50 protein-coding genes and 3 pseudogenes (1 of these 53 running past the window's edge) are annotated in these 57,671 nt (G+C 46.2%); 16 read left to right on the plus strand and 37 right to left on the minus strand.

Going from position 1 to position 57,671, the window contains the following annotated elements:
- The first annotated feature begins 12 nt into the window (after nucleotides 1-12).
- Nucleotides 13-273, plus strand: a complete 261-nt coding sequence (locus BUC50_RS00060) for a patatin-like phospholipase family protein (RefSeq protein ID WP_286677034.1) — start codon at nucleotides 13-15, stop codon at nucleotides 271-273.
- A gap of 3,261 nt (nucleotides 274-3,534) precedes the next feature.
- Here BUC50_RS00060 and BUC50_RS09625 read toward each other — a convergent pair.
- The 7 genes and pseudogenes from BUC50_RS09625 to BUC50_RS00085 form a co-directional block, all read right to left on the minus strand.
- A pseudogene (locus tag BUC50_RS09625) lies at nucleotides 3,535-4,968 on the minus strand (LPD3 domain-containing protein); the annotation flags it as partial.
- A 372-nt stretch (nucleotides 4,969-5,340) separates the two neighbouring features.
- On the minus strand, nucleotides 5,341-5,454 hold the full coding sequence (locus BUC50_RS09630; RefSeq protein WP_353743396.1) for a hypothetical protein: 114 nt from the start codon (nucleotides 5,452-5,454) through the stop codon (nucleotides 5,341-5,343).
- Nucleotides 5,455-5,806: 352 nt separating this feature from the next.
- Nucleotides 5,807-6,100 (minus strand): hypothetical protein, encoded by a 294-nt coding sequence (locus BUC50_RS00070; RefSeq protein WP_286677022.1) that lies wholly within the window; start codon nucleotides 6,098-6,100, stop codon nucleotides 5,807-5,809.
- A 679-nt stretch (nucleotides 6,101-6,779) separates the two neighbouring features.
- Nucleotides 6,780-7,550 carry a Fic family protein gene (locus tag BUC50_RS00075; RefSeq protein WP_286677023.1) on the minus strand — a complete coding sequence of 257 codons (771 nt, stop codon included), beginning with the start codon at nucleotides 7,548-7,550 and terminating at the stop codon, nucleotides 6,780-6,782.
- A 255-nt stretch (nucleotides 7,551-7,805) separates the two neighbouring features.
- Nucleotides 7,806-8,519 (minus strand): annotated as a pseudogene (locus tag BUC50_RS00080) (transposase).
- A gap of 80 nt (nucleotides 8,520-8,599) precedes the next feature.
- Nucleotides 8,600-8,719 (minus strand): annotated as a pseudogene (locus BUC50_RS09635) (transposase); the annotation flags it as partial.
- A gap of 483 nt (nucleotides 8,720-9,202) precedes the next feature.
- Nucleotides 9,203-11,797, minus strand: coding sequence for an adenosylcobalamin-dependent ribonucleoside-diphosphate reductase (locus BUC50_RS00085; RefSeq protein ID WP_286677024.1), 2,595 nt, complete (start codon nucleotides 11,795-11,797; stop codon nucleotides 9,203-9,205).
- 205 nt (nucleotides 11,798-12,002) lie between these two features.
- Here BUC50_RS00085 and BUC50_RS00090 point away from each other — a divergent pair, with 205 nt between their 5' ends.
- Nucleotides 12,003-13,184, plus strand: coding sequence for a MalY/PatB family protein (locus BUC50_RS00090; protein ID WP_286677025.1), 1,182 nt, complete (start codon nucleotides 12,003-12,005; stop codon nucleotides 13,182-13,184).
- 77 nt (nucleotides 13,185-13,261) lie between these two features.
- Here BUC50_RS00090 and BUC50_RS00095 read toward each other — a convergent pair whose 3' ends face one another.
- From BUC50_RS00095 to tsaA, 3 genes are all read right to left on the minus strand, one after another.
- Nucleotides 13,262-14,596, minus strand: a complete 1,335-nt coding sequence (locus BUC50_RS00095) for an L-cysteine desulfidase family protein (protein ID WP_286677026.1) — start codon at nucleotides 14,594-14,596, stop codon at nucleotides 13,262-13,264.
- A 141-nt stretch (nucleotides 14,597-14,737) separates the two neighbouring features.
- A complete protein-coding gene (locus BUC50_RS00100) occupies nucleotides 14,738-15,154 on the minus strand; it encodes a RidA family protein (RefSeq protein WP_333593320.1) in 417 nt (138 codons plus the stop codon).
- A 95-nt stretch (nucleotides 15,155-15,249) separates the two neighbouring features.
- Nucleotides 15,250-15,744, minus strand: coding sequence for a tRNA (N6-threonylcarbamoyladenosine(37)-N6)-methyltransferase TrmO (gene tsaA / locus BUC50_RS00105; RefSeq protein ID WP_013047530.1), 495 nt, complete (start codon nucleotides 15,742-15,744; stop codon nucleotides 15,250-15,252).
- A gap of 96 nt (nucleotides 15,745-15,840) precedes the next feature.
- Here tsaA and BUC50_RS00110 point away from each other — a divergent pair, with 96 nt between their 5' ends.
- Nucleotides 15,841-18,654: a UPF0182 family membrane protein gene (locus tag BUC50_RS00110; protein ID WP_273015475.1), complete on the plus strand. Its 2,814-nt coding sequence runs from the start codon at nucleotides 15,841-15,843 to the stop codon at nucleotides 18,652-18,654.
- A gap of 96 nt (nucleotides 18,655-18,750) precedes the next feature.
- On the opposite strand, the gene BUC50_RS00115 is transcribed toward BUC50_RS00110, so the two are convergent.
- Nucleotides 18,751-20,109 (minus strand): alanine/glycine:cation symporter family protein, encoded by a 1,359-nt coding sequence (locus BUC50_RS00115; RefSeq protein ID WP_013047528.1) that lies wholly within the window; start codon nucleotides 20,107-20,109, stop codon nucleotides 18,751-18,753.
- A 336-nt stretch (nucleotides 20,110-20,445) separates the two neighbouring features.
- Between BUC50_RS00115 and BUC50_RS00120 the strand changes: the two genes are divergently transcribed.
- The 3 genes from BUC50_RS00120 to BUC50_RS00130 are packed head-to-tail and all read left to right on the plus strand — an operon-like array spanning nucleotide 20,446 to nucleotide 22,384.
- Nucleotides 20,446-21,492, plus strand: coding sequence for an FAD:protein FMN transferase (locus BUC50_RS00120; RefSeq protein ID WP_448807515.1), 1,047 nt, complete (start codon nucleotides 20,446-20,448; stop codon nucleotides 21,490-21,492).
- Complete coding sequence (locus BUC50_RS00125; protein ID WP_013047526.1) at nucleotides 21,476-21,859, plus strand: NusG domain II-containing protein; 384 nt, start codon at nucleotides 21,476-21,478, stop codon at nucleotides 21,857-21,859. Before BUC50_RS00120 ends, BUC50_RS00125 begins: the two co-directional genes overlap by 17 nt.
- 15 nt (nucleotides 21,860-21,874) lie before the next feature.
- On the plus strand, nucleotides 21,875-22,384 hold the full coding sequence (locus BUC50_RS00130; RefSeq protein WP_013047525.1) for a Gx transporter family protein: 510 nt from the start codon (nucleotides 21,875-21,877) through the stop codon (nucleotides 22,382-22,384).
- 52 nt (nucleotides 22,385-22,436) lie between these two features.
- Here the strand turns inward: BUC50_RS00130 and BUC50_RS00135 are convergent, their stop codons facing one another.
- The 6 genes from BUC50_RS00135 to rsxC are packed head-to-tail and all read right to left on the minus strand — an operon-like array spanning nucleotide 22,437 to nucleotide 27,327.
- On the minus strand, nucleotides 22,437-23,237 hold the full coding sequence (locus tag BUC50_RS00135) for an RnfABCDGE type electron transport complex subunit B (RefSeq protein ID WP_013047524.1): 801 nt from the start codon (nucleotides 23,235-23,237) through the stop codon (nucleotides 22,437-22,439).
- A gap of 14 nt (nucleotides 23,238-23,251) precedes the next feature.
- The gene (locus BUC50_RS00140) at nucleotides 23,252-23,830 is read right to left on the minus strand and encodes an electron transport complex protein RnfA (protein WP_013047523.1); all 579 of its coding nucleotides are present in this window, start codon (nucleotides 23,828-23,830) and stop codon (nucleotides 23,252-23,254) included.
- Between the two features lie 26 nt (nucleotides 23,831-23,856).
- Complete coding sequence (gene rsxE, locus BUC50_RS00145) at nucleotides 23,857-24,489, minus strand: electron transport complex subunit RsxE (RefSeq protein WP_013047522.1); 633 nt, start codon at nucleotides 24,487-24,489, stop codon at nucleotides 23,857-23,859.
- Entirely contained in the window at nucleotides 24,489-25,058 is a 570-nt protein-coding gene (locus BUC50_RS00150; RefSeq protein ID WP_213700369.1) for an RnfABCDGE type electron transport complex subunit G, read from the minus strand. Before BUC50_RS00150 ends, rsxE begins: the two co-directional genes overlap by 1 nt.
- 2 nt (nucleotides 25,059-25,060) lie before the next feature.
- Nucleotides 25,061-25,996, minus strand: coding sequence for an RnfABCDGE type electron transport complex subunit D (locus BUC50_RS00155; RefSeq protein ID WP_273015476.1), 936 nt, complete (start codon nucleotides 25,994-25,996; stop codon nucleotides 25,061-25,063).
- Nucleotides 25,997-26,004: 8 nt separating this feature from the next.
- Nucleotides 26,005-27,327, minus strand: a complete 1,323-nt coding sequence (gene rsxC / locus BUC50_RS00160; RefSeq protein WP_273312677.1) for an electron transport complex subunit RsxC — start codon at nucleotides 27,325-27,327, stop codon at nucleotides 26,005-26,007.
- Nucleotides 27,328-27,644: 317 nt separating this feature from the next.
- Between rsxC and BUC50_RS00165 the strand changes: the two genes are divergently transcribed.
- From BUC50_RS00165 to cysK, 8 genes are all read left to right on the plus strand, one after another.
- Complete coding sequence (locus BUC50_RS00165; protein ID WP_213700372.1) at nucleotides 27,645-28,370, plus strand: transglycosylase SLT domain-containing protein; 726 nt, start codon at nucleotides 27,645-27,647, stop codon at nucleotides 28,368-28,370.
- Entirely contained in the window at nucleotides 28,285-29,640 is a 1,356-nt protein-coding gene (locus tag BUC50_RS00170) for a class I SAM-dependent rRNA methyltransferase (RefSeq protein ID WP_286677027.1), read from the plus strand. The genes BUC50_RS00165 and BUC50_RS00170 overlap by 86 nt, the downstream gene beginning before the upstream one ends.
- Nucleotides 29,641-29,934: 294 nt before the next feature.
- Complete coding sequence (locus tag BUC50_RS00175) at nucleotides 29,935-31,488, plus strand: 2-isopropylmalate synthase (RefSeq protein WP_273312674.1); 1,554 nt, start codon at nucleotides 29,935-29,937, stop codon at nucleotides 31,486-31,488.
- The gene (locus BUC50_RS00180; protein ID WP_286677028.1) at nucleotides 31,469-32,758 is read left to right on the plus strand and encodes a 3-isopropylmalate dehydratase large subunit; all 1,290 of its coding nucleotides are present in this window, start codon (nucleotides 31,469-31,471) and stop codon (nucleotides 32,756-32,758) included. Before BUC50_RS00175 ends, BUC50_RS00180 begins: the two co-directional genes overlap by 20 nt.
- Nucleotides 32,759-32,760: 2 nt before the next feature.
- On the plus strand, nucleotides 32,761-33,276 hold the full coding sequence (locus BUC50_RS00185) for a 3-isopropylmalate dehydratase small subunit (RefSeq protein WP_286677029.1): 516 nt from the start codon (nucleotides 32,761-32,763) through the stop codon (nucleotides 33,274-33,276).
- A complete protein-coding gene (locus tag BUC50_RS00190) occupies nucleotides 33,273-34,406 on the plus strand; it encodes an isocitrate/isopropylmalate dehydrogenase family protein (RefSeq protein ID WP_273015232.1) in 1,134 nt (377 codons plus the stop codon). The genes BUC50_RS00185 and BUC50_RS00190 overlap by 4 nt, the downstream gene beginning before the upstream one ends.
- A gap of 333 nt (nucleotides 34,407-34,739) precedes the next feature.
- Nucleotides 34,740-35,405, plus strand: a complete 666-nt coding sequence (cysE, locus tag BUC50_RS00195; RefSeq protein WP_213700924.1) for a serine O-acetyltransferase — start codon at nucleotides 34,740-34,742, stop codon at nucleotides 35,403-35,405.
- Nucleotide 35,406: 1 nt separating this feature from the next.
- On the plus strand, nucleotides 35,407-36,333 hold the full coding sequence (cysK, locus tag BUC50_RS00200) for a cysteine synthase A (protein ID WP_273015233.1): 927 nt from the start codon (nucleotides 35,407-35,409) through the stop codon (nucleotides 36,331-36,333).
- 64 nt (nucleotides 36,334-36,397) lie between these two features.
- Here the strand turns inward: cysK and BUC50_RS00205 are convergent, their stop codons facing one another.
- Nucleotides 36,398-37,414: a dihydroorotate dehydrogenase-like protein gene (locus tag BUC50_RS00205; RefSeq protein ID WP_273015234.1), complete on the minus strand. Its 1,017-nt coding sequence runs from the start codon at nucleotides 37,412-37,414 to the stop codon at nucleotides 36,398-36,400.
- A gap of 123 nt (nucleotides 37,415-37,537) precedes the next feature.
- Here BUC50_RS00205 and BUC50_RS00210 point away from each other — a divergent pair, with 123 nt between their 5' ends.
- Nucleotides 37,538-38,107 (plus strand): nitroreductase family protein, encoded by a 570-nt coding sequence (locus BUC50_RS00210; RefSeq protein WP_213700918.1) that lies wholly within the window; start codon nucleotides 37,538-37,540, stop codon nucleotides 38,105-38,107.
- Between the two features lie 12 nt (nucleotides 38,108-38,119).
- On the opposite strand, the gene BUC50_RS00215 is transcribed toward BUC50_RS00210, so the two are convergent.
- The 16 genes from BUC50_RS00215 to BUC50_RS00290 all read right to left on the minus strand — a co-directional run bounded on the left by BUC50_RS00215 (nucleotide 38,120) and on the right by BUC50_RS00290 (nucleotide 52,511).
- Entirely contained in the window at nucleotides 38,120-39,502 is a 1,383-nt protein-coding gene (locus tag BUC50_RS00215; protein WP_273015235.1) for an NAD(P)/FAD-dependent oxidoreductase, read from the minus strand.
- A gap of 168 nt (nucleotides 39,503-39,670) precedes the next feature.
- Nucleotides 39,671-39,811: a hypothetical protein gene (locus BUC50_RS00220; protein WP_273015236.1), complete on the minus strand. Its 141-nt coding sequence runs from the start codon at nucleotides 39,809-39,811 to the stop codon at nucleotides 39,671-39,673.
- Nucleotides 39,812-40,135: 324 nt separating this feature from the next.
- Nucleotides 40,136-41,416 carry a TRAP transporter large permease gene (locus BUC50_RS00225; protein WP_273015237.1) on the minus strand — a complete coding sequence of 427 codons (1,281 nt, stop codon included), beginning with the start codon at nucleotides 41,414-41,416 and terminating at the stop codon, nucleotides 40,136-40,138.
- On the minus strand, nucleotides 41,413-41,892 hold the full coding sequence (locus tag BUC50_RS00230) for a TRAP transporter small permease (protein ID WP_273015238.1): 480 nt from the start codon (nucleotides 41,890-41,892) through the stop codon (nucleotides 41,413-41,415). The genes BUC50_RS00225 and BUC50_RS00230 overlap by 4 nt, the downstream gene beginning before the upstream one ends.
- Before the next feature lie 90 nt (nucleotides 41,893-41,982).
- Nucleotides 41,983-42,987: a TRAP transporter substrate-binding protein gene (locus tag BUC50_RS00235; RefSeq protein WP_273015239.1), complete on the minus strand. Its 1,005-nt coding sequence runs from the start codon at nucleotides 42,985-42,987 to the stop codon at nucleotides 41,983-41,985.
- Nucleotides 42,988-43,000: 13 nt separating this feature from the next.
- Nucleotides 43,001-43,927 carry a ketopantoate reductase family protein gene (locus tag BUC50_RS00240; protein WP_273015241.1) on the minus strand — a complete coding sequence of 309 codons (927 nt, stop codon included), beginning with the start codon at nucleotides 43,925-43,927 and terminating at the stop codon, nucleotides 43,001-43,003.
- A gap of 21 nt (nucleotides 43,928-43,948) precedes the next feature.
- Nucleotides 43,949-44,773 carry a 3-methyl-2-oxobutanoate hydroxymethyltransferase gene (gene panB, locus BUC50_RS00245; protein WP_273015240.1) on the minus strand — a complete coding sequence of 275 codons (825 nt, stop codon included), beginning with the start codon at nucleotides 44,771-44,773 and terminating at the stop codon, nucleotides 43,949-43,951.
- A 57-nt stretch (nucleotides 44,774-44,830) separates the two neighbouring features.
- On the minus strand, nucleotides 44,831-45,610 hold the full coding sequence (locus tag BUC50_RS00250) for an IclR family transcriptional regulator (protein ID WP_213700519.1): 780 nt from the start codon (nucleotides 45,608-45,610) through the stop codon (nucleotides 44,831-44,833).
- Nucleotides 45,611-45,837: 227 nt separating this feature from the next.
- A complete protein-coding gene (gene panF / locus BUC50_RS00255) occupies nucleotides 45,838-47,313 on the minus strand; it encodes a sodium/pantothenate symporter (protein ID WP_286677030.1) in 1,476 nt (491 codons plus the stop codon).
- Complete coding sequence (locus BUC50_RS00260) at nucleotides 47,313-47,588, minus strand: YhdT family protein (protein ID WP_286677031.1); 276 nt, start codon at nucleotides 47,586-47,588, stop codon at nucleotides 47,313-47,315. Before BUC50_RS00260 ends, panF begins: the two co-directional genes overlap by 1 nt.
- 124 nt (nucleotides 47,589-47,712) lie before the next feature.
- The gene (locus BUC50_RS00265) at nucleotides 47,713-48,564 is read right to left on the minus strand and encodes a peptidylprolyl isomerase (RefSeq protein ID WP_286677032.1); all 852 of its coding nucleotides are present in this window, start codon (nucleotides 48,562-48,564) and stop codon (nucleotides 47,713-47,715) included.
- Nucleotides 48,565-48,613: 49 nt separating this feature from the next.
- Nucleotides 48,614-50,143, minus strand: coding sequence for a YbaK/EbsC family protein (locus BUC50_RS00270; RefSeq protein WP_273313298.1), 1,530 nt, complete (start codon nucleotides 50,141-50,143; stop codon nucleotides 48,614-48,616).
- Nucleotides 50,144-50,193: 50 nt separating this feature from the next.
- Nucleotides 50,194-50,373, minus strand: coding sequence for a hypothetical protein (locus BUC50_RS00275; protein WP_273015729.1), 180 nt, complete (start codon nucleotides 50,371-50,373; stop codon nucleotides 50,194-50,196).
- 3 nt (nucleotides 50,374-50,376) lie between these two features.
- The gene (sdaAA, locus tag BUC50_RS00280) at nucleotides 50,377-51,246 is read right to left on the minus strand and encodes an L-serine ammonia-lyase, iron-sulfur-dependent, subunit alpha (protein WP_286677033.1); all 870 of its coding nucleotides are present in this window, start codon (nucleotides 51,244-51,246) and stop codon (nucleotides 50,377-50,379) included.
- Nucleotides 51,243-51,929 (minus strand): L-serine ammonia-lyase, iron-sulfur-dependent subunit beta, encoded by a 687-nt coding sequence (gene sdaAB / locus BUC50_RS00285; RefSeq protein ID WP_273015731.1) that lies wholly within the window; start codon nucleotides 51,927-51,929, stop codon nucleotides 51,243-51,245. Before sdaAB ends, sdaAA begins: the two co-directional genes overlap by 4 nt.
- Nucleotides 51,930-51,947: 18 nt before the next feature.
- Nucleotides 51,948-52,511, minus strand: coding sequence for a cytidine/deoxycytidylate deaminase family protein (locus BUC50_RS00290; protein ID WP_273015732.1), 564 nt, complete (start codon nucleotides 52,509-52,511; stop codon nucleotides 51,948-51,950).
- A gap of 476 nt (nucleotides 52,512-52,987) precedes the next feature.
- Between BUC50_RS00290 and BUC50_RS00295 the strand changes: the two genes are divergently transcribed.
- On the plus strand, nucleotides 52,988-54,337 hold the full coding sequence (locus BUC50_RS00295; RefSeq protein WP_273015733.1) for a 4Fe-4S binding protein: 1,350 nt from the start codon (nucleotides 52,988-52,990) through the stop codon (nucleotides 54,335-54,337).
- A gap of 66 nt (nucleotides 54,338-54,403) precedes the next feature.
- Here the strand turns inward: BUC50_RS00295 and BUC50_RS00300 are convergent, their stop codons facing one another.
- From BUC50_RS00300 to thrC, 3 genes are all read right to left on the minus strand, one after another.
- Complete coding sequence (locus BUC50_RS00300; RefSeq protein WP_273015734.1) at nucleotides 54,404-55,594, minus strand: aminotransferase-like domain-containing protein; 1,191 nt, start codon at nucleotides 55,592-55,594, stop codon at nucleotides 54,404-54,406.
- A gap of 122 nt (nucleotides 55,595-55,716) precedes the next feature.
- Nucleotides 55,717-56,838: a pyridoxal-phosphate dependent enzyme gene (locus BUC50_RS00305; RefSeq protein ID WP_213700811.1), complete on the minus strand. Its 1,122-nt coding sequence runs from the start codon at nucleotides 56,836-56,838 to the stop codon at nucleotides 55,717-55,719.
- A 23-nt stretch (nucleotides 56,839-56,861) separates the two neighbouring features.
- Nucleotides 56,862-57,671: the 3' portion of a threonine synthase gene (gene thrC / locus BUC50_RS00310; RefSeq protein ID WP_013047485.1), read on the minus strand. The gene runs 390 nt beyond the window's last position; 810 of the gene's 1,200 nt are visible here — the last part of the coding sequence; its start codon lies beyond the right edge, outside the window — the gene reads right to left on this strand; its stop codon occupies nucleotides 56,862-56,864.

A 57,671-nucleotide genomic window follows, 5' to 3' on the forward strand; every position in this document is an offset into this window, starting at 1 on the left:
GCGGCTGCCGTAATGGCAAGCTCGTGCATCCCAGGTATTTTTATTCCTGTGGAGATAGACAATCGACTCCTCGTCGACGGCGAACTTGTGGAAAATGTCTCCATAACACCCCTTAAGGATATGGGAGCTAACTTCATCATCAGCGTTGATCTCTTTGGCGGCTTGGGCTCGGCTTTTAGCTATGGCCCTTGCGTCTTTTCTCCACCGCTCCCTCGCTTCTGTTACCTGCTTCACAGCCTCTCTCATCTGCCGCTTAATGTCCCGGGCCCTTGATTTCGCTTCTTCAGAACCTTCTTTGAAAGCAAGGCGCGACACCCGCTGCGCAAGACCCCAGGCCTCTTTCATTGACGCCATTGCGGTAGGCGAAGTGACAGCTGCGTTTATAGCCTCTTCCACCGAGACCTGTTCCCATCTCAGAGAGCTTTTGACCTTCTCCTGACTCTTTGGCTTCTTCGCGGTTTCCCCGCTCATCTCTTTTGCTGCCTTGATGGTCTCCTTAAGAATTGAATCAGCTTCGGCAATATAGTCTATCTCATTCTGCAGATCCACCATCTGGGCACGGATGTCGTCCGACCTGTCCGTCTCAAAGGCCGCCATCGCCTCTCTCAAAGCTTTATTCAGGCTCCGCTTCCGCTTCCTGAGATATTTCAATGATTCGTCGTTGCCTAAAATCCACACCAGCCATGGCAGGGACTCGTCATTAACAGCCACGTCAACGTCTTTTACTGAGGCGTCTTCTCCCATATCCTTGGCCCAGTCGGGCATCTCGCTTTCTTTCACTTCGCCCTTTAGCTTCTGGGCAATGTCTTCTCTCTCAATGGCCAGGGCTTCAAGGCGGTCATCGTTTCTGAGAGCTCCGGCCACTTCGCCTTCAGATAGCGCCGCTTCTCTTTCCATCATAATATCTACTTGTTGCTTTACTACTTCGTTGATGGGAGGAAGTGTCGATAGATCTCTCACCATCTCATCGCCAGAACCATAGCCAAAACGGACAGCAAGATCATCCATTTGCCACGTGGACTGCTTAGAAAGGACCCCCAGGGGCTTTAAATTTTGGTCCACAAATTCTTTGCCGTACACTTCTATGGCCTCGGCCTCATTAATCTTGATTCCGCCCTTGTTCGCAGCCCTTTTCATCGAATTGAGAGTGCTGTATCCTCTTGACTCCTCAAGCTCGGTTTTTATCTGCTCGGTCAGTTCAAGTCGGCGCTTCTTGAGGTCTTTTGCAGAAGGGACTTTCCCCACATCTTCAACGGCCTTCCCGTTCGCTATTGCATGCCTTGCCAGACTCTCAAGCGTCGTTTCCGTTGCCGTTTCGTACCCAGCCATATTTCGCGCGATTTCTATCTCTTCATCGGTGGCAAGCAAACGGTTGAAGATATCCTTCGCTTCGTCTGATAACGCTATGTCCTCCCCAGCCTCCTGAGACAATCCCACAATATCCTTATAAATACTCACAAGCCATGACCGGAAGTTCCTGAATACCCGCCTCAGCCCCTCAGAAGGAGCTTCCCCGTTCATCAGGTACGCTTCGAAGGTCCGGGCGAACTTCTCATGGGCCGCAACCCGCTGTTCTCTCGTCAGGGTTACCCAATCCTCAACGCCGAGCCAATCCTGGACGGCTTTCAGGTCCTCTGCTGCCTTCTCATTCTCAAGAGCCAGGCTACGAAGGTCTTCCAGGAAGACATGCCCTGTCTCGTGAAGAAGAGTCGACCTGTCGGAGGTCTCGAAGAGCCTGATTACAGTCTCTCTGGAGCTGAAGGACGTGGAGCCGCGTGGTGAAAATCTATCATCTCTCTGGTAGCGGATATCTGCTGTTTCCAAGTTAAATCGTTCGGAGAGCGGGATAGGATTGCCGCTATCATCGTAGGTTACAGCGTCGGCTGATTTTATAGCAGTGCGGTCTTTGATAACTATAGTATCGGCGATTGGCAGGTCTTTTTCTGCTGTGGCCCCTCCTTCGCGAATGTTCTTAGCTACCAAAACCTCTGCGTTGCCAATTTTCCTCTCCGGAGATTCATTCCCGGGCCTCCAAAGCGCGCCGCCATAATCGTGATATATAGGGGTGCCAATCTTTAGATAGAACCTGCGATATTCGTCTCCCGCCTCGCTTCTTTCAATAATTACCGATTCTGCGGTGGCGACTTCTGGGAACCAATCGGCCAAATTTTGCCTAGTCCTGTCGCTATATTCATCCTCTTCCTGCAACCAGTTCCAACCCAGGTGCCAGTCCTCTGTCTCGAAAGGCTCAATAAGTATGCTCTCGAAGGTGTTTTTAGAGATAACTTGCTTATCGCCATTGATTGAAATAACATACATGCCTTCCTCAGCGAATCTATGAGCGACCTCAGGGTCACTGCTAAAGAAAGACATGCCGTTGTCAAACACATTAAAAACTTTCCCCGTTCTTGAACCATGCCAACCCTCAACAATATACCCCGCCTTTCTTGCCGCCTCGTCCACCATCCGCTGGGCCGACTCCATATCCCCGGCCTCGACAGCGGAAAGGTAGTCAGCATCAAGCGCGGCCATAGAGTTGCGAGCTTTGCCTTGGTAAAAGGTATTCAAAACCTCAATCGCCTCATCGTCAAAGATGACGTAATTGTATGCCCCTTCGCCCTTAGCCCTCGACGTGCTGTCAAGGTACTTGATGCCCTTGATGCCAATAGAGTTAAGGTACTTAGACGCAGCTTCTTTGCGGGCATCACTGCTATCATCGTCCTTTATCTTGTAGCCCAGCCCTTCAGCCACAAAGGGTGCCTGAAGCTCCTTATAAATCCATGACCCAGTAGATGCCTCGCTAGCCCCTTGGTTGATGTAATCTTTCAAGGCACTCTTAACGTGTTCGCTCTGTTCGCTTAACGGCTTATCCCAATCAAGAAGAACGTTGTCACTTGGTATGTCAACTTCGTAAAGTTGGCCTTGAGTGGGTGTTTTATCTTTATATTTTAATATCTCCTTTACAAGTTTATCTGAAATAACTTGCGGCATATTATGGGCATCTCTGTAAAAAACATTGCTGAACTCGGCAGATATATCTGCTAAGTCAAGGTTTCTATCTGCATAAACATAAAGCTCATCTTCAAATAGATTTGCTAAGCCCTCATTAGACATTGCCCACGAAAGGTATTTATCAGATACTTGTTTTGAGACAAGATTATGTCTATACCACTCAGCTATACCTTTATCACCCGCAAAATACAGCCCCCACCCGTAGGCTTGCATCCCCTCGCCCGTACCAATGTGTTCTAGGGTGAACCTGTCGAAACGATGAGGACTACCGTGAAAGGCTGACTGGTAGTAAGGCTGCCCCCCCGAATCCTTGACACCGGCGAGCATCTGGCGTATTGTGAGATACTTACCTGGAGAGGCATCTCGTTTCCCGCTAAATGCGCGCCCTTCAACGGGGTTGCTGGCCTCTTCGGGGAGAGAGTTGTCCCGCAGCGGCGAGCCTTCTCGGCTCGGGGGCAACTCTTGCTTTTCTCCAATGATGTCGTAAAGCTCTACCCCGTCAACAGTAATATCCCCGTTTTCCATCTCGAAAGCCACAAGACGCAGAGTTGCCACCCCCGTGTTGTCCTTCACTGGCACGTAGAACCTGTGGACATTTTTCACTTTGGGCTTTTGTTGCTTCTTCTGGTTTGGAAAACTCTCAATAAGAACAGTGTTTGCCAAAACTCTTTCTAAGGCTGCTAGAGCTTTGTTCTTCTTTGCATTTCTCCTGCTTCTTTTGTCACTCGACCAGAAAACATGCCTGGGGTCCTTCCGGTAGAGGTGCGCATCAAGAACTTTACCGTCCTTCCCAGTGGAAATCTTCAGGGGAGCACCCTTCCACTGCTCCACGAACGCCTTGCTGTCCGATCCAGAGATCCTCACTGGGGCCACATCAGTCAGGTCCACCACGGGAACTTCCATGTCCAAATCCACATCCGGATTCAATGGCTGATGATACTCTACTCTGCCAGCCTCTTCTGTCTGACTTATCTGAAGGCCTATCCTGTCGTACCACTCCCTGGGGTTAATCCCATACCGGCCAAGGATAGCCTTCGCTCGTGCCTCGAAAAGAGATGCGTTGCCCTCTGCCACATCTGCAGCTACCCCCGCCGATAAGGCTTGCGTCATGAATGAGCTTTTGACATACTCAAGGTCAGCTTCCAGCGCCTCGTCCTCGGCTATCAGCTGTTCAGCTTTTTCGAGAGCCCTGCGTTCAATCTCTTTTTGCTCGGTCATGAACGTTGAGGCCTCTCTCATTGTCATTCCTTCCGGGGTGAAAGTAACATCATCAAGAAGTGCATCGCCAGCCGCTGTTCCTGCTATTTTCACGGCATACTCGCTCGTAGGAACAGCAAGCCTGCCCTCTGTGGCCAAGGCCATTGTGACATCAGATTCCTCAACACCTAGCTCTTTTGCCACTTCCATTGGGTCTACCCCAGCCTCTTGGAAGTATTGGAAAAAATGTTCAGCGTCAATGTACGTCGTCTCGACAGGCCCATTTTGGGTGAGCATTTCTACGTGTCGACGTGCAGCGTCAGGCAATCTTGCCTTCGTCTTCGATTCTTTCGCTGCACCAGAAATCTCTAAGAAAACCTGTTTTTCTATCTTGGCTCTTTCTACGTTATGTAAGTCTGCAACAAGCCCCATACCCGGACCTATCATCTGCGAAAGGGAAAAGCTATATGCAGCTGTTATGAATTCTTCTCCAAAAGCCTTAACATACTCTGCAGGATGGGCCATCTCTATATCGGTTGCCCCTTCTCCTTCAGCAAGGTATTTTGCAAACTCTCTGCCAAACATGGCACTTACTTCCTGAAGGCCTTCCTGTGTTGATTCTAAGGCCAACCCCGTTGCATAATTTTTAAGGAAAGATACAAATACTTTCCGAGCGATCGGAGTCTCCAAGATGGCTTTTATCCCAGCCCTGCCAGTCATCTCACCAAGCCCTGGAATAAATCGAGTAAAATAATCCATGGGAAAAACTCTCCCAAGCCTGCTGCTCCGCCAAAAAGGTCTGAAATAAAGTTTATAGTTTCCTTATCGAGATATGAGCTAAGGATTGTTAGTGTCAATGTAAAATTGATCCACCTGCTAGAACCTACCCCGGGTACGCTTATTTCAAAGGAACCCAAATTGCAAGATCTAATCCTCGCTTTTGCTCCATTGTTCCTTGGATATATAGCCCCTTAGGGAACACCAACTTTCCCACACCCTAAGTCTTTATTCGTTTTCTCAATTGCTCCTGCAGCCTGTAGGACCTTCCGTTCATATCGAGGATGTAGGAATGGTGTGGGTAAGCCTGTCCATCAGGGCTTCTGTCAGCATCTTTTCAGAAAAGAGTTCTGTCTATTTGGAGAGTTCCAGGTTAGTTGTTATCAGGACACTTCTCCTTCCATTACGGGAGGGCAGTATATGAAAGAGTTGTTCGGCCTGGTTCCTGGCAAAGGACAGATAGGACAGCTCATCCAGTATCAGAAGGTCCACCTTTTCAAGTTTCCTGTGCAACTTCTAAAGAGTATGTGAATCCTGGGCTTCCGCAAGCTTAATCACCAGATCCTAGGCCTTGGAGAAGATAACGCTGAAGCCATATTCACAAAACCTCATTCAAAGTCCAGTGGCAAGTTCCCACACCAGGGGCTCTTCAATTCTTTTCAGTCTTTTGACTTCAAAAGTATCCAGAGTTTGGGACAGACATTCTCCTTTCAGTCATGGCTCTCCTTTTCTAATATCCTGAGCAGGAACCTTTCACATCCCCGCTGTTGGGTTAAGACCTCTCTTGCAGTTTCACTGGCTTGGCACCCAGAGTTCTTTGCTATAAAGGTGAATCTGCTCCTTGAGCGCCCCTTTCTCCTCGGCAATATATCTCTAACCTGAAAGCACTGTCCTTCAGCGTTATGGGAGCAGAGCACCTGTTCCTGTCGAAATAGACCATGGAATCGTGATCCACTTTGGCTTCCCTGGGCGAGAAGACCAGTGGCAGAAATACTTTCTTCAGCTCCGCCACGTAGCCCCTTACTCTGGATTCTCCACCCTTAAAACCATGTTCCCCTGCACACCTGTGCTTATATCCGCCTGGAGGTGCGCTGCTTTTTAGGCGTCTTTTCATCCTCTCTGATATATCCCTAGATGGTCTCCTTCGCTCTGTTCGTTAGGACAGGGGTGTCTCGCAAACCCCATAGTAGAGGAAGTATGAATCGGGGTGGGGCATGTTTATGTCAGCACTGGTGATCCAAAGGGTCATTTTTACACAAGCACCCCTGATATTAACGCATTAATTTCCGTACTGACGTAAAGAGGCCCGACAGGGAAGTTCTCTTTTTTATTTGCTCTTGATGTTGATGGCTTATCCAAAGAAAACATTGAGGAACTTCAAAGAAGCGTGGCTGAGAAAGATACAACTGGCGGGTGGTGTTATAATTTTGCCTTTTTTATCCGCTCATCAAACAAAGAGTGTTTGTTGGAATCCATTGTTAAGCAGGCCAATTTTACTCCTTCTGAACATCATCAGTGGATAATAAAAATATTAGACAAATTCCCTGAAATGGACAGTACATGTATAGCTCGATATTTTCTGTCTAAATATGAAGACATACCAAACGAAACGAATTTGCGATTTACGCCCCCATTTTAGGGAAACTCAAAGTAGAGTATGTCATGAGTCACCGGATAAAAAAGTAGAAGATAAATTACCTTTTCCCCACCCTCTTTTATAATATTTTTGTTTTTACAGAAAACACTGTAATGTTCCATAATTCATCTATGGGGAATATGCTAATTTTCATGGTTTAGAAATTCAGGTTCTTCCGATAAGCCATATAATCTGAATATTGTTCTCTTGCCATATCGTTAAACATTTTAATTATTGTAGTAGCATCTGCATTATCGTAAAAACCAGCCATACAACTTAAGAACTCTTTCGGGTGCTTATCTATGTTCAATGATTTATACCCGTTGCTGATTAAGGTCCCTATCATAGCAAGAGATGCTGTTCTTTTGTTGCAGTCTTCAAAGAACTGCGAACGAGACAGAAAAAGAAAAGAGATAATGGCTCTTTCAGGAATTGATAAAAGAGTTGTGGCAGCAGACATTCCGGAAGAAAAAAGGCTGTCAAGAACAATATGTTCTGGTGGTGTATATGTACATCCATCAATCTTGGCAGGTGTTTGGCGAAACATGCCAGGATTTCGGACTTCATCTCTTGATAATATGGCGTGCAAGGAACAGATAGTTTTTTTGTCCATATTCCACTTTCTATTTCTGACGAGGTCAAAAAGATATCCGCACGCCTGCCCGAAGTTTTCAATTGTTCGTATCTGCATTGTAGTCAGTGAATCTACACCTTTGCCATATTCTATAATTATTTTTGCGTCAATGTCTGTTGTCCGTATACCCTCAAGGGTATTGAGTGTGCGGGAAGAAAATTTTGGGATACTCTGCCGAAAAGAAAAAATAGCATCATCTATATCTACAGCTTTCGGAATGTAATAACCAGCCGGAGATTGCCAAGCGAATCCGAAGTTCCTCTTTTTTTCGCACTCAGTAAGGTCCTGATTCAATGCAAATCACCTTCACTTATCAGACTTTTTTTACTCGGCATTGACGGCATACATTTGAAACAGCTCTATTTCGTGTCTTCTTCTTTTCATATTTTCAATCTCGGCCAACCTTTGTGGTGGTGTCAACATTCTTTCGCACATTTGTTTTCAAACCCAAGATCTTGCAACCCTCCGGAAAAAGGCTTTTTTCTTGTCCTCATACGCTCAAGGGAGAAGATTCCTCTTCATGATCCCGTTCCTGGACATAAAGTCGCTCTACGTCCATATACTTCTAGGCCCCCATCTTATCGATGTTATGTGGCGGAGTGTTGCCGCCACTAGCACGAGAGCCGAATTACCGTCCGGGAAACTCCCAACCACTTGTGTCCTTCTCCGAATCTCTCTGCCAATGCGCTCCAGGGGGTTGTTGGTCCTCAAGCTTCTCCAGTGTTCTGACGGATATGCGTAATAGCTAAAGGTCTCCTCAGCGCCGCTTTCAACCAAGTCAGCTGCCTTGTTGAGCTTCATCGCCCTGAGTCTTTCCGTTACATCCCTCGTTTTTTTTCGAGCCGCTTCAAGATCCTCAGAGACATGAATTGCTTTCCGCATAGCTGTCACTGATCGTCTTTTCCCGCTCGGCGTTACGGTGAAAACGTTCCGATAGAAATGGACTACGCATCTCTGCCATCCCGATTCTGAATAGACTTTCCCCAAGGCTTCCACAAACCCCACACATTTGCCGGAGACAAAAAGACGGACTCCCTTTAATCCACGTCCCTTCAGACAACGAATAAAGCCGAGCTAGCTTTCCCTGTCTTCCTTTGCTCCCTTCGGCAACTCCGATGGCAACCAGAACTGATATATTCTCCACTTCGCCCCCCCCCCAGCTCCTTTTCAGTCAGATCCCATATCAAGGTAAACATACAGGTATTCGCTCTGTAAAAGACGGTTTCTCCAGCTTTCAATATGCCCATAAATTTTCTGGTTCATAGCGCTTATGGTGGAGGGGCTGACTTTGCTTCCCTAAAGGGCTTCTGTGATGTCTTCCACACGTCTCACAGAAACTCCTGCTAAGTAATTTCTATCATGGCTTCCTCTACAGATGCTTCTCTTCTCCGATATTGCTTGATTATGGACGTTTCGAAGGGCAAACACCTCCGCTCCGGTACCTTAAGGGTGACTTCACCCGCTTTCGTGTGAAACTATCTGGTGCAATTCCCGCCCTAGTGTTCACTCGCTCTGAAGATCGTTCATACCGAGTTTTAAGAAAATTACTTCTTTTGTTTGATTCAACAATTTGATTCAACAATGCCTTATTCTTTTCATTAAAAATATATAATGAAGTATCGGCCCAAGGACACTATATTACATGCGATAATTTTAGCCCCTTTATATTATTCAAATTTAAAAAACCTTCTAACTTACTTGTATTTGCAGAATCAAAATAAGCCTTAATTTTCTTATTATGGTGCCGAAAGGAGACTCGAAATCTCACAGACCCAGAACCCTGCGGATTTGAGAACAAGGGGGAAATAACCTCCAACTTAAAAGTATCACACATAATATTCATGGTTTACACTGGCATTACGCAGAACCTGCAAAGAACTTTAAAAACTCCTTTGCAGGTTCTGCAATTGAACTAAAAAGCTAGTACCGCTTTGTATCCCTCTCCCCTATTTGCATGGCGAGTAGCCGCAGCTAAAACAGTAGGCGCATCCGGAAATCATTTCCATGGGGCTGCCACACTCAGGGCAGCGTAAATCATGTTTTTCCTCCACGTGCCCCTCTTTTTCAATAAGCTTCTCAAGCAACATGGCTATAGCGTCAGGAATAGATCTGGCAATGTGGGTATCGTCGTAGTCGAATACCCAGTACTCTTTTCCTGATAGGCCCTTCAGTGTTGCAATGAAGTCTTCGAGCTTGCCGCCACTTCGCAATCCGATAGAGATAGCTCTGGAAAGGGCTTCTGTCATGGCGTTGAGCTCAGAGCCGCTCTTTCCGATGGAGGCAAAAACCTCAAAAGGCTCGCAACCATCAAAATTGAGGGTAACGTACATGCTTCCCCATGGTGTTTTCTGCTTTATAGTTTTGCCAAAAACAATAAGACCCGGCCGCTTCTTTACTTTACTGGTATGAGGTTTTTCCTCTGCCTTTCTCTCTATCTCTTCTTTTTTCTTCACTTCGATAGGTTGGGCAGAACGGGATCCATCTCTATAAATAGTAATCCCCTTGGCACCCATTTTATAGCACATGGCGTACACACGTTTTACATCATCCACGGTGGCAGAGTTGAGAAGGTTCACAGTTTTACTAATTCCACTATCGATGTACCGAGCAAAAATACCTGTTACCGCTACATGCTCATCAGTAGAAATATCGTAGGCTGTAACATAAATAGGGTTAGAAAGAGCTCCTGTTTGTTGCAGTTCTTCCTGTTGTTCTTCATCTAGCAGTTTATGGCAGAATTGCCGAAGTTCATGGCCAGATCCATCAGTCTTCATTATGCGTCGTGTCCATGACCATGCAAAGTTAGGTTCGATTCCCGAACTTGTATCTACAAGCATGGAAATAGAACCGGTAGGAGCAATGCTTAAACGACGACTATTTCGAATATTGCCTGAAGCCAGGGCTTTTAAAAGGTTTTTCACCTTCTGGATCCGCTCTTCTTCATTCCCCATAGAGTCATGGGTCAACACGCTTTCCAGAGCATTGACCAGTGTGTAAGGGATGGTTTCCGTTGCTCGCATGGTGGCTATCAGGGCGTAAAGATCTTCCTCGCCAACACGGGCGAACCATTCCTCTGAGAAAAGATCTTCTCCTTCCGTTTCCTCCTTAAAAAGTTTAAAAAGTTTTTCTACTAAATGACTTTCATCAAAGGGAGTTTTGTTGGCTGACGATACGAGTTCTTCAGTAGCGCATAATGCAGCGGCAGCTAAACTTTCTCCCAGAGATGTGCAGTACAAGTTAAAACTCTCGCTTCCATAACGCATACCCAGCATAATAGCAGCATCGGCAAGTCCCATAATACCAAGACCCACAGGGCGAATCCTTTTCGTTCGCTCTTCGATGCGAGGCAGGGGATATGAGCAGGCGTCGATCACGAGGTCAAGGTAATAAATTGAGCGGTAGACCTGATCCACAAAGCCGTCTGTGTCAAAAGCAGGAAGGCCGCCTTTAGAAGTAACGAAGGCTTCTACATTAATAGAGCCCAGGTTGCAGCTCGTGTAATTCGGCAGCGGCTGCTCCCCGCAGGGATTGGTGGATTCTATGCGCCACTCCGGATCAAGCTTGAGAAGGTTGTCTGCATTGGCACGGTCGATGAAGAATACACCGGGGTCACCCCGTTTCCAGGCGCTTTCAGAAAGCTTGTTCCAAAGGTCTTTCGCTTTCACAGTTTTTGCCACTGAGCCGTTAATACGCGATATTAGTGGAAAATCGCCCTCTTCCTCAACAGCCTTAAGCAGGGCATCTGAAACACAGACTGAGATATTAAAATATGAAAGTTTGTTTTCTTCTATTTTCGCATCTATAAAATCCATAATATCCGGATGATTATCAAAGAGCATCCCCATGAGAGCGGCACGGCGCTTCCCTCCCTGTACCACCACTGACCCCATGGTATTCCAGGTTTCCATAAAGGAGATGGGGCCACTGGCCTGTCCCCCGGTCCCCCCGTTTATACCCGCCCCTTTTTCTCTCAGCCATCCGAAATTTCCACCAACACCACCACCAAATTTACTAATAATGCTGGCATCTTTTACGGAGTCGAAAATGCCTTCGATGCTATCAGGAATATCAATAACAAAACATGCGAAAAGCTGCTGATTTTTTGTTTTCGAGGCCAGCAGGGTTTCGTATTCTTCAAAGGTCATGTGATCTGGAGACTTATAGACAAGGGTCGACAGCTTGGGATCAGTAGTCATACCCGCTCCGGCCCCAAAAAGGCACGGAGAGTTAAAAAGAAACCGCCTGTTGAGAATATCGTTAAAAATATTCTTCTCAAGGGTTTGAAGCCATAAAAGGGATTTTGCATCGTTTTTATCGAGGTAGAGGGTTTCTGCACTCGCTATAATACGAGCCACCCGGCGCGCAAATTCTTCAAAAGAACGCTCTTGTCGTACTCCTCCTTCTTCTTCGTCGTAACGGTGGATAAAATAACGCTGAGCAAGAAGCCATGTGGCATTTTCTGACAAGCGGGGCTCCGCAGGGTGCTCAAGAATATCCAGGTCGATCTCGTGGTTAAAGCGCTGGTTGAATTCTTTTTTCATTACTCTCGACCTCTCTTCTTTTTATTGCCCTATATATAGGGTTTGTTGAAAATCAAAACACTATTTATAAATTTACCACGCCATAGGTTTTTGGCATGAGACTGAAGGCTCAATCATATTCTGGAGCGTTATTCCTCCCAGGGTGTAACATGATATCATTAATGCTATATCAAAAAAAGCAACAGATTCTGCGGAGGTGAAAGCAGTGGGGAAATATAATTTCGATGCAATTATCGATCGGCATCATACCTCGTGTGAGAAATGGGATTTTCTAAAAGATAAGTTTGGCCGTGATGACCTCCTTGCCATGTGGGTGGCTGATATGGATTTTACAGTCCCTCCAGAAGTGATAGAGGTGCTGAAAGAGCGGGTGGACCACGGTATTTTCGGCTATACCGGCAGAACGGATAGTTATTTCGATTCAATAGTCCAGTGGGTTGGCAAAAGACATGGCTGGAAGGTGGAAGCTGACTGGATCCGTCACGCTCCTGGCGTTGTGCCGGCCCTTTCTATGTCTGTTCTTGCCTTTACCCAGCCTGGAGACGGCATTCTGGTTCAGCCCCCCGTATACCCTCCTTTTTACAGCGCGGTAAATGGACGGGGGCGCCGAATTGTAGAAAATCCTCTGGTATTTCGTGACGGCCGGTTTGAAATGGATTTTGACGATCTTGAGAAAAAGATAGATTCTTCGGTAAAGATGCTCTTTCTCTGTAATCCTCACAATCCTGTTGGGCGGGTATGGACAGAGGAAGAACTCAAAAGATTAGGCGAAATCTGCGAACGTCACGACCTCATTATTGTTTCGGACGAGATCCATTCAGACATTATTTTTAACGGAGTTCGCCATGTTCCCATAGCGTCTCTCTCACCAGAACTTGCCGCAAGAACCATTACCTGTATCGCGCCCAGCAAGACCTTCAATATTGCGGGGCTATCAACATCAGCCATTATCATTCCCAACAAGAGGATTCGTGATAATTACACCGCTGTTCTAGATTTTCTTCACATCGACGGTGGGAATATCTTTGGAACTTTTGCCCTGGAAACAGCGTACCGCAAAGGAGAGCCGTGGCTGGAGGAGCTTATCGAATATCTTGAAGGCAACGTAAATTTTATTGAAGACTATTTGAAGGAAAATATTCCTTCCATAAAGCTGGTTCGGCCAGAGGCTACCTATGTCCCCTTCCTTGATTGCCGGGGCCTTGGCCTTTCAAATGGTGCCCTTTTCGATCTGCTGATCAATAAGGCGCGGGTAGCCATGAATAATGGCGCATGGTTTGGAAAAGGCGGAGAGGGCTTTATGCGCATCAATATAGCAACGCCCCGGGCCCTCATAAAGGAAGGACTGGACCGCATCGCCAGAGCCTTGGCCTGCATAGAAAAATAACACGACATATGAGTTAAAGAGCGGAGCTTCCTTTTGAGGAACAGCTCCGCTCTTCTTGTTTTTTAGTATCCTCTATCTTATGACACTGCGTTCTTTAATGCTTCCTCGTCAACATATCGCTTTGAAACGAATTCTATGATGATTCTATCAACGTCTATCATGCCCTCGATATTGATCGCCGATGCGTTTTCTATTGTTTTTTCAATGGTTTCGCCCACTACTCCTTGGGGGCCGTCAAGTTCGTTCCCTTCAAGCACGATCATGGCCGCGCAGTAGGCTTCATAGGCACCTGTTCCTACTTTGAGAGCACATGTGTCTTTGGCGCCATCACATACCATCCCCACAAGGTTGCTGACGAGTATTTCAACGGCCTTCTCTGCTTTATGAAGGTCGCCGGAAAGAAGAAAAGTCATGCCAGCGGCTGCGCCGGCTCCTGCTGCTACGCTACAACCGCATACCGGGCTGAGCCGCCCCATGCGGCTTTTCATAAAGCTTGTGGTCAGGTGGCTCAGGGCGATGGCCCTAGCTGTTTCTTCTCTGCTCTTCTGATAATAGTCTGCCACAATAGAAACAGGAAGGATGGCTGTTATGCCATGGTTACCGCTGCCAGCGCTGCTCATAACGGGGAGAGAGGCTCCCGACATCCTGGCATCCGCAGCTGCTGCAGAAATAGCTTTTACTTTATCTCCAAGGGTACGGAGGTCTGTGCCATCTCCGGCAATTTTCATCATGGTCTTTCCTACTCCGAGCCCTAGTTTTCTTGTTGTATCAAGCCCTAGTCTGGCAATCTCCATATTCATGCGTACGCCTTCCATGACGTAATCCACGTCTTCTTGATCCATATCTTCAATAAGACGCACAGTTTCGCTATAAGTCATGGTTTTTATTTGATCGGAAATGCTTTTCTCTTCATTCTTCTGGGTATTCTGGGAAATTCCCTGGAGAGTGTATCGAGATTTGCCATCGAGGGTAACTTTGACAATATTCGTGTGACTTCCCTCAATAACACATTCAGATAGGTGATGTGCTGTAGTAACTACTGCTTTGACATAAACACCGTGTCTATTCATGTCTGCTATAATCTTTACTTTTCCTTCTCCTACAAGATCTTGTGCCTTCTGCACTGCTTCTTCCGAACAATCTCGTAAAACCTCAAGGCCGTACTCGGGGTTGCCGCAAACAGCTGCCAGAGCTGCTGCTACAACATTGCCCTTCAGGCCATTTGTTCCAGGAATACCTACTGCTATTCCATTCTTATAAATGCTGCTGCTGACTGTTACTTCTACATCTCTTACACACTCACAGTCAGCTTCTTTCCACGCCCGGGCGACAGCCAACGCTACCGCACCAGGCTCAGTACACCCGAGGGCTGGTTTTACTTCAGAGCGTAAAAACTCCTTAACAGTAAACATTTTACTTCCTCCTTTAATTTGAGTATCTATTTTTGTTTATTTTTTGGCTTAACCATTTCTTCTGGTTGAATCAAATCTTCAAAATAAAAAATGGGGCCATCAAAAAAGATGCCCCCATTACATCACATCTTTCTTTTCTCTCTACTTCTGACAGGCAATAAGTTCCATTTCCACTTCTCCGCCAAGAGGTAAAGCAGCTACTTGGACACAAGAACGGGCTGGCTTATCGCCTTTAAAATATTCAGCATAGACCGCATTGACGGCAGCAAAGTTACCCATATCAGTTAGGAAAATGGTTGTTTTTACCACGTCGTCAAAGGTAAGTCCCGCTTCTTTCAATACCGCTGTAACATTTTTCATGAGCTGATGAAACTGTGTCTGGATGTCTCCTTCTACCATTTTGCCGGTTGCTGGATCAACGGGAAGCTGTCCTGAGGCAAAAAGAAAGCCGCCAACCATGACAGCTTGTGAGTATGGACCAACTGCTTTGGGCGCATCCGGTGACGCAATGATCTTTTTCATTATTTTTTTACCATCCTTTCCATATGCAAATTCCACGCTATGGCCCCCTAATTATAAAAAATACAGAAGATATGTTCAATGTTTTGATCAAAAGTGAAAAAATTAGCTTTCCTGTCTATAAAAACCTTGTGCTAACCGCTAAAACGCTCGTCTGATTTAACTTCTTCTGCCTTTACAGCCTGTTTTTCAAGCCAGCCAGAGCGAAAAGTTCTATTGAAAATATCAAATTCCGGTACAAAGGGTTTTATATCGAGAAGAGGTGTCCCATCAAGAATATCTATATCTTCAATATACAGGGTGTTTCCTTTTATCGATACAAGGCGAACGATAGAAAGCCCTATCTGGTTGGGCCTTCTAGGTGCCCTGGTGGCAAATATCCCACGATATTCCGAATCCATAAAAGGTTTTACTGTAAGGTCGTACCCTTCAGAAAGATGAAACCAATACAGTAGATAGATGTGAGAGAAACCCTCAAGATCCTGCAGTCCTTTCTCATATTTAGGCAGCACTTCAACGGTGCCCCTAATGCCCCGGGCTCCCGCAGGCTGAATGGGCATTCCTTTTCTCTGACGAAATGGCGACCGGATGACACCAATACTTTGGAGTCTGAATTCCTCCACCATCATACACTCCCTCCAGTATCTTTTGATTTAATTTATTATATCCTATCTGTTCTGTAAAAACTTTTTTGACGGAAGTCAAAAGTTCGTTAGAATAGAGTTATGACTAAATATAATCCGTTTTCTGAAGATGAATGGTTTAACAATGAAGAAGCAACACCTCGCCGCAAGGTAAAATTTCCAGTCTTTCCCGGAGGAAAGAAATTTATCTGGCTTCTGGCCGCATGTGTGGTTATCGTCTTTTTGGCTATTCCCTCCCTGGGTCACTTCTATACCGATTATCTCTGGTTTGAAGCCCTGGAGCAGACAGCTGTTTTTTGGACCATGCTTGTGCCAAAGTGGATTTTATTTGCGGTGGCAACTGTTGTTTCTTTTGCGCTGCTTTTTTTAAACTTCCGTATTGCCAGGCGTAATACATTGAAGCTTCTCCCCGAAGATTCGCCTTTCGGCAATTTTCCTAAAACACTTACCTCTTCCGCTGTTTTTATAGGAGCCGGCATTTTAGCTTTGATGAACGGATTCTCCACACAGAAACACTGGGATATGATTCTGCGATTTCTTCACAGCAATCCCTTTGAGATCTCTGACCCTATTTTTGGCAAAAATGTTGCCTTCTATATCTATCATTTGCCATTCTGGTCTTTCATGCAGGAGTGGGGAATGGGCATTCTTATTCTAAGCCTTATTGGATCAGGCGCACTCTACGCCTTTGTGATAGTTCCTCTTTTTGCGGGGAACAGGCAAACGGTGCCCCAATCAGTATTCAAACACCTCTCTTTACTTGTCGCCGCCCTTGCTCTTCTTTGGGGGGCCGGATTTTGGCTTGAACGATTCAACCTTCTATACTCTCCAAGAGGGGTAGCCTTTGGCGCCAGCTATACAGATATGCATGCCGATCTTCTGGCCCTTAACGTTATGACGGGGCTTACACTTCTTGTTGCCATACTTCTTGTGGTGGGAATTTATAGGAGTACGTGGAAGTTTTCTGTCGCTACCCTTGGGATGCTGGTGGTTGCTTCTGTCCTTTTACGCGGCATTTATCCTGAGGTTATCCAGAAATATGTTGTAGAACCCAATGAATTTGACAAGGAGCGCCCTTTTATTGAATACAATATTGAAGCGACTCTCCATGCTTACGGACTCGATAAGCTAAAGAACGTTTCTATTCTTCCTGAGTCAGAAGCAACATGGGATAAGCTGGAGCAAAATAAGGAATCCATGCAGAATGTCCGCTTATGGGATTCCCGCCCTCTTCTTAGAAGTTTTAAACAGCTGCAGGAAATTCGCTCATACTACGACTTTATTGACGTTGATATTGATAGATATCGCTTCGATGAAGAGTACAGGCAGGTTATGATAGCAGCCAGGGAACTTGATCTTAAGAGTCTGCAGAACCCTACTTGGGTAAACCAGCACGTGGAATTCACCCACGGATATGGCATTGTCATGAACCCTGTAAATGAAGTCAGCCCTAGCGGCCTTCCCATACTCTGGGTTGAGAACTTGCCTCCACGGGTGCATATTCCAGTGGATCTCAGTCGACCTCAGATTTATTTTGGAGAAAAGCCTGACTCCTATATATTTGTAAAAACCACAGAAAAAGAGTTCGACTATCCCACGGGGACATCCAATGTCCGCACTACCTACGAAGGCTCCGGCGGAGTTTCTATCGGATCCTTTTTCAGGCGAATGCTTTTTGCCATGAGATATGGCGATTCCAAAATTCTGTTCACCTCCGTCTTCACCCCTGAAAGCAGAATACTTTTCTATCGGAATGTGCAACAGCGGCTTCGCCGAGTAGCCCCATTCCTTCTCTATGATTCTGATCCCTATCTGGTGATCCATGACGGCCGCCTTGTCTGGATGCAGGATGCCTATACCACGACAGACCGCTATCCCTACTCAGAACCTATTTCTATATCTATGGGAGATAGAAGGGGCTATTTTAAAATTAATTACATTCGCAACAGCGTAAAAGCCACAGTTGACGCCTATGACGGAACTATGCGTTTTTACATCGTCAATGAAAATGATCCTCTTATCAAAACATGGAAACAGATTTTTCCCTCCCTCTTTAGCTCTATTGAGGAAATGCCGAAGAACTTAAGAGAACATATCCGTTACCCCAAGGATATGTTCTCTATCCAGAGTGAAACTCTTAAAACATACCATATGCTCGATCCCAACACCTTCTATAATAAAGAAGACGTGTGGCAAACCTACAGAGGTAGCGACGGCACTGAACCTCTCGCAGCTCACTATATGATTATGAAACTGGGAGATGGGCAACCGGCAGAGTTCGCGCTCATTGCGCCTTTTATGCCCGTGGGAAGAGACAATATGATTGCCTGGATGGCAGGACGATGTGACGGTGAAAAATATGGAGAGCTCCTTGTCTATACCTTCCCCAAGCAAAAGTTGATTTATGGCCCTGCCCAGGTCGAGGCCCTCACTAATCAGCATCCAGAGATATCTTCTCAGCTCTCTCTGTGGAGCCAGAGAGGTTCTGATGTGATCAAGGGCAATATTATGGTCATCCCCATTGAAGACGCCGTTCTTTACGTCCAGCCTCTCTATTTGAGAGCTGAAAACAGCGACCTTCCAGAACTCAAGAGGGTTATTGTTTCCACAGGAGGCAGGGTGGAATGGGGGGAACGTCTTGATGAAGCCCTCGAAAAGCTTCTTGGGAAGAGAGAAGGGAAAACTTCAACAAAACCTCCCCTGCCAGCAAAAGAAGAAGCTGGGGAAGAAAAGCCTCTTCTTTATGATGGGGCTATAAAAGAGCTGGTTCAACAGGCCCAGCATACGTGGGAACAGGCACAAAAGGCTCTAAAAGAAGGAAATTGGAACAGATACGGCGAAATGATGAAACAGCTGGAATCCCTTCTTCAGCAATTAGGAAATGCAATTCAATAACGTAATTAATGAGGAACGGGGCGGTTTAAAAACCGTCCCGTTTTTTGGTGGAGTGTCCAAAATAGAATGTCTGTGGGAAAGTGAATCTAATTGGTTCTACTTGCTACTCTTCAGCATTCCATCGTTGTCATAGTCATCGAGAGCTTTCGATACAACTTTAGCCAAACCAAGGACGGCAATAAGGTTGGGGATAACCATCAAGCCGTTAAAGGTATCAGCAAGCTCCCAGACAAGATCTACTTTCATAGTTGACCCGATAACGATGAAAATCATAACGAGAATTCGATAAGGAGTTAATCCCTTGATTCCAAATAAGTAGCGGATATTCGCTTCTCCGAAAAAGTACCAACCGATAATAGTTGAGAAGGCAAAGAAAAGCAGGCAAATAGCTACAAAGATATTTCCAAATCCTCCGAGGGCTTGAGTAAAACCAGCCTGAGTTAAAGCTATTCCCGTTGTCTTACCGTCAAGAACACCTGTTGTAAGAATGACAAAAGCTGTTATGTTAAGAACGATGAATGTATCGATAAACACTCCCATAATGGCAACTAATCCCTGTTGTGCAGGGTGTTTTACTTTAGCAACAGCGTGAGCATGAGGAGTGGATCCCATACCAGCTTCATTGGAAAAGAGCCCGCGCGCAACACCGTAACGAACCGCTTCTTTTACACCTACGCCGATAATTCCTCCCGTAGCGGCTTTCGGATTAAAGGCTCCGTAAAAAATCATCTTTATGGCCGGTAGAATAGCATCAACATTCATTGCGAGGACAACAACACCGCCAATAAGATACATAAGAGCCATAATAGGAACGGCCTTCTCTGTAAAAGAAGCGATGCGGCTGATGCCGCCAAAGAAAATGAGCCCAGCCAAGATTGCAAGAGCAATTCCGACATAGAGAGCGGGAAGATTAAATGCTGTCTGGAAAGCATCGCTTATAGAGTTTGACTGAACCATGTTTCCTATAAAACCAAGAGCAATAATAATTGCGATAGCGAAGAAAACAGCTAATCCCTTGCTTCCGAAACCTCGACTAATATAATAGGCAGGGCCTCCAACGATCTGACCGTCAATGTCTTTCTCTTTATATGTTTGAGCAAGTACGGCCTCAGAGAAAATGGTGCTCATACCAAAGAAGGCGCTGATCCACATCCAGAATATTGCTCCCGGCCCCCCGGAAGCAATGGCCGTAGCAGCTCCGGCAAGGTTTCCAGTTCCAACTTGTGCAGCTATAGCTGTAGCCAAAGATTGAAAAGATGACATTCCCTCTTTTCCGGCTTTTTCTCCGAAAAGGGTTATACCGCCAAAAGCATTTTTGCAGACAACTCCAAATTTGCGTATTTGAACAAAATTAAGGCGAAAAGTAAAATAAACACCAGTTCCGCAAAGAAGGAAAATAAGAACGTAACCCCACAGAACATTATTAACACTTCTTATAACGTCAATTACTTCCACGGCAAATACCTCCCTATGCATATATTGTATAAAGAATGCAAACAACTTCTAAATATAGAATATGTTATTTTGATAACAAAGTCAAAGTAAATAGAAAAAGTTTAAATATAAAAATATATTTGTTTATGTATAATTATATATAAAATGGAATAATTAATATTTGCAATAAAAACAGTAACAACACTCTGATCGTTACGTTTCTTTTGGAAAGAAGTTGCAAAAGACTTGCTTCATAGAAGAAGCGGCAGAGGGCTTTTAGAGTTTTTTTGTTATTAAGTAGCCATATTCATCCAATCCACGTACAATAAAGAGCACAAGAATTCAGAAACAATAGAGGTGCGGATTTTGAAAAAAGTTTTTTTGGCAGTCATTCTTGGCATAATACTTTTTCTTGCAATCTTTTTCATGAAGTCGGTTAAGAGGCCTCATCCTTTGGAACAAACAAGCTACGCTCTAGGTACCATTCTCCACTTTCAGATTTGGGGCAAAGATGCAAACCAAGCTCTCGAAAAAGCCTTGTCACGCATTCACGATATCGAAGTTCATATGTCGACACACGATCCTAACTCAGATATTTACAAGGTTAATGTGTCCTCTGGCTCTTCATTTGTACCTGTTCACGAAGATACGTTCTATGTTGTCGAAAAGGCCATTGACTATGCCTATAAAAGTTCTGGAACCTTTGAGCCAACTATTGGGGGGTTAGTTAATCTCTGGGGAATAGGAACACCAGAAGAACGTCTTCCTTCAGAAGAGGAGATAGCCAACGCTGTTTCGCTTATTGGCTATGAAGAGGTTCAACTAGATAGAAAAAATATGAGCATTCGTCTTCCCCGTTCGGGTCAACATCTTGATTTGGGAGGAATCGCCAAGGGGTATGCAGCAGATGAAGTTGTTGCTATTCTAAAAAGAAAAGGTATAAAAAGTGCTTTGGTCGATTTAGGAGGAAATATTTTCGTCCTTGGGACCAAACCAGACAGCACTCTCTGGAACGTAGGGGTTCAGAACCCGCTAGAGCCCAGGGGGCAATATCTGGGGGTTCTTAGAGTTTCAAATAAATCGGTGGTAACATCTGGTAATTACGAACGTTTTTTTGAAAAAGATGGAAAACGTTATCACCATATCTTTGATCCAGCCACAGGATATCCTGCTGAATCGGGCCTTTTAAGCGTTACTATTCTTTCAGATCGATCGATCGACGGCGATGCTCTTTCCACTGCCCTTTTTGTTCTGGGAAAAGAAGAGGGATTGAAGCTTGCGAGCTCCATTGAAGGAGTGGAAGCCCTTGTGGTGACAAAAGAAAAAAAGATTTACGGCACTGCTGGAATGGATGATTTTTTTAAACTGACCAACAAGGAATATACCTATGAAAAAGGGAAATAAAATTATTCTGACCGCCGTGCTATTTCTTCTAGTTTTAAGCTCTGCCGGGAATTTGCTCTATAGAAGCCACCTTAACAAAAATAAACCTGTGGCACTTGTAGAGCAAAACGGCGAGAAATTGCGGGAGATCTCCCTTAAGGATATTCTCGCCTCTGAAGACTGGGTCATCCACAAGGGTGAAGAACAGAGTGTCATCAGAATTGAGCCTGGAAGAATTCGTTTTCTTGAAGCTACCTGTCCTCATCAGCAGTGTGTAAAGACAGGCTGGCTATCAAGGCCTGGGGAAACGGCAGTTTGCCTGCCCTATAAGCTCTCTATAACCATCATCGGTCCCGCTGGCGAGGGACCTGATGCACTATCTCATTAGAAAGAAGGAGTCTCTATGCTAAGAGCGAAGTTAAAGGCCATGATCGTCATAGGGCTTCTCGTAGGGCTAGCTCTTACCATCCATGTGGCAGAAGCCCAGATCCCCATGGTTTTTCCCGGCATAAAGCTGGGCCTGGCCAATATTATCACCCTTATGGCCCTGGACCTGTACGGATGGAAAGAAGCCCTTATGGTGACGCTCCTTCGCGTTGGGCTAGGGGCCTTTTTCACAGGGAATGCTATTTCTTTCCTCTGCAGCTTTACCGGAGGGCTTTTAAGCTGCCTCGTTATGATAGAACTTCATAGGCGCTTTAAAGAATCGGTTACGCTGCCTTATATAAGCATTGCTGGAGCTATAAGCCACAACATTGGACAGCTTATTGTCATCGTACTTATAATTCAAAATCTCTATGTCTTCCTCTACCTGCCCGTACTTCTTGTATCAGGCGTTATTACGGGATACGGTACAGGTTTTTTGGCTTCACTTCTCAGCAGTCGCATAAAACAAGTTCCGGGGATTCTCTAACCTTCCCCGGAACTTGTTAATCTCACTTTAGCCTGCCAGCTGTTTTTCTTTTTCATCCTTCAACAATGACAATGGCCCGCGCGGGGCACTTCATGGCACAGATTTTACATCCCGTGCAAAGGTCCGGATTTATGACAGGCAAATTATCTTTCATCGTGATGGCCTGGGAAGGACATAGCTTCGCGCAGAGTCCGCATCCGATACATCCCACTGCGCAGATGTTCTTTACACCTGCTCCCTTCTTGGTAGAATTACACAGCACCCGCATTGCCTGATCGGCGGGGATAAGAGTAATCACGTCACGGGGACAGGCCGCTACACAGGCTCCGCAACCGGTACAAAGGCTTTCGTCCACTACGGCAACCCCGTCTTCCACTGATATTGCATCAAAAGCACAGGCGGTAACACAGCTTCCAAATCCCAGACATCCATTTTTACACGCTTTAGTCCCGCCTCCCGGCACTACAGTGGCCTTTCTGCAATCGAGCACCCCTTCGTAAAGAGATATCTCTTTCGCTTTGGCCCTGGAACCGGCACATTTTACAAAGGCAACTTTTTGAACAAAACTTCCAGCATCAACACCGAGGATGGCTGCAATTTTCTCAGCTGTTTCGGCCCCCCCTGCCGTACATTTATTAGGGGCCGCCTGCCCGGAAACAACAGCTGAAGCATAGGCGTCACAACCCGCATACCCACACCCTCCACAGTTTCCTCCCGGCAGAGCATCTTTGATCCGAGCAATTCTAGGATCAACCTGTACCGCAAACTTTCTGGCTGAAAACCCCAGCAATAACCCAAAAAACAATCCTAATCCCCCAAGACTTAGCGCGGGGTAAATAAGAGAATTTATCATTCTGCGCCTCCTTCCTAGGAAAACAATCCGTTAAAGCCTAAAAATGCTATGGACATTAAAGCCGCAGTGACAAGACTTATGGGCAAGCCACGCAATGCTTTGGGCATATTCGTATTGTCCTGAAACCGCTCTCGCAAGCCTGACATTAAAACAATAGCAAGCAAAAAACCGAGGGAGGCGCCAAGGGAATGGGCTATGGCCTGGAGCAAGGTGTATCCTTCATTCATATTGATAACCGCTACACCCAATACAGCGCAATTCGTCGTGATGAGAGGCAGGTAAATGCCAAGAGCCCAGTAAAGAGATTCCCACTTTTTTCGAACCACCATCTCCACAAACTGGACAAGAGCCGCGATAACGAGAATAAAGGCCAATGTATAGAGATAGGTAATACCCAAAGGTACAAGGATAAGATTATATACGATCCATGTCATGAGGGAGGAAAACGTCGTAACAAATACAACAGCGAGCCCCATTCCCACGGCTGTTGCCACGCTGTTAGAAACGCCAAGGAAGGCACAAATTCCTAAAAACCTTGAAAGAACAATATTATGAACTAAAAAAGCATCAATAAATATGGCAAAGAAGCTCATCTGAATTTCCCCTTTACAACTAAACTTTACGCATCAGCGAAATGGCTTATTCTCTTGTTCTCTTTTTTTCTTCTCGTGTTTATGTAGTTTATAAGGGCCATAAGTATCCCGAGGGTTAAAAAACCACCTGGCGCAAGAATCATAATAAGGGCTGGGCTATACCCTGCTGGAAGGAGCTGGGCCCCAAATAGAGATCCAGAACCTAAAAGTTCGCGGATGGAACCGAGAACAACCAAGGCTAATGTAAAGCCAAGGCCCATGCCAATGGCATCAAAAAGAGAGGACACTACACTATTTTTTGATGCATGGGCTTCTGCCCGGCCCAAAATAATGCAGTTAACCACTATAAGTGGAATAAATATCCCTAAAGCTTTATTCAGCCCTGGAAGGAATGCTTGCATAAAAAATTGAATGAGGGTCACAAAGGTAGCAATAATAATAATGAATGCCGGAATTCTCACTTCGTCAGGGATAAATCGCTTTAAAGCTGAGATAGCCATATTGGACCCCATGAGAACGACCGTAGCTGCAAGACCCATTGCAAGGCCATTTTCTGCACTCGTTGTTACAGCAAGGGTTGGGCACATTCCAATAACTTGCACAAAGATGGGATTGTTCTTTATTATTCCGTTTTTGAGCCTCTCTAAAACCATTCCCATTATGCCCCTTCCCCCTTTAGACTGGATCGGAAAAAGGCCAATGCCTCATTTACGCCATCAGTCACAGCCTTTGACGTGATAGTAGCTCCTGTCAGCGCCTGTATTTCATTGTCTTTAGAAGGTTTTCCCTTCACCAAGGCTATCCCCTCGCTCTGTCGATCCACGAACTGGTTTGAGAAGGCTGGTTTTCCCGCTTCCGCACCTAATCCCGGAGTTTCAGCATGAGAGAGAATCTGAATCCCTCGAAGGGTGCCGTCTATGGAAACGCCCACCATCATGTCAATCACTCCCCCATATCCTTTGGGAGAGATCTTTATGTTGTAGCCTACGATTTTCCCATTGCTGTAGCCAGCGTTCACTTCGTGAATTATGCTTTGAGCAGAAATAATCGGGCTGATTCGCTTAAATTCTTCCGCTGTAGGGAGAGTGGATCTCATGGCGTCAAGTTTTTCCTTTTCAAGAAGGCGGGCAATGGGCTCTTCCGTAACTCCATGGATTCCTCCAAGAAGAAACCCTGCGGAAGCTGTTATTATAAAAAGAATAACTCCTAGTTTGCATATGTTCTTCACTTTTATCTCACCTCTCCAAAAATCCGTGGAACAGTTACCCTGTCAATGAGGGGAACAAAAAGGTTCATTATGAGAATCGAATATGAAACGCCTTCTGCGTATCCCCCGTATAACCTAATAAGGGTTGTTAGAATACCGCAACCCGAAGCAAATATGACTTGCCCCTTTTTTGTCATTGGAGAGGTGGTGTAATCGGTAGCCATAAAAAAGGCTCCCACCATCAACCCTCCAAGAAAGATCTCATAAAGTGGATTTCCCGTCATCCAGCCCTCCCGTCCCAATAGCGCTGTAAGGACAAAGACAGTGGAAATATATATAACAGGGATGTGCCAACTGATCACCTTTCGCCAGAGAAGATAGGCGCCGCCAAGCAAAAGGGCCAATGCCGAGGTCTCTCCTAAACATCCCCCCACATGGCCTATAAAAACATCGCTAAGGGTCGGAAGGATTGCAACAGTCCCCTCTTTTAACAAAGCGAGGGGTGTTGCCGTTGTCATTCCGTCGACGGCCCAGGTCGTCATCGCCACCGGCCACGAGGCTAAAAGCATCGCACGGGCAGCAAGGGCGGGGTTAACTATATTTTGTCCGATCCCCCCAAAAAAGTGCTTCACCACAATAATGGCAAATATGCTCCCGAAAGCGGCAAGCCAAAGAGGAACTGTGGGGGGGAGGTTAAAGGCTAGAAGAAGCCCTGTTACCACGGCGCTTAAATCTTTAATTGTTTGGGGATGCCCCATTAGTTTTTGCCATGCAGCTTCTGAAACAACACTGGCAAGAACACAAACAGCTATAACCGTAAAAGCCTTAAATCCAAAAAAATACAACGCCGCTGCCAATGCTGGAGCAAGGGCAATAAGAACATCGCCCATTATTGTCTGCACAGTAGCATGGGCCCGAAAATGGGGAGATGATGCAACTACAAGTTTTTTTTCAGTCATCCTTCACGTTACCCCTTTCTCTTCATGGCTGCTATGACAGATCGCTTTGCCTCTCGGCAAGATTGCACCAGATGCCTTTTGGAAGGGCACATAAAGGAGCAGGAGCCACATTCGATGCAGTTCATTCCGCCATTATTCTTAAAACCCATGTAATCGCTCTTCAGAGAGAGAGCATTCAGCTTAAAGGGAAGAAGTCCCATGGGACAGGCCTCAACACATCGGCCGCACCGGATGCAAGAGTATTCTTCATTCAATGGAGCCGCCTTTTCTGAAAGAGCGATGATCCCCGACGTTCCCTTAACCACCGGCACATCAAGACTATTGATAGACATTCCCATCATAGGGCCTCCAGCCAGCACTTTGATAGGAGGCGTAACAAAACCGCCCGCTGCCTCTATGACCTCTCTGAAGCATGTTCCCAGACGGACCCTCAGGTTTTTGGGAGTGGCAACTGCGTCTCCTGAAACAGTAACTATCCGGGAAAGGGACGTTCGCCCGGTCACAACAGCGTTGCGAATCTCATAAACAGTATAGGTATTAGTTACAACGCAGCCGGCATCGGCAGGAAGTTTGCCCGAGGGCACTTCCCTCCCTGCAACGGCAAATATCAACTGTTTTTCGCCGCCTTGAGGATATTTAGTCTTCAAAACATCCACAGAAGCCCTGTCTATTCCTTTAAATGCTTCTGTCATTTTTCTTATGGCCTCCGGCTTGTTATCTTCAATAGCCATATGCAGATGGGCCTGGGGGAATATTTGTAGAAGGATGCGGGCGCCTTCCGCTATCTTATCTGGCTCCTCAAGCATCATGCGGTAGTCGGAAGTAAGATAGGGCTCACACTCTGCGCCGTTTATAATAACGTGGTCTATGGGCCTATCTGCGGGAGGTGTCAATTTTATATGGGCGGGGAAACATGCACCACCCATACCGACAATCCCTGCATCCTTTATAATGTCTCGAAGCTCATCAGGAGCAAGATTCTCAAATGATCGGGACATTAGAGGCTCCGCCTCTTCATAGAGGCCATCATTTTCAATTACGACTGACATGACATCCATGCCAGGAGGAGTTGGCAATTCAGCGATATTCTTTACCGTACCAGAAACACTTGAATATACGGCAGCTGAAACCGGCCCCTGGGGTTCACCTATTTTTTGCCCGACAAGAACCCGTTCCCCTTTTTCAACTATAGGCTTACAGGGCGCCCCAATATGCTGACCCATAGGAAAAACGAGATCGCCCATGGGCAATAAGTCTTCAACAAGTTTTTCGGATGTCCAATGTTTATTGTCTGGAGGGTGGGCCCCTCCACTAAAAGTTAAAAGCTTCATTGCAACCTTTTGCCTCCTATAAACATCAGATTAATGATAATGACAACGCGAAATATTTATGTATAAATTATACTACATACTTCATGCTTTCATAATTAGTTCTTTTTTTCTCTTTATTCTACACGCTTTGCGTCATTTTTTCAGATTAATCGCAGTATTTTAAAAAAAGAACGTTTTCAATAACATGATTTGTAGCAAATTAACAAGGAACTACAAAACTTGCACATCTCCTCTTGATGGATATAATCTCTTATTGCCTTTCATGCCAAAACATGAAGGGCTTTTAATTTTCCGAACTCTGAAAGGAGGGAAACAGATTGAGGAAAAGCATTCAAAAGATGGTCCTCACTGTTTTACTGCTCTCCATGGCCGGGCTGATAGCCTTTACTGCAGGAAATCGTTATATACGTTTTATGCCCCGCAATAGAAAGGAGACAATACAGTCCCAAAAAATTCAGCTTCACGATTGGGTTTCAGAACCCGCCGCCGCATCTTTTTATCAGATAGGTCGATTTGTGACCAACCATTTTTCAGAAGTCCTGTCTAAACATTCAACCCCATTTATTTCCCTTTCTCATACCATTCAGGATTCCATAAAAACCATGAGCATGCTGACGCATTTTATACAGAAACAAAATCCGGCCATTCCGAGAGATGTAGCTGCACAAGAAGCCGCTGCTTTTATGAGGTACTCCACTAAATACGGAGCACCCCTTGATCTGGTAGTAGCTGTAGCAAACACAGAAAGTCACTTTAACCCTGACGCAAGAAGTTCTTACGGAGCCGCTGGCGTTATGCAAGTAACGTGGAGGATACACGAAAACTTGCTGCGGGCTAACGGTATCCATAGTGAAAAAGAGCTTTATACTGCCGACAAGGGAATTGCTGCGGGATGCCTGCTTATTTCAAGGTATCTCAGAGCCTACGGCTCTGCCGAAAAGGCCCTGGGCCGCTACTATGGCGGTTCGGCATCGGTCTATTGGGGAAGGGTTTCCAAAAACTTATCGAAGCTTCAACGATATCGCCCTAAAAATCATCTATAATAATTTAGTAACGGGCAATAAAGATTATGTGGGGGCCCTGCTTCGTGGGTCCCCATTAAAGATGGTGAAAAATCCTACGAACAAGATAAAGGGCGCTATTGTAAACAAGACCGGCCTTGAGCGCTTGAACAAGAAACATCCCTGGATCTTTAAGGGGCATCTGGCTTCATCACCCCTGGCAGAACCAGGGGATCTTGTGTCTCTTCACAACAATCGAGGAAGAATTGAAGGGTGGGGATTTTGGAGTGCTGGCTCTCTTTGTACACGGGTGCTTACTTTCGGCTCTCAAAAACCTGACATTCAAAGACTTCTCGCTTTTCGCCTAGAAAAAAGCCTCGCTTTTCGTAAACGGTGGCTCAGCAAAGCTGAGGCCTTTCGTTTGGTTCATAGTGAATCTGATGGACTACCAGGATTGATCGTAGACATATATGGACCTATAGCCAGTGTGCAATTGCTGTCTACAGGCTGGTACAAACATCGCAGCATGGTAGTAGATTCTCTTCTAGCCCTTCTTCCCCTTGAGGGGGTTGTTTTGCGAAATGATGTCCGCTATCTTGAGCAGGAGGGCATTCCCAGGGAAATTCGCCTTCTATGGGGGAAGCTTCCCCCACAAAACTGTATCGATATTTCCTTTGGAGAAATAAAGGAGCGGGTCTACCCTCTAGCGGGACAGAAAACAGGCCTTTATCTTGATGTGCGAAATCTTCCATTTCTTTTTAAGAATATTTCTTCCGAAGCGGATGTGTTAGACTGTTTCTGCTTCCGGGGACATTTTGGCCTTCATGCTCTTCATTGGGGAGCACGATCTGTCACAGCTGTGGAACAATCGGAAGAAGCCCTTGCAGTGTATAGAGAGAACCTACAGATGAATGGCCTTTCCTCCAAAGATGTCGACCTTCGTCATGGTAACGCCTTCGATGAGCTGCGTCGACTAGAGGGGGAGAAAAAACTTTACGACATCATTATTATGGATCCCCCACCCTTTTCGCCCGGCAAGGCCCAGATAGAATCTGCCCGTCGAGGCTATAAGGAGTTGGCTCTTCGCGCCTATCGCCTTCTTCGCCCTGAGGGAGTGCTTCTTTATCTCTGCTGCAGCCATGCTTTCAGCAGACAGATGCTTATCGAAGTGTTAAGAGATGCCGCCATAGATAGAAGACAGGCTTTCCGCATAGTGCGGGAAGGATACCAGCCTGAAGACCACCCTATTGCCCTTGAGATTCCGGAAACAAACTATTTGAAAGGGCTTCTTGTGCAGGGAGTCGAGGAATAAACAGTATAGTATTGACAGAATGAGCCATTCTTCATAGAATGACTCCATTCCAAAAAAATTTTCAAATCTAAATGAGGAGGGAAACGCAAATGAAAGAACGTTATGAGAATAAAAATATGCACGCTGTTTCCTCTCTGTCCCTCCTCCTCGGTTGCTGGTTCCTGCCTGGAACGCCGGCAGCCTTATAGCTGCATTCTGGCATACTCAGGCCGGGACCTCTTTTAAAGGGGTCCCGGCCTTTTTTTATTCTTTTTCCCAGAGAAGGAAAGGAATGAACGGAAGGGAGATGTAAAAATGAACACACAAGAACAGATTCGTATTTTCGACACAACACTAAGGGACGGAGAACAGGCAGCGGGCATCAACCTCAATAAAGACGAGAAACTTCAAATAGCCCTTCAGCTTGAAAAAATGAGGGTTGATGTTATTGAAGCAGGATTCCCCGCCGCTTCTTCTGGAGACTTTGAAGCTGTTAAATGTGTAGCCAATCAGGTTTCAGCCTCTATCGTCGCCGGGCTCGCCCGGACAAAAAGGGCGGACATTGGTGCAGCCTACGAAGCTTTAAAGAATGCAGCACGCCCTATGATCCATACTTTTATCGCCACAAGCCCAATCCATATGGAATATAAGCTCAGAATGACCCCTGAGGAAGTTCTGAATGAGGTTCGTCAAGGGGTGTCGTATGCCAGAAGCCTTATGGAAAGGGTTGAATTTTCCGCAGAAGACGCTAGCCGCTCCGAGCCCGCCTTTTTAGCTGAAGTATTCCGTACCGCGGTAGAGTGTGGGGCCACCACCCTCAATATCCCCGATACCGTAGGATATGCTGAACCCGGGGAATTCGAAGTCTTTGTTAAAACCGTCATCGCAGCGACAGGAATACAGAATGTAATATGGTCGGTCCATTGCCACAACGACCTGGGGCTTGCTGTCGCCAACTCTCTTGCGGCTGTTAAGGCCGGAGCCCGGCAGGTGGAATGCACAATAAACGGGCTGGGTGAACGAGCGGGAAACACCTCTCTTGAAGAGATCGTCATGGCCCTTCGCACGAGAAAGGACCGTTTTAGATATGAGACAGGCCTCGATACAAAACGTTTATGGGCGGTAAGTTCCCTTGTCTCTAGAATGACCGGATTTGCGGTTCCGCCGAATAAAGCCGTAGTCGGGGCCAACGCCTTTGCCCATGAAGCAGGCATCCATCAGCATGGGGTTCTCTGCAACAAGGCCACTTACGAAATTATGAACCCTGAAGATGTCGGAGCGCCGGGAAGCCGCCTTGTTCTTGGAAAACATTCAGGAAAACACGCTTTCAAAAAACAGGTAGAAGACCTGGGCTTCTCTCTTTCCGAAGATCGCCTTGCAGAGGCCATGGCCCTTTTCAAAGATCTTTGCGACAGAAAAGAAATCATCACATCAGAAGATATTGAAGCCATGATTACCAATGAAATTCTCGCTGGCCCCGCAAGCAAGCGCATTATCCTCAAGAATTTTCATGTCCATGTTGGAAAAGGCTGGGGATCTGCTGCCATCTCCCTGGAAGATGACGGCCAGGTGTTTTCTGACGCCGCCACTGGGAATGGGCCTGTGGACGCCGCCTATTCGGCCATTCAGCGAATCATAGGGTTTCGGCCAAAACTCGAGCATTACTCCATCCGCTCTGTAACTGAGGCTTCTGATGCCATTGGAGAGGCCAGGATCACTCTTCAGTTTGAGGGACTTGTGGTCAATGGCCGGGGAGCCAGTACAGACGTTATCGATGCAAGTATCAAAGCCTATATTGACGGCATAAACCATCTTTTTCAAAAAGCAGTCACAAAAGGAGTGTCTATCTATGGCAAGAACGCTGGTTAGTACAATTATTGCAGCTCACAGTACGGGTTCCCCTCAAGAAGGGGAAATTTGCAAGGTTAGAGTAGATTTCGCCTTTGCCAATGATATTACAACCCCACCGGCTATACAGTCATTCAAGGCTATGGGCGCAGAGAAGGTGTTTGACCCCCGTCGTTGTGCGGTGCTGCCCGACCACTTCACCCCAAACAAGGACATTGCCTCTGCTGAACAGGCAAAGAAGGGGAAGGAATTTGCACAATCACAAAAAACGCTCTACTGGGAAGTAGGCCGAGTAGGCGTTGAACACGCTTTTCTGCCGGAGCAGGGATACATCCTCCCTGGAGACATTGTTACCGGCGCTGACAGCCACACTTGCACCGGCGGGGCCCTTGGCGCCCTTTCCACCGGGATGGGGAGCACTGATCTCGCCGCTGTATGGGCTTTGGGAGAAACATGGCTAAAGGTTCCTCCCACGCTGAGAGTCGATTTTGTAGGGGAAAGGCCAGGCTGGGTGACGGGAAAAGATATGATTTTGGCCCTTTTGGGGCGAATCGGCGTTCAAGGAGCCCGCTACATGGCCCTTGAGTTTGGAGGAGAAGCTCTTTCCTGCCTTCCCATGGATGATCGCTTTACCATCGCCAATATGGCCGTAGAAGCAGGTGGGAAAGCCGGTATCTTTGTGCCTGACCAGACCATGCTTGAATACGCTTCAAAGCGGGCAAGTCGACGTTTCACCCCTTTGTACCCCCATGCCCAGGCTAGTTATTTACGAAGAGAAACTGTCGACGTAACCAATATGGAACCTGTTGTGGCCCTACCCCACTCACCAGATAACGTGAAGGCTGTAAAAGCATGCCGGCCCTTCGATATCCATCAGGTCTTTATCGGATCATGCACCAATGGAAGATTCAGAGACATCGAGATGGCCGCTCTTCTTCTGGAAGGGAAAAAAGTGGCTGACAATGTGAGGTGTATTGTGATTCCCGCTTCTTATGAAGTTTATAACCAGGCCCTGGAGAAAGGGTATATCAAAATATTTGCAGATGCCGGGGCAGTGGTATGTACTCCAACCTGCGGCCCCTGTCTTGGTGGGCATATGGGCATTCTTGCCAATGGGGAACGGTGCGTTTCAACAAGCAATCGAAACTTCGTCGGCCGAATGGGACATTCAAAAAGCGAACTTATTTTAGCGAGTCCCCTTGTGGCAGCAGCAAGTGCGATAACCGGCAAATTGACCGACCCAAGAGATATAGCAACACATGAATTTTTCACCAGACTGGAGGGAAAATAGAAATGACCTGCACTCTCAAAGGAAAAGCCTGGACATACGGCGACCATATTGATACAGATGTCATCATACCTGCCAGGTACCTTACATCAAGCGATGAAAAAGAATTAGGTAAACATTGCATGGAGGATATAGATGCTGATTTTTGCAAAAAAGTGAACCCGGGAGACATGATCGTTGCGAAAGAGAACTTTGGTTGCGGTTCTTCTCGGGAACACGCACCTCTTGCCATTAAGGGAGCCGGATGCAGCTGTGTCATAGCCGCCTCTTTTGCCCGCATTTTCTTTCGAAACGCCATCAATGTGGGACTTCCTATATTTGAATGCCCGGAAGCAGCGGACTCTATTGAAACAGGAGACGAAATTGAAATTAACACCAAAGCGGGAACCATCGAAAACAAAACGAAGGGAAAAGTTTTTTCCGTCACTCCTTTCTCACCCTTTTTGCAGGAACTCATTGAACAGGGCGGCCTTATCCCCTACGTTAGAAAGCAACTGGAATCAGGGAGGGGTAAAAAATGAGCTTTAAAAGATATTCTATTGCCCGTATTGCAGGAGACGGCATAGGTCCCGAGGTGATTAAAGAGGCTTCTAAGATTCTTGAAGCAGCTGGAAGTAAATCGAACTTTGCAATCGAATGGGTGGATTACCCTTTCGGCGCAGATTATTATCTTCGGACTGGGGAAACTCTTCCTTCCTCCGCTATAGAAGAAATGGCCTCATGCCATGCCCTCTTCTTAGGAGCCGTGGGAGATCCCAGAGTAAAGCCCGGCATCCTTGAGCGTGGAATTTTACTAACCCTTCGCTTTCATTTCGACCAGTATGTGAACCTGCGGCCGGCAAAGAGCTATCCGAAAGTTCCCCTGCCTATTGAGATCAAGGGCGGTAAAACCCTTGACACCCTCGTTGTTCGGGAAAATACAGAGGATTTTTACATTGGCATAGGCGGAAAAACTGAGGCTGGCCATATAGATCTCGACCTTGCCGCAAAACGAAAGCTCTATTCCATTCATGGGAAACTAACAGGAGACTTCAAAGGGAAAATAGAGGGAGCTTTCCAGCTGGGGATCGCCTCCGAGCCTGGAATTCGCAGAGTTACAGCCTATGCTTGTGAAGCGGCCATATCAAGAGGAGAAGATGCTATCACCCTTGTTTCGAAATCAAATGCCCTTCCCCAGATATACGGATTTTGGGAAGATGTGGCAAAGGATGAAGCGAAACAGCATGGCATAGGCGTCTCTGTCATCAATGTTGATGCCATGTGCTACCACCTTGTTCGAAGGCCTGACCTTTACAATGTCATCCTCGCTCCAAACATGTTCGGAGATATTGTTAGCGACCTCCTCGCCGGCCTAACCGGAGGACTTGGCGTTGCCGCGGGTGCGGATATTGGTGATTCTCTTTCTATGTTCGAGCCTATTCACGGCTCTGCCCCTGATATTGCAGGCACAGGAAAAGCAAATCCTATTGCTGCCATTCTTTCTGGCGCCCTTCTGCTCGATCATCTGGGTGAAAAAGAGACAGCGGCTTCCGTAGAAAAAGCTGTCTGTGTCTTTCTTAAAGGTGCGGATACTAAAAGGATGCCCATAGAGTTTGGCGGTGAAGGCACTGCTTCTCTAGTAGGAGAAAGCATCCTTGCGCAATTAGGTTAGACCTGTCTTGACAAATTTTATTGCCTTTCGTATAGTTTACTTCTTGGAAGGGGAGATTTCTATTGGTTATAAATGCTATGAATATATGTTGTTGTGGGAGGACGATCTAACAGTCTCCCCGTAGCGCAACAAAGGCTGCGGTGGGTATAATGCCCGTTGTAGCCAAAGAAATGCTTCGTTCTATACCATAATTGTAGAGAATGTATATACAGCGGGCTTGTCGAAAGTGGCAAGTCCGCTTTTTTTGTACAGGAAAGGAAGTGATGCCTATGGAATGCGACTGTATCTGCTGCTGTTACGAAAATCAGTTCAATTTCAGGAGGTGTCATATAAATGAAAAGATTTGTTTCTTCACTTGTAGAGGTTTGGAATACGGTAAAAGCCGATGTCGGCGCAGTGAAAGATAACGACCCTGCCTTTAAGGGAGGCCTATGGGGATGGCTTGAGGTTATTTTTTGCTACCCTGGCCTTCATGCTATTCTCGTCCACCGGATCATACATTTTTTACATACAACGTTGCATATTCCCTTTTTACCCCGGCTCTTGAGCCATGTGATGCGGTGGCTGACAGGCATAGAGATTCATCCGGGGGCCAAAATCGGGAAGGGGTTTTTCATCGACCATGGAATGGGAATCGTTATCGGTGAAACAGCGGAAGTAGGAAACAACGTAAAACTATTCCATGGCGTAACGTTGGGCGGAACAGGGAAAGAACGTGGCAAGCGCCACCCCACCGTGCATGATAACGTTATGATCGGAGCAGGAGCGAAGCTGCTTGGCAATATTACAGTAGGGGAAGGAGCCAAAATAGGAGCTGGAGCTGTGGTAGTAAGAAATGTGGAGGCTGGCTCAACGGTTGTAGGAATTCCAGCTAATGTCCGTGTTAAACATCACGACCAACACACTTCCCTTTCGAGCAGAGCTTTGCTTGACCGTATCGAAATGCTGGAACAGGAACTTGAGATACTTAAAAACTACCTTAAAAAGGAGGCTGCGTAGAATGGCCTTTAAAACAGATCAGATTGCTTTGAGAAAACGTATCGGCCGCACACCTCTGTTTGTTTTTCGCCCCAGCGATAAAGGCGCCGCTATTGCCATCAAGCTGGAGGGGACAAATATAGGAGGCTCTGTAAAAGATAGAGCTGCCTGGGGTATGCTTCGCCATGCAGAAGAAAAAGGGCTGCTCAGGGATGACACCGTCATTGTAGAGCCTACGTCTGGAAATACTGGCATTGCCCTGGCCATGCTAGGACAGGCTTTGGGACTGAAAGTGATTCTCACCATGCCCGAATCCATGTCCCAGGAGCGTCGATCCATTTTGGCTGCCTATGGCGCGGAACTCTATCTCTCCCCTGCTACGGAAGGAATGAAGGGAGCTATCGCTCTGGCCCGACATATACTTGATGAAACGCCCGGTGCTTATATGCCTGACCAGTTCAGTAATCCAGGAAACTCCTGGGCTCATTCCGTAACTACCGCCCCTGAAATTCTCACAGATATGGAGGGGCGGCCCATTTCCGCTTTTGTTGCGGGCATCGGATCGGGAGGCACCATATCAGGAACTGGAGCCATCCTCAAAGCAGTCTGGCCGGCAATTCATATAGTAGGGGTAGAACCTGCCGGCAGCCCTGTTCTAAGCGGAGGAGAGGCCGGGCCTCATAAAATACAGGGCATAGGTGCCGGATTTGCTCCTGCCGTTCTAAAGAAAGAGATATTGACAGAGGTTAAAACCGTGGAAGATGATGCCGCCCTCGAAACAACCCGCTGGCTTGCTCGTACCCATGGTCTTTTTTGCGGCATTTCCACAGGAGCCAACGTATGGGCAGCCATTCAGACAGCCAAACAGTTTACTCCTGATGATACGGTGGTTACCATTGCCTGCGACCGGGGGGATAAATATCTCAGCACTGAAGCCTTTAAAAACTGATAAAGAAAGGCGGGGGCTCAAAAAAGTGCTCCCGCCTTTCTCTTTCTCGTCATAAATTACCCTGTTATATTTCTGGACGGGACAAAAACGGCGATTCGTGGCGCATTAAAATATCCACATATTGGGCCCGTTCCCAAGCGTAGGGATCATGGGCTCTTTTTTTACTTAGCTTGCCTTTAAATTCGTCAAGAACCTCATAACCATTTTTATCCATCCACTGTTCTATGTCCTCAATCATGGTTTTCAGCGAATTAATGCCATTTTTGTAGAGGGTGCTGACAACCTGCACACAGTCTGCCCCCGCAAGAAGCATTTTTACCACATCTCTTCCAGAAAAGATTCCCCGATTCGCACAGAGCGACCCCTCAACTGCCCCGTAAAGAAGGGCCATAAAACGAAGGGGCAGGCGGGAATCAGTTTCGTGGCTCATGGTAATATCCCGAATTTCCATCTGCTTATCAGGGTCAATGTCAGGATTGAAAAAACTATTGAACAGGACATGCCCCTTTACGCCTATTTTATCGAAGGTAGAAACAACGTGAAGAGGATTTGTATAGTATGGGCTGATTTTTACTGCCACTGGAATGGAAACCACACGTAAAACTTCTTCCACTATAGCGAATTGCTTCTTCTCAATATCTTCACCGCTGAGATGGCTATCAACAGGCATAATGTAAAGGTTAAGCTCAAGACCCTGGACTCCTGTCTGACTCAATTTTTCAGCCCATTCGACCCATACGCTTTTTTGCCCCGCATTCAAGCTTGCGAAAATAGGAATTCGTGCTCCCTTCACAACCTTTTTCACCCACATGAGATGTTCTTCTGGCCCCCCGTGGGCAATCCCGGGATGAAGAGCAATCATTTCAGCATGACGCTCATCATCGTCTGTTAACTCGTGCTCCAACGCAAGGGCTTCCAGGGCAATCTGTTCTTCAAAAAGAGACTTGATCACCATCCCGCCCGCCCCAGCGTCTTCTACTTGACGAATCGTTTCAAGGTTTGATGTAATGCCGCTCGCTCCTACGATGACCGGGTTCTTTAATTCCACTCCCATGTATACTGCTGAAAAGTCAACAGTCATGCGATCTCCCCCTTTCTCGCTCGAGCAATTTTTTATTTTTACCCTTTCATACAAAACTAATATACGTATCATTGGTTTATAATAAAAATTCAAGAAATGCAATAGAGGGGAGTGAATTTAATAATGAATCTCGTGATTGAAACCATTAAAAATCGACGAAGCATCAGGCGTTACTTGCCACTACAAATAAACGACGAAGAGCTTTCGCTCATTGTGGAAGCCGGCACTTGGGCTCCTAGCGGGCATAATAATCAACCGTGGCATTTTAGTGTTATTCAAAACAAAGAGTTAATTGACATGATCAGCGATAAAACGGTGGCTCTCATGAAAAAATATTCTGTGGAGTGGGTACGTAAAATGGGGGAAAAAGAAGGGTATCATATTTATTATCATGCCCCTGCTATTATTGTCATTTCAGGAAAGAAAAATGCCGACCCCCTGCTAAAACCCATTGCAGACTGTTCCGCCGCGATAGAAAACATGCTCATAGCCGCTGAATCCCTCAATATAGGAACATGCTGGATCGGCTTTTCTGGTTTCTTTTTTTCTGTAGCCACATCAGAAGAACTGAAAGCCATAGGCGTACCTGAAGGCTATGAAGCCCTTTACAGCATAGCCTTAGGATATAAAGATCCCGACCATAAGTATGGGGCCCCCAAACGTAAAGAGGGCGTCGTTACATATATCAGGTAACAGGAAACACTGCTATCCTTGATAAAGAATTGAGCGGGCGGCTACAACGCCGCTTGATGCCGCCTGTATAATTCCACGGCTTACCCCTGCGCCGTCTCCAGCCATATAAAGGTTTCGGATGGTAGGTGTTTCAAGAGTTTCTTTTAATTCAAGCCGTAGGGAATACAGCTTTATCTCCACACCGTAAAGGAGAGTATCATTCATATTGATGCCCGGCATAATGATATTAAGGGCTTCTATAAATTCAACCACGTCAATTAAAAAACGGTGAGGTAAAACAAGGCTCAGGTCGCCTGGCTGGGCCTGGGCTGTGGGTTTAACCATTCCCCTCGTTATTCTAGCCTCTGTGGAACGGCGGCCATCCCGCAAATCGCCAAGACGCTGCAGTAAAATACCGCCGCCAGCCAACATGTTTGCCAGCTTGGCTATATGAGTAGCATAGCCTATGGGATCATTGAAGGGCTGGGTAAAGTTTTTTGTCACAAGAATGGCAAAATTCGTGTTTTTAGATTTTACATTCTTTAGGCTGTGCCCATTCACCGTGACCAGATCATGGGCCTTATTATACTCGTGTACCACAAACCCCGAAGGGTTCATACAGAAAGTGCGGCATCTGTCGTCAAAGGTAGGGGTGTTGTATAGACATTTCACTTCGTAGAAATGCTTTGTAAGATCCTGGCAAATACTATCCGAAACCTCTACTCGCACTCCAATATCTACAGGCATGGAAGCAATTGGCAAATTATATTTGTTCACAATTCCTTCGAGCCACGAGCTTCCTTCCCGGCCTGGAGCTAAAATAACGTACTCAGAGTTTATTTCCTGTCCATCCTTTAAGACGACTCCTTCGACAACTCCGCTGTGGACAACAACTTCCTTCACTTCTGTGTTCATAAGAATGTCGCATTTCTCTTTCAGTTCTTCATACATGTTATTGAGAACCATACGGGACGCATCGGTGCCAATATGACGAATTCTGGCCGGGATAATTTTTATTCCTCGACTTGCTGCCTTTTGTATGGTATCTTTCACAATTTCTCCCGTTGGCTCGTAATACTTTTTATCAGCGCCGAAGCTTACAAAAGTATCGTCTACATAGCGGATCATGTTTTCTAGAGCATCTTCCCCTATGCATTCTTCGAGGTTTCCGCCAAATCCTGTTGTCAGGGTGAGTTTTCCATCTGAAGCTGTGCCTGCACCTCCCCAACCAGAAACGATATTACATGAATTGCAGTTGACGCATACAGGGGAAAGTCCTTCAAGAATAGGGCATTTTCTTTCTTTTATAAGTTTTCCCTTATCTAAGATTAGTACTTTTTTGTCACTTTTCACCAGCTCCATGGCCGCAAAGACTCCGGCTGGACCTGATCCCACAATAATAACGTCGTATTTCACCGTTATTTCTCCCCTTCTCTGTTCAGAATTTTCTTTAAAGTGATGGGCCCATGGGAAATGTATGAAGAGTAGTCTAAAGGTGACTCTTGGATAATACCATAAAAAGAGCCCTTCTCAACGAAGGGCATCCTTGCGGTATCAAGGGGCTCATGACAATATTCGCACTTTCTAACGGTATCCTTCGAAAGGACCTCTCCATCGAACTTCGAGAAGCCCCTCCAAGTTGAACATTTCTATAGAATCCACAACTTCATAGACTACCGCTTTCTTTTCACTCTGCATCTTGCCCTTTTTCCCCATTTTGACCATGATAGCCTCCCCCTTCCTATTCTTTCTCATTGAACCTCGTTCTCTGTGTTAATTGCCTTACCCATAAAAAAAGCCGGAAACCGCTTAAAGCGGATCCCGGCTCTGGTGTCTGAGTAGAGGCAATTAAATGCCAGTCACACCAGGAGGGGATCCGCTGCTAATAATAAGTACTATAAGTAGAGCTACTAGAGACTGAACTACGAGATTCTTCATTAGCTTCATTCGGAACCCTCCTTTGCGTCTGAATTATTTGAATAGTTCAACACATTATATTGTGGATTTTTCTATCTGTCAACCTACCGAAATGACTGCGGAGCCCTTATATTAATAGAGTCCCGTCAGTCTCGGCAGAATCGTTGATATCCACGGCAAATAGGTGAGAAGCAATACATCTGCGATCATGATCAAGATAAATGGCCATACGGCACGGGTAATATCTTCAAGAGTGATATCCGCAATGCTGCACCCGATGAAAAGACAGACCCCAAGGGGCGGCGTAACCATGCCTATGGCGAGGTTCACAACTAAAACGATCCCAAAGTGGAGAGGGTCGACCCCTATCTGGGTTATTACGGGCAACAAAACCGGCACCAAAATAATGATGGCTGCCACTGTTTCCATAAAGGTTCCCAGAAAGAGGAGCAACAAGTTGATAAGGGCCAGAATGATAATGGGATTTTTCGATATGGAAAGAATGGCATTTGCCACTACCTGGGGAATCTGTTCTGCGGTAAGAATCCAGCTGAAGACAGAGGATGTGGCAATAATGAACATGATCATGGATGTTCCCACTACTGTTGTAACAAGAATATCTTTAAGCTGTGACAAATTCAGTTCGCGATAGATGAAAAAACCCACGACAAAGCCATACACAACAGCAACTACCGCAGCCTCTGTAGGAGTAAATACCCCGCCGTAAATACCGCCAAGAATTATCACTGGCATCAAGAGAGCGAGGATGGCCTGTTTAAATGTCTGCCAAATACGATTTAGCGAAGATTTTTCATCCCCTCGATATCCTTTTTTTCGAGAGATAAGCCATGCTACAAACATGAGGGAAAGGCCGACGAGTATACCTGGCAGTATGCCGCCCATGAAAAGTGCTCCTATAGATACCCCCGTAAGAACGCCGTAGATGATCATGGGGATACTTGGGGGGATCATAACCCCAAGAGTTCCTGCTGTAGCCTGAACCGCCGTAGCAAAAGGCTTGTCATAGCCTCGCCGCACCATAGCTGGAATCAGAATGGTGCCAATTGCCGCTACTGTAGCTACTGCGGCACCGGAAATGGCACCAAAGAACATGCTTGCCGTAATGGCCACAAAAGCCAAACCACCTGAAAATCGCCCGACAATGGAATTAGCAAACTCTACAAGCCGCCTTGAAATGCCCCCAAATTCCATCAATGAACCGGCAAGGATGAAAAAAGGAACAGCCATAAGAGGAAAGGAATCTGCAGCTGTGAACATCTTCTGAACAACTACGATAGGCGGAATAGACCCAGAAAAAAGAATGGCTGCAACAGAAGCCAGACCTATAGCAATGGCGATGGGCACATTCATTACAAAAAATAAGATAAGACTGGCGAAGAGAACTGCTGTCATCTGGCTTCACCCTTTCTTCCCGTCGCAATTGCCAGGGCCTGCTCAACAGAATAAACGAACATGAGCACACCACTGGTAAAAATCGCTGAGTATGGAATTCCCATGGATATTTCCATGGCTGGTGACAACTGGCTCGAAACAATGCCGAGAATTCTGCGGCCATAGATCACCATAATAGCAAAAAAGGCAGTGGCAAAGAGAGTCGCTAAAAATGCAACAACTTTTTTGATTTTACGGGGCAATATGTTTGTTACCACTTCCACTCCAATATGAGCCCCTCTTTTCACGCCGATACTGGCGCCAAGAAAAGAGATCCATATGAGAATGTATCTGGAAACTTCTTCTGACCACGGCAGAGAGGAGTGAAGAACAAACCTGAATATAACCTGTAAAAAGACAACAATGACCATTACGATCAACAGAAGGCTTACGATGTATTCCACTATACGGTTTACACCATTGAGTATTTTTTCCATCGGATCTAAACAACCCCTTCTTTCTGCCAGACAAAAAAGGGAGAAGAAAGAGGACCCCCTTCTCCCTTTCCCATATGAATGGCTTAAGTTCTAGTTCTCTGCAAGAATCTGATCAAGAAGCTTTGCGTCTTCTCCAAGCTCTCCACGGAACTCGTCATAAACAGATTTTGTGGCTTCTCGGAAAGCATCTTTATCAGGTGTATTGATCTCCATGCCCAGTTTTTTAAGCTCCTCAACCTGCTCTTCTTCCATTTTTGTAATTTGCTCTCGCTCGTAAACAGCCGATTCCTGGGCAGCCTTTAGAAAAAGCTCCTGATATTCCTTAGGCAGCTTATCGAATTTTGCTTTGCCCATTACAATCATTGACGGAGAGAAAACGTGGCCGGTGAGAGAAACATACTTCTGAACTTCGTAGATCTTCTGTGTGTAAATTATAGGTATTGGGTTCTCCTGTCCATCTACAGTACCCTGCTGAAGAGCAGTGAACACTTCACCCCAGGCCATTGGTGTGGGATCAGCTTTTACTGCCCGCCAAATAGCCATCTGTACTTTATTTTCCATAGTTCTCAATTTTAAGCCCTGAGCATCTGCTGGCATGTTGACAGGACGTTTTGAGTTTGTAAGATGTCGGAAACCATTTTCATACCACGCCAGTCCCTTAATGCCCTGCTTCTCAAGGAGTCCCATAATGTACTGTCCAATTTCTCCATCAAGAGTGGAGTAGGCCTGTGCCTTATCCTTAAAGAGGAAAGGAAAGTCAAAGATCATAAATTTCTTTTCAAAGCCGCTCATGGGACCGGTGGAAGAAACAACCATGTCTACAGTCCCAAGCTGAAGCCCTTCGATAAGGTCTCTTTCGCCTGTACCAAGCTGATTGTTGGGGAAGAGATTAATTTCCACTTCTCCGTTGGTTTCTTTTTCTACAACTTCTTTGAAACGAACTGCGCCAAGATGGTAGGGATGCTGGTCGCTTACCGCATGTCCAAGCTTAAAGGTATATTTCGCAGCCCAAACTGGTTGTGCCACAGTTCCAAGAACAAGGGCGCAAAGCAAAAGTCCCGCAATCATCAATGATTTTTTCTTCAACTGCTTCATTATGACTCCCCCTTTATACTTCTTCATAAGTTTTTTCTTTCACCGACACCAAGTTGTAAAGAACCTTGTTGACCGGTGTTGGAATACCTAAACGCTTGCCTTCTTGAACAATGGCTCCGTTAATGACATCTATCTCTGTTTTGCGTTTGTTCGAAACATCCTGGAGCATGGACGACCTATTGGTTGCCGTCAGCCTCGCAACATTTCTCGCGTGCTCCACTGGGTCTTCTCCTTCGAGAATGACGCCTTTTCCTTTCGCTACAGCAACCGCCTCTTCGACGGCAGAACGAAGGAGTTCATCTGTTTCAGAAAAATCCACAAGCCGTCCATTTTTAAGACCGGTGATAGCCGTTAGCGCATTGATGCCTATATTGACAAGAAGCTTTCCCCAAATGAGTCCCATAACATTTTGGGAAAGTTTTACATCAAAGCCGCCCTTTTCAAGCACCGCTCCGATGCATCGAAGACGTTCGTCAACAGCGCCATTGAGTTCACCAATAACGGTGACACCCTGTCCGGCATGGCGTATTTTCCCCGGTCCAAGCAATGTGGATCCGTGTCCCGTTACACCGGCAATAACTTTCTCTTCTTCAACCACGGCACTTATTTTTTCTACATTGCCGAGGCCGTTCTGGAGGGTGAGAATACTTGTTCGCTCCCCAATTATTCCCCTGGCGCTTTCTACGGCCTGAGCCGTAAGGGTTGCTTTGACAAAAACAATGAGAAGGTCGCACGGTCCTGCCTCCTCAGCAGAAGAAACAGCTCGAATAGAGCGAACCGTCCGTTCTCCCTCAATTCCCTCTATATGCAAACCCCGGTTATTAATAGCATCAATGTGGTCTTTCCATACGTCAATGAGAGTAACATCATATCCTGCTTCGGCAAGTTTCCCGCCATAGAGGCATCCCATTGCTCCCGAACCAAGAACTGCAATTTTCATTCCTTTCACCTCAGCTTACTCTTACAGATCCTTCAGATCTTCCCTGCTCAGTCCTCCGAAGGTGTGTTTTTCTTCTGGAAAAGCACCTTGACGCACTTCTTCCTTGTATGTGCTTAGCGCTTTTACAATTTCGTCTCCAATCTGAGCATACTGTTTAACGAACTTAGGAAGGAATTTATCAAAAAGTCCCAGCATGTCATGGAAAACAAGAACCTGGCCATCACAATAACGCCCTGCGCCTATCCCAATGATAGGAATGGAAACAGCTTCAGTAATGGCCCGTCCCAGTTCTTCAGGCACACATTCAACGACAATGGAAAAGGCTCCTGCTTCCTCAAGGGCCTTCGCCTCATCGATTATTCTCTGAGCTGCCTCAAGGCTCTTTCCCTGAACTTTAAACCCGCCCAGCATTGATGCTGTCTGAGGAGTGAGACCTATATGTCCCTGTACAGGAATTCCTGCCTCCACAATGGCAGACACCACTTCGGGCCGCCCTCCCTCAAGCTTGATAACATCACAGCCGCCCTCTTTCATGAGGCGGTTTGCGCTGCGGATAGCCTGAGAAATGCTCTCGTTGTAGGAACCAAAGACCATATCTCCCACGATCATTGGCGTTGGCGCGCCTTTTACCACCGGTTTGATATGGGCGATCATTTCATCTGTGGTAAGCTGAACAGTTCCTTCGTTTCCAAGCATGGTCATGGCAAGAGAGTCGCCGACAAGAATAATTTCAATGCCGGATTTTTCCACCAATACAGCCTGTGCATAATCATAGGCTGTCACCATTGATATTTTTTCACCTTTCTGTTTCATTTCTTTAAGTTTCTGGATAGTTACCTTTGCCATTTCGAGATTCCTCCCTCTTGAGAGATATAAAGGTTGTAATTCTTAGCCTTTGTCATTTCAGGATTTGTATCCAAGGGTGGTCGAAAAACGTTTGGCCACATCTATTACCAAATCCCGAATGGCGAAAAGACGTTCTGTATCTGCGTAAAGAAACTTGGGGACCGCCACACTAAGAGCGGCCAAAACCTCTCCAGAATGACCCCATACTGGAGCCGCTACGCAAAACAGCCCCTCAATATATTCTTCATTGTCGATGCAATATCCCTGCTTCCTTATACGGGCAAGATGCTGAAATAAGGTTTCAAGGTCGGGAACCGTGTTTTTAGTAAAACGCACGAATGGTTCATCTTCAAGAAGTTCCCTTACCTTTGTTTCAGGCATATACGCGAGCATGATCTTTCCGAGGCCTGTGCAATATGTTGGCATGCGTTTTCCTACAGAAAGATCTACACGTATGGTCGATTGGCTTTCAATCTTATCGATGTAAATAACATACTTGCCATCCATAACAGCCAAATTTACGGCTTCATTTGTTTTATCAGAAAGCTCTCGCATAAAAGGCATAGCCTGCTTTTTAAGACCAAGGGCCTTAACCACATTATTTCCTATTTCAAAAAGCTTGAAACTATTGGAGTATTTATGATTTTCGCGGTTTTGGTTCACATAACCAAGGCCTTTGAGGGTAGAAACGATACGATGAACAGTACTTGGCTCCAAACCAAGTTCATCGCTTATTTCAGAAATTCCTAACTCTCCGTGTTCGTCAAGAACTTCTATAATCGACATGGCTCTTTCTATGGATTGGACGTATCCGGAATTTTTTCTGGCGCCAGTCATAATGTTTTACCTCCTTAAAGATGGGGGGAGAAAACAATTTATTCCAACATTCCACGATACGGAATCAAATTCTATACTGCGGAATATATAGTTTAATTATAAGCATCCAGAATTATCTGTCAAGCTAGCTAAAGAAGAGGAATATAAAAAGAAAAAATATAGAGAAAAGACTCTTTTTCAATATAAAAAGAGTCTTTTCTCTATATAATCGCAAAAGGTTTTAAGGACTACTCCCAGAAGATCCTGATTGTTTCGTCGTCAGGTCTTTTTCCTGCATAGGCACCGATGATAAAGGCGATAAGACCGACAAGGATAGTTGGCACTATTTGGTGGGTTCCCATCCATGTAACCTTAGTGATGGTGAAATAAAAGAAAGCGCCGCACCCGGCAATGATAGAGCAGAGAGCGCCAATAGCATTGGCTCTTTTCCAATAAAGGCCTAAAATCGTAGGCCAGAGAAAGACCGCTTCAAGGCCACCGAAGGCAAACAGATTGATCCAGACTAGAAGAGAAGGAGGTTTAAGGGCCGCGATAAAAACGAGGATGCCCAAAATTCCTGTAGAAATAAAACTCACCCTCCCGAGGGTAGCTGGATTTACTTTTTCCGGATCTTTACAAAGGTAGTTTAAATAAAGATCTTTAATGATGGCTGCAGAAGCGAGAATAAGCATAGAGTCCACCGTTGACATAATAGCCGCTAGGGGACCCGCTATAAAAACACCTGCCCAAAAAGGGGAAAGGAGTTTTATTGTCAAAGTGGGCACTGCAAGATCTCCAACCTGAATGTCTGGAATAACAGCTCGCCCAAGAGCTCCCACCATATGCATGCAAAGCATAAGGAATCCCACGATAAAAGTCCCAATTATCATGGCATTATGCATGGAACGGGAATCTTTGTAGCCCATACACTTCACCGTTGTTTGAGGAAGACCCAGAATGGCAAATCCCACTAAAACCCAAAAAGAAAGAATAAAGGGTTTAGAAATAAAATTATCAGGTCCAAAAGGGGTAATGAGGGCGGGATCTATTTCATAGAGACGGGTCATAACGGCAGTCATGCCCCCTCCTGCATGAACAACGCTCCAAAGTAACGCTATTGATGCCACCACCATCATGGACCCTTGTATGGTGTCAGTAAGCACAACAGCTCTAAATCCCCCCACTGTTGTGTAGAGGATCACCGTAATGCCAAAAATAATAAGGCCTATAAGATAGGGGTAGCCAGTGATGGATTGAAAAAGTCTCGCCCCGCCAATAAATTGAGCGAGCATTGATGCCATGAAGAATATAAGAAGAGCTATAGAAGAGAGAATGACCACAAGATCATTCCGGTAACGAACCCGTAGGAATTCCGTAACTGTAACGGCCTGAATGCGACGAGCTATAATAGCAAACCTTTTTCCGAGAACACCCAGGGTTAAAAAAGCGGTGGGGACCTGGATCATGGCTAAAAGAATCCAGCCAAGCCCCATTTTATAGGCAACTCCAGGCCCTCCTACAAAGCTGCTGGCGCTGGTGTAGGTGGTGATAATTGCCATAGCCAGAACAAACCCGCCCATAGAGCGGCTTCCAAGAAAATACTCCTCGACGAAGCTTTTTGTATCGCTGGTCTTTTTCCCAATCTTTCGGCTCCAAAGAGCAATGGCCATAACCCCGCCAAGATAAATGATTAGAGGCAAGATCATAGATATTCTCTGGTTCATTAACAACCGCTCCCCTCTTTTTGCGAAGGCTCATCCAGAGGGATTTCTTTAAAAAAGATTTTGACTACTGCCCAAACGAGCAAAGAGATGGCAACATATCCAACAATGCAGCTATAGAAAAACCATGAGGGCATACCCCAGACATACGTATATGAGGACGGGTCGCCGCTTCCCAATCCATAAGCCGCCACATACCACCAGGCAAAAAAGACGCCGTAGAGCATGAAAGATATAAGGGCTTCTTTATTAGATTGACTGTAACGTCTTTTTTTCACTCATATCTCCTCCTTCGCTATTTTCCATTTATTCTGAAATGGCCGCCCCGTCATCTCTGGGAAAGACAAGGCGGACAGCATTATCTGTCCGCCTTGTCTTAACAAGCTATCTCAAAGAGTTGTTCTATTGTTTATTTTCGAAGACCTTGACACCGTATTGTTTTCGAAGGCGTTCTGTTTCGTCTGTATAGATCTGAGCCCGTTTCTCACGAAGAAGGTTGGTTTCAATCTGTCCTTTAACTTCTTCAAAGGGCTGCAGTGAACCAGGTTTTTTATCTTCGAGCCTGATAATATGCCAGCCATACTGGGTCTTTACCGGCGCGCTTATTTCTCCTTTTTTAAGAGCTCCGGCAGCCTGGCTGAATTCTGGAACGACTTGGTCGCTCTGAAAATACCCAAGATCCCCTTTCTGCTCTTTAGAGGGGCAGGACGAATATTTCTGGGCAGCATCTTCGAAGGTAATCTTTTCTGTTTTTATCTCTTCTCTTATTCTTTTCGCTTCTTCTTCATTATCTACAAGAATATGGCTCGCCCTTATCTGGGACGGGATCATAAAATCCGTGACATGAGCCGTGTAATAGTCTCTGGCCTCTTTCTCGCTCACAGAAACATTGCCAAACATTTTTTCAAGAGCAACCTGACGAAGGATTTCTCTTTTTATGTTTTCAAGCCGCTCTATAAAAATTGGATCTTTCTCTACATCATTTTCTTGTGCCCATCGCACGAAGACCTCAAGGTTGACCAGTTCTTCGAGAATGGCCTTGCGTCCCTGCTCATTCTCATAGTACATGCGCTGCTGGGGGTCAAGAGATTTTATTACATCTTCTACGTCCTGCCCTTTTATTTCTACGTCTCCAACCTGGGCCAACACTTTGTCACCATCAGACTTCTCAACTTCCTTTGCCCCTGCAACTCCACTCAAGACCACCGTTGCGATTATAGCCATGGCAATTAAAAGTTTCACATTTTTCCTCATACCATATCCCTCCATACCATTTAACTCACTAATAAACGCAGCCAGTGTATCACAGCTGCGTGTCATCGTCATTGAGCAAAGAGGAGAGGAAACACGTTACATGGCATGCCTGCATTTCCTTTACTTCTTCACCGCACTGTACTTCCACGATTCCCTCAGCCGCTTTTCTCCCTACAACAACTTTTGCTGGAATGCCAAAAAGTTCAAAATCCGCAAATTTAGCGCCTGCCCTCTCATTTCTGTCATCGAAAAGAGCAACGACCCCCTGGTGAACCATTTCGTGATAGAGGTTCGTCGCCAGTTCCATGGCAGTTTCGTCTTTTATAGATGGCACAATAATATCCACATCAAAAGGCGCCAATCCCAAGGGATATGTTTTTTGTCTCGCCAGGGCCGTTATAATGCTATCAAGATGGATCCAGCCCTTCCATAACGCGCACTTCTGAGACGAGCCGCTCTGATCCTGGTAAAGGGTCTCTAGCGCGTCTTTCGGTTCTCCCCATACTGCCGCTACGCCATTCCACAGACACTTCCTCAAAGCTGAGCCGCAATGGGGGCAATCCATCCCTTCTTCAAGAAGAGCAATATCGGCAACACGTTCCGTTTTGAAATCACGCCCCCACGTCACTCCAGTGAGGTGATATTCCGGCCGATTTGCTCCTGTTACAACACCTTTGCAACCTTCCACACTTGAATCTGCGATGACAAGAAGTGTGTCAGGGAGGTCTACAGGTCCGAGGAACCCTGGCTTTTGCCCCATGATTTCAATAAGTTCTTTTTCCTCTGCAATGCGAACTTCCGTCGCCCCCAGCGATACAAGAAGCTTCCGTTCGCTTATCTGTCTATCTCCCCTGATAAGAACTGTCACCGGCTGGAAGACGCCATTCATTTCGGCCATATAGAACATGGTCTTTATTGTTTGTTCCGAAGGAACCTCGAGATAGGAGCAGAGGGCGTCTATAGACTCGGCTCCAGGGGTGAACACTTCCTGCGCTGAAGACTCCTCTTCTGTTCGAAAAGGCTTGGTTTCCCCTGCATGGGCATGGGTAGTACCATACCATCCGCAGGAAGGGCATTCTACCCCTTTTGAAGATGCGGCAAACTCGTCTTCTGCGTGGATGGCAATGTAGGCTCCTTCTTTTCCCAGTGTTGCGTCTTCTATTTTGAAACCGGACAGAGCCATGTTTTCAAGCAGGTTTTCAATGAAATACAGCAAATTTTTTTGACATTCTTCCGGTGAAGAAGCCTCTATTCCGCTGAGAAGCAACCGTCCTCCCCGAAGCTCCATTACCCGTAGAGGAAGATCCCGGTAGCTTTGAACCACCCTCTGTGCAAGCAATTGGATTCCTTCTTTTCTATAAAGAAGGTCTTCCAGCTGCTGAAAACCCTCGTCCATAAAGGCATGGATAAAGGTCCAGGCAACATTGTCCCTCAGCAATGCTCCCAAGGGAAACAAACTCCACTCCCCATGGTGAAGATCAAGGGCATAGCCTCCTCGAAGAAGACGAATAGCACCTGGATCCTGCCATCCCGCAGGTTCCTTTTTTAAAGTGGGGGTAAGCAACGTTGTCATTCTCATCCCAATGACCTCCTCGTTTGTCTGTTGGCCATCTTTCTGTTGCCAATATATCAGGATGATTTATAAAAGTATTGCATATAGGCCAGTATAAATAGGGCTATAGCCCAAACAATATCAAGCATGGCCCGTCCTGTCTGACCTGCCCTAAAGCGCCGAAGTGAAATTAGGAGCAGCGCAACTCCGCAAAGAATAACAATAATCGGCGCCAGAATCTTTGCAAAGAACTGCACGGTCTACCACCTCTCGTGGAAAATTTCCGCTACAAGACGGCGGGCCGTTGGGGTAATGGCAAGACCGCCTTGAGCCGTTTCCCGCAAAGATTCCGGGATGGCACGGCCAACCTGTGCCATAGCATCAATAACTTCATCGGCTGGAATTATTGATTCCATGCCTGCAAGAGCCATGTCCGCCCCCAAGACAGCCAGCGAAACGAGCATCCCATTTCTCTTAATGCATGGTGATTCCACCAATCCCCCTACAGGATCGCAAACGAGGCCGAGTATGGATTTGAAGGTCAGGGCAACGCTGTGCCCTATGGCTTCACTTGTCCCCCCCCGAAGGGCCACAAGAGCGGCGGCTCCCATGGCTGCTGCAGCGCCGCATTCAGCCTGACAGCCTCCTTCAGCTCCTGCCAGTGTCGCTCTGGAAGCTACGACTTCCCCTACAGAGCCAGCCACTATCAAAGCATCGACAAGGGCTTCTTCCTCAGGGCGGAAAAGCTCTTTATAGGCAAAAAGGAGGCCTGGCAAAATGCCGCAGCTCCCCGCTGTAGGAGCCGCCACAATACGACCCATCGCAGCATTATAGGTTGCCACCGCCAAAGCGATCTCGCTGGCTCGCAATATATACTCGCTGGATAAAGATTGTTGGCTTTGAGAGTAGTCATTCAATTTCCCAAAATCAGATTTAACGATTTTACCATTCCATTTTTGAGAGAGGGCATCAGAAACAGACTTTTCCATATCTATAAGCCGCTCCTTCATTCCGTCTCGAATATGCTCGATAGAGAGACCTGTTTCCAGTCCTTCCTTCGATAATGCTGCTTGGCAAAATGAGCAGTTTTGGTTCAGGCTCAGAGCTATAACTTCCGCAAGTGATCTCATGATACGTTTCCTCCCTCATTGTATAGGGGCAATACCCGTTCAATAGATGGGTGCGCCTTCTCAATAGCCTCCCTGACACTTCTATGGGGCGGAGACTGAAGGTCGAGTTCGATAACAAGGGAAGCCTTTCCTCCCCTGGATTTTCGATACAGGCTCAATGTGGCAATATTGATCTTCATATCTGCAAAGAGCCTTGTTACTGCCGCGACCACACCATGGGTATCCTGATGAAAGGTTATAAGAGAAGGGAGCTCTCCTGACACACTCACGTTAAAGCCGTCAACCTGTTGAAGCTCTACTGCCCCGCCGCCAATAGAGGCTCCGATAACCTCAAGGGTTCTGCCATCTTTGCCGGTAAAAACAAATCGGGCAGAATTCGGATGTGCCCCATCTATCTCTTCGGCATCAAAACGATAATTGAACTTTCGCTCTCTTGCGATCAGCAAGGCGTCACGCAACCGAATATCATCTGGAGCCATATCGAGAAGTCCGGCAATGAGGGCTCGATCTGTTCCATGCCCATAGCTTGTGTGGGCGAAACTCCCGCGCAAAAATATTTCAACACTTTCCAGGGGATCACCTCCCCAGCATGCTAAAGCCAGTCGGCCAAGACGGGCCGCACCGGCAGTATGACTGGAAGATGGACCGATCATAACCGGCCCTATAATATCTGTAAGTGCCATATTTTTTCCTCCTTCATTTCAAGATCGTTTTTTCTCTCTCGCCTGGTATACATCTGACAGTTCATTATATATGCGTTGCAGCTTTTCTAACCTCGCCTTTGCAAGATCAGGCTCGCTCAGTTGCGAAACCATCTCCTGTAAGGAAAAACTTTCAAAAAATTTGTTTTTACGACTTGGCTTGGGGCAATTAAAGACTTCATTTAAAATTTGGATATCGTAGGGAATGTTAAAAGCGTTTCTTGTTTGTTCATACCCAAAAAGAAAATAAATCTGAGGAAACCCTGACCACGCAATGGAAGAAAGGCACATGGAACAGGGTTCATGTGTTGAGAGAAAGATACATTCTTTAGGATCGGGATGGTCAGCAAGTTCGAAAAATTTTTTTATAGTATAGACTCCCCCATGCCAAAGGGGGCTCCACCCTTCATGATTTGTTTCTGCCACTACAAGGGAGAGGTCAGAACGACGCACAATGGCCGCGCCAAAAATTTTATGGCCATGGGCCACCGCCAAACGGGTTTCGGGAACAATAAAATCTTCAATGACATCAAGCATTCTCCAAAATACTTTTTCCTGATCCATTATCTTCCCCCCTTTACAACATTATATCCCGAAGTTCTTTTCTCAGGATTTAAAAAAACCATCGCCAATGTTAAATAAAATTAATGCTTGAATTTAGCTGTTTTTTATGTTACTTTCAAATTGATAGCAATTGTTTATCTATTCACTAGATTTAGTTTTTTCAACCGCGCCTCGTGCGTGTCAAAAAGCAACTTCTCTCAAAAAATGCAAGGACTCCCAACGGCATAGGTGAGGAGGTGAATATGTATGAACGCCTTAACCATGATCTGGCTCGTTATTGGCGTAGGTATAATCGCTGCCGTTCTCATTATCAAAAAGAAACGGAGTGATGAAAGTACCGGTGATTAGAAAAACGTAGCCCTTCGTCTCTGCGTTCGTTACAAATACCTCCGTGGAGTACGTCTTTTTGCCGATAGCCAAAACCTCTCTTCTAAAAGATAATTTTAAACAAAGGAGTAAAAGAAGGGGGTACGACTATGAAATCGCAAAAGATCCGTCTGGCCGTTCAACTTGCATTTCTCATCTTCTTATCATGGATAGGCTATCGGCATCAACTTCTAGGAGGCGGCCCCGAAGGAATGCCGCCAGTAGATGCTTTATGCCCATTTGGAGGTATAGAGGGATTATATGCTTATTTAAAAACAGGGACATGGCTAAGAAGATTGGCACCAAGCTCTCTTGTGTTGTTTGCTGGTGTTGTAGCAATGACTGTTGTCGTAGGGCGTATTTTTTGCAGCTGGATCTGCCCCTTGGGAACCATAGGCGAGCTTTCCGCAAAAGCGGCTCGAAAATTGGCCATAACCCCCAGAGAGCTGCCAGAGTCTGTTGATCGACCAGCACGATATCTAAAGTATGCCGTTCTCGCCCTCATTCTCTTTTTTACATGGAAACTCGGCACCCTCGCATGGCGTAATTATGATCCGTGGGTAGCATGGATGCACCTCAGCGCAGGCTGGAAAGAAGTAGTGGAAAAGCCCTGGGCATATATAGTGCTCTTTGGTGCTGTAATTGCCGCGAGTTTATGGATTGAGCGATTCTGGTGCCGTTATCTTTGTCCTCTCGGAGCCCTTCTTGCCCTTGGCCAGAAATTAAGCCTGGTAAAGATTCGTCGAAATGATTCATCTTGTATTCATTGTCATTTATGTCATACGTCATGTCCCGTGAATCTCAACCCTGAAGCAAAAGAAACAGAAAACAGCGCGGAATGTATTGCCTGTGGACGATGTGCTGACACGTGTCCTGTGGAGAAAACTCTCTCTTTCGGAAAGAAAAAGAAGTTCTTCTCCTCTCTCGCCGTCGGAATAGTCGGTTTACTTCTCTTCTTTGGTTTTTACGGTGCGGCCCGTCTATCTGGGGAATGGACGACCTACGCCCCATCTACTACTGAAGGAGTAAGGAATGCAGCAGGCGGTATCTATGGGTGGATGACCCTTCACCAGGTGGCGGAAACTGTGAAACTTACCGAGGAGGAGGTTATTGCCATTACAAATCTTCCGGCTGGCATTCCTCGCGATGTATCGCTAAAAAACATTGAAGGGGTTAATGATGAGGAACTTCGAGCACTCCTTGAAGCCTATTTGGAAAAACAAAAAATCGAGATCCCTTCGTCCCCCCAAACAACCCCTCAAAACCCGGAAGAAATAAAAGGTTCGTTGACGCTGTCGAGCATTGCAGAAACCTATGGACTCGCACCTGAAAAGATACTGGCTGAGGCAGGATGGCCCATGGATGCCCCAAAGGACAAGCCTTTAAAGGAACTCGCCGCAGAATACAAAACAGAAGTAAGTGTTATTCGTGAAGCAGTGAAAAAGCTTTTAAAACAGTAGCGACGTTTTCTTCAGGGCAATATATTAGGGGAGCCTGGCTCGTTACTGAGCCAGGCTCCCCTATCTTTAACAAAGGTGTTCTTTTATAGCGTTTCCAAGTAGTTTGATTCCCTGTACAATTCTCTCTGGCGGCATGTTGGAATAGTTCAAGCGCAAGGTGTTCTCATGGCCGCCGTTAGGGAAGAAGGCTCCTCCCGGTACAAAGGCAACCTTCTTTTCAATACAGGTCATGAGCAAGTCTCTGGCACTGAGATTTTCAGGCAACACTACCCATGTAAAAAGCCCGCCTTCCGGCACGGTGTATGAAGCTGAAGGCGGCAACTCCGCCTTCATCGCCTCTATCATAATGTCGCACCGTTCCTTATAGACATCTATGATACGAGCTACATGAGCGTCAAGATCGTACATTTCCATATAGGTGTCGATCTCATACTGACTCAGCGTAGGGGAATGAAGATCAGCAGCCTGCTTAAGGTACGAAAACTTTTCATATATTTCTCCTTCTGCGCAAAGCCAGGCAATTCTCATTCCCGGACAAAAGATCTTCGAGAAGGTTCCAAGAAGAACCACCTGCCCCTTTGTGTCAAAAGATTTCAGAGAAGGGGGTACGACCCCTTTAAATCGAAGCTCCCCATAGGGGTTATCTTCAAAGACCACTATATTGTAACGGTTAATAACTTCCATAAAGGCTCTTCTTCTCTCAAAAGTCCACGTTTTGCCTGTAGGGTTCTGAAAATCTGGAATAACGTAGACTGCTTTGGCTCTTTTTTCTCTTTTCAGAGCCTTTTCGAGAGCCTCTGGTACCATTCCGTCTTCGTCTGTCTCGACGTCCACGTACCGCGGGTTATAGCCGTTAAAGGCACTGAGAGCACCGAGATAAGTAGGGCTTTCGCATAAGATGACATCTCCGTCGTCGATAAACATCTTAGCCAACAGGTCAAGAGACTGTTGGGATCCCGTGGTAATCATTATGTTGCCGCTCTCCAAACGGGTCTGGTATTTCCGGTTCATCCGGCTCGCAATCTTTTCCCGCAAAGGAACATGTCCTTCTGTTGTCGAGTATTGCAAGGCTTTTCTACCATGCTTCTCGAGAACATGAGCAACAACTTCTTTCATCTCATCAATCGGAAATAGTTCTGGAGCCGGAAGGCCGCCGGCGAAAGAAATAATCTCAGGATCAGCTGTCACCTTTAGAATGGCGGCGATATCCGATGCCTGAAAATTTTTCATCCGCTCTGCAAAAATGTATTTGTTCATAGTAGAGCCCTCCTGTTGGTTAAGAATTTTAGGGCGGATTATATCAGGAAAGAGGGCTTTATGGGAAGGGATATTCCTAAATTATCAAATTATATGCGTATTTATAAAATTCATTCTGTTATTTATTTTAAGTGCAAAATCTTATCAGTGGCCTTCAAGCCAGAACCCGAAAGGAAGGCCACTGTTATTTCGCTGGTTAAAAGCTTCCCCTGGCCTTCCAGTTTAGCCAATGCTGCCGCTACAACTGCACTGGTTGGTTCTACATACAGGCCGGCCTTGGCCAAATCATAAAAACCTCTTTTTATCTCCTCTTCATCAACTGCCAGCATTTCCCCCCCTGTTTTCCTGATAGCGGCAAGAACTTCCCTTCCCCGTACAGGCAGGGCGGAACTAATTCCCTCCGCTATGGTTTCCCGTTTCTCTATTTGGACGGGCTCTGCTTTCCCCTGAATAAAAGCCTCATAGAGGGGGGCGCAATTCTTTGCCTGAACAGCGATGATTTGAGGAAAGCGAGAGATGATCTTTGATTGAAGAAGATGTCGGAAGGCAAGATAACAGCCCAGAACGAGGCTTCCCTGCCCTGCCGGAACAATGATCTTATGAGGCGCTGTGCACTGGAGTTGTTCCCATATTTCAAAAGCATAGGTCTTAATTCCATGAACAAAATAGGGGCTCCAGTTATGACTGGCATAATAAGTATGGGATGCCGCCTGCTCTGCAGCTCTAGTGGTGTCTTCCCGACTTCCCGGAACCCGTACAAGTTCTGCCCCATAACTTTCAATCTGGACACACTTGCCTGCAGAGGTATATTCCGGAACAAAAATTTGACAATGAATGCCTGCCCGAGCGGCATAAGCAGCCATAGCTGCCCCTGCATTGCCCGACGAATCTTCAACAATGGAAGAGATGCCCAGTTCTTTCAGCCTTGTTACCTCATAGGCAACTCCCCGATCCTTATAGGAACCGGTGGGACAGAGATAATCAAGCTTAAAGAAAACCCGGCCGGATTTCCATGGCAAGGGAACAAGGGGGGTAAGACCTTCACCAAGAGAAACAGGAATCGTTCCATCCCTTAAAGGAAGAGCCTCTTTATACCGCCAAAGTGATGAAGGGCGGGATTGCAAAGCTTCCTGCGAAGGAAATCGGGTTTCGTCAACGTGGAGAAGAAGCGCCCCGCCGCAGGGGCACCTCCAATACTTACTGTCCTCTTCATGTTGTTGATGACACCGCTCACACAGCAGCATTCTCCCTTACTCCCCTTTGCCTTTCATTTCACTGCAAGAAGCTTCTCAAGATCATCTATAAGACACTCTTCGGCATTGAGATTGTAGGCATCGAAAACAGCTGTGTATTTCAACCCGCTCCCTGTAAGGATACATGCCGCTCTCTGTTCTGAAGAGATAGAGCCAGTTTGCCGCAGTTTTTTAAGGGCCGCCAGCGAAACAGCTGAAGCTGGCTGAACAAACAACCCCATCCCTGCCAGTTCTAGCTGAGATTCATAAATGCTCTCTTCTGAAACTGCCACAGCTACCCCCCTTTGCCTGTGAAGCATTCTTAACACCTGGTTGCCGCTTGGGGGGAAAGGGTTTTCTATGGCGTGGGCGACAGTGTGGGGGTTGGGGAACCGCTCAATAGTGAGAGAATTCTTTTCGTAGGCTCTCGCTATTGGTGCACATCCTTCTGCCTGAGCCGCGACAATCGTTGGTATGTGAGGAATAAGCCCGGATTTGTAAAACTCTCTAAACCCTTTTTCTATGCCTCGAATGTTGCCGCCGGCACTTGTTGGTATAATAACAAAGTCAGGAACATTAAACTCTGTCTGTTCACATATTTCAAAAGCAATGGTCTTAGACCCTTCGACCCTGAAGGGAACGTCGGAATTCATAAAGTAGATGCCATATCTTTCTCCCAGGCGGAGGCTTTCTTCGTAAAGTCGGTCATAGTCGCCCAGAGCCTTGATCAGACGGGCATTATAGATGGCAACCGGATTGAGTTTTTCAGAAGGGATATCCCCCTTCACAAGGATTGTCGTTTCAAGGCCTGCTCTTGCCCCGAAAGCAGCTACGGAAGCTGCCAT

The sequence above is a fragment of the Aminobacterium sp. EBM-42 genome (assembly GCF_001896635.1).
Taxonomy (GTDB): Bacteria; Synergistota; Synergistia; order Synergistales; family Aminobacteriaceae; genus Aminobacterium; species Aminobacterium colombiense.

What these genes read in the sequence shown, in the direction of transcription:
- BUC50_RS00060 (WP_286677034.1), top strand. Translation starts at nt 13, where the DNA reads ATGGCAAGCTCGTGCATCCCAGGTATTTTTATTCCTGTGGAGATAGAC.
- BUC50_RS00070 (WP_286677022.1), bottom strand. Translation starts at nt 6,100, where the DNA reads ATGAAAAGACGCCTAAAAAGCAGCGCACCTCCAGGCGGATATAAGCAC.
- BUC50_RS00085 (WP_286677024.1), bottom strand. Translation starts at nt 11,797, where the DNA reads ATGAAAAAAGAATTCAACCAGCGCTTTAACCACGAGATCGACCTGGAT.
- BUC50_RS00095 (WP_286677026.1), bottom strand. Translation starts at nt 14,596, where the DNA reads ATGTTTACTGTTAAGGAGTTTTTACGCTCTGAAGTAAAACCAGCCCTC.
- tsaA (WP_013047530.1), bottom strand. Translation starts at nt 15,744, where the DNA reads ATGATGGTGGAGGAATTCAGACTCCAAAGTATTGGTGTCATCCGGTCG.
- BUC50_RS00110 (WP_273015475.1), top strand. Translation starts at nt 15,841, where the DNA reads ATGACTAAATATAATCCGTTTTCTGAAGATGAATGGTTTAACAATGAA.
- BUC50_RS00125 (WP_013047526.1), top strand. Translation starts at nt 21,476, where the DNA reads ATGAAAAAGGGAAATAAAATTATTCTGACCGCCGTGCTATTTCTTCTA.
- BUC50_RS00130 (WP_013047525.1), top strand. Translation starts at nt 21,875, where the DNA reads ATGCTAAGAGCGAAGTTAAAGGCCATGATCGTCATAGGGCTTCTCGTA.
- BUC50_RS00135 (WP_013047524.1), bottom strand. Translation starts at nt 23,237, where the DNA reads ATGATAAATTCTCTTATTTACCCCGCGCTAAGTCTTGGGGGATTAGGA.
- BUC50_RS00140 (WP_013047523.1), bottom strand. Translation starts at nt 23,830, where the DNA reads ATGAGCTTCTTTGCCATATTTATTGATGCTTTTTTAGTTCATAATATT.
- rsxE (WP_013047522.1), bottom strand. Translation starts at nt 24,489, where the DNA reads ATGGGAATGGTTTTAGAGAGGCTCAAAAACGGAATAATAAAGAACAAT.
- BUC50_RS00155 (WP_273015476.1), bottom strand. Translation starts at nt 25,996, where the DNA reads ATGACTGAAAAAAAACTTGTAGTTGCATCATCTCCCCATTTTCGGGCC.
- rsxC (WP_273312677.1), bottom strand. Translation starts at nt 27,327, where the DNA reads ATGAAGCTTTTAACTTTTAGTGGAGGGGCCCACCCTCCAGACAATAAA.
- BUC50_RS00170 (WP_286677027.1), top strand. Translation starts at nt 28,285, where the DNA reads ATGGCGGTTCGGCATCGGTCTATTGGGGAAGGGTTTCCAAAAACTTAT.
- BUC50_RS00175 (WP_273312674.1), top strand. Translation starts at nt 29,935, where the DNA reads ATGAACACACAAGAACAGATTCGTATTTTCGACACAACACTAAGGGAC.
- BUC50_RS00180 (WP_286677028.1), top strand. Translation starts at nt 31,469, where the DNA reads ATGGCAAGAACGCTGGTTAGTACAATTATTGCAGCTCACAGTACGGGT.
- BUC50_RS00185 (WP_286677029.1), top strand. Translation starts at nt 32,761, where the DNA reads ATGACCTGCACTCTCAAAGGAAAAGCCTGGACATACGGCGACCATATT.
- BUC50_RS00190 (WP_273015232.1), top strand. Translation starts at nt 33,273, where the DNA reads ATGAGCTTTAAAAGATATTCTATTGCCCGTATTGCAGGAGACGGCATA.
- cysE (WP_213700924.1), top strand. Translation starts at nt 34,740, where the DNA reads ATGAAAAGATTTGTTTCTTCACTTGTAGAGGTTTGGAATACGGTAAAA.
- cysK (WP_273015233.1), top strand. Translation starts at nt 35,407, where the DNA reads ATGGCCTTTAAAACAGATCAGATTGCTTTGAGAAAACGTATCGGCCGC.
- BUC50_RS00205 (WP_273015234.1), bottom strand. Translation starts at nt 37,414, where the DNA reads ATGACTGTTGACTTTTCAGCAGTATACATGGGAGTGGAATTAAAGAAC.
- BUC50_RS00210 (WP_213700918.1), top strand. Translation starts at nt 37,538, where the DNA reads ATGAATCTCGTGATTGAAACCATTAAAAATCGACGAAGCATCAGGCGT.
- BUC50_RS00220 (WP_273015236.1), bottom strand. Translation starts at nt 39,811, where the DNA reads ATGGTCAAAATGGGGAAAAAGGGCAAGATGCAGAGTGAAAAGAAAGCG.
- BUC50_RS00225 (WP_273015237.1), bottom strand. Translation starts at nt 41,416, where the DNA reads ATGACAGCAGTTCTCTTCGCCAGTCTTATCTTATTTTTTGTAATGAAT.
- BUC50_RS00230 (WP_273015238.1), bottom strand. Translation starts at nt 41,892, where the DNA reads ATGGAAAAAATACTCAATGGTGTAAACCGTATAGTGGAATACATCGTA.
- BUC50_RS00235 (WP_273015239.1), bottom strand. Translation starts at nt 42,987, where the DNA reads ATGAAGCAGTTGAAGAAAAAATCATTGATGATTGCGGGACTTTTGCTT.
- BUC50_RS00240 (WP_273015241.1), bottom strand. Translation starts at nt 43,927, where the DNA reads ATGAAAATTGCAGTTCTTGGTTCGGGAGCAATGGGATGCCTCTATGGC.
- panB (WP_273015240.1), bottom strand. Translation starts at nt 44,773, where the DNA reads ATGGCAAAGGTAACTATCCAGAAACTTAAAGAAATGAAACAGAAAGGT.
- BUC50_RS00250 (WP_213700519.1), bottom strand. Translation starts at nt 45,610, where the DNA reads ATGACTGGCGCCAGAAAAAATTCCGGATACGTCCAATCCATAGAAAGA.
- panF (WP_286677030.1), bottom strand. Translation starts at nt 47,313, where the DNA reads ATGAACCAGAGAATATCTATGATCTTGCCTCTAATCATTTATCTTGGC.
- BUC50_RS00265 (WP_286677032.1), bottom strand. Translation starts at nt 48,564, where the DNA reads ATGAGGAAAAATGTGAAACTTTTAATTGCCATGGCTATAATCGCAACG.
- BUC50_RS00270 (WP_273313298.1), bottom strand. Translation starts at nt 50,143, where the DNA reads ATGAGAATGACAACGTTGCTTACCCCCACTTTAAAAAAGGAACCTGCG.
- sdaAA (WP_286677033.1), bottom strand. Translation starts at nt 51,246, where the DNA reads ATGAGATCACTTGCGGAAGTTATAGCTCTGAGCCTGAACCAAAACTGC.
- sdaAB (WP_273015731.1), bottom strand. Translation starts at nt 51,929, where the DNA reads ATGGCACTTACAGATATTATAGGGCCGGTTATGATCGGTCCATCTTCC.
- BUC50_RS00290 (WP_273015732.1), bottom strand. Translation starts at nt 52,511, where the DNA reads ATGGATCAGGAAAAAGTATTTTGGAGAATGCTTGATGTCATTGAAGAT.
- BUC50_RS00295 (WP_273015733.1), top strand. Translation starts at nt 52,988, where the DNA reads ATGAAATCGCAAAAGATCCGTCTGGCCGTTCAACTTGCATTTCTCATC.
- BUC50_RS00300 (WP_273015734.1), bottom strand. Translation starts at nt 55,594, where the DNA reads ATGAACAAATACATTTTTGCAGAGCGGATGAAAAATTTTCAGGCATCG.
- BUC50_RS00305 (WP_213700811.1), bottom strand. Translation starts at nt 56,838, where the DNA reads ATGCTGCTGTGTGAGCGGTGTCATCAACAACATGAAGAGGACAGTAAG.